55 protein-coding genes and 1 pseudogene (1 of these 56 running past the window's edge) are annotated in these 57,671 nt (G+C 35.4%); 6 read left to right on the forward strand and 50 right to left on the reverse strand.

Going from position 1 to position 57,671, the window contains the following annotated elements; genetic code table 11:
* Window positions 1-203 precede the first annotated feature (203 nt).
* The 10 genes from ftsX to fsa form a co-directional block, all read right to left on the reverse strand.
* A complete protein-coding gene (gene ftsX / locus GW534_RS02615; protein WP_161919505.1) occupies window positions 204-1,097 on the reverse strand; it encodes a permease-like cell division protein FtsX in 894 nt (297 codons plus the stop codon).
* Window positions 1,087-1,773 carry a cell division ATP-binding protein FtsE gene (gene ftsE / locus GW534_RS02620; protein ID WP_161919506.1) on the reverse strand — a complete coding sequence of 229 codons (687 nt, stop codon included), beginning with the start codon at window positions 1,771-1,773 and terminating at the stop codon, window positions 1,087-1,089. The genes ftsX and ftsE overlap by 11 nt, the downstream gene beginning before the upstream one ends.
* A gap of 418 nt (window positions 1,774-2,191) precedes the next feature.
* Entirely contained in the window at window positions 2,192-2,509 is a 318-nt protein-coding gene (gene cccB, locus GW534_RS02625) for a cytochrome c551 (RefSeq protein WP_161919507.1), read from the reverse strand.
* An 81-nt stretch (window positions 2,510-2,590) separates the two neighbouring features.
* The gene (locus GW534_RS02630; RefSeq protein ID WP_161919508.1) at window positions 2,591-3,457 is read right to left on the reverse strand and encodes a YitT family protein; all 867 of its coding nucleotides are present in this window, start codon (window positions 3,455-3,457) and stop codon (window positions 2,591-2,593) included.
* Window positions 3,458-3,758: 301 nt separating this feature from the next.
* A protein-coding gene (gene prfB / locus GW534_RS02635; RefSeq protein WP_246203873.1) for a peptide chain release factor 2 occupies window positions 3,759-4,860 on the reverse strand; the annotation gives its coding sequence in 2 pieces (ribosomal slippage) (window positions 3,759-4,787 and window positions 4,789-4,860; 1,101 coding nt in all).
* A gap of 331 nt (window positions 4,861-5,191) precedes the next feature.
* A complete protein-coding gene (secA, locus tag GW534_RS02640; protein ID WP_161919510.1) occupies window positions 5,192-7,708 on the reverse strand; it encodes a preprotein translocase subunit SecA in 2,517 nt (838 codons plus the stop codon).
* Window positions 7,709-8,113: 405 nt separating this feature from the next.
* Entirely contained in the window at window positions 8,114-8,665 is a 552-nt protein-coding gene (hpf, locus tag GW534_RS02645) for a ribosome hibernation-promoting factor, HPF/YfiA family (protein WP_161919511.1), read from the reverse strand.
* Window positions 8,666-8,871: 206 nt separating this feature from the next.
* Window positions 8,872-10,089, reverse strand: coding sequence for a CynX/NimT family MFS transporter (locus GW534_RS02650; RefSeq protein WP_161919512.1), 1,218 nt, complete (start codon window positions 10,087-10,089; stop codon window positions 8,872-8,874).
* A 479-nt stretch (window positions 10,090-10,568) separates the two neighbouring features.
* On the reverse strand, window positions 10,569-12,572 hold the full coding sequence (gene tkt / locus GW534_RS02655) for a transketolase (protein WP_161919513.1): 2,004 nt from the start codon (window positions 12,570-12,572) through the stop codon (window positions 10,569-10,571).
* Between the two features lie 202 nt (window positions 12,573-12,774).
* A complete protein-coding gene (gene fsa / locus GW534_RS02660) occupies window positions 12,775-13,425 on the reverse strand; it encodes a fructose-6-phosphate aldolase (protein ID WP_161919514.1) in 651 nt (216 codons plus the stop codon).
* Window positions 13,426-13,628: 203 nt separating this feature from the next.
* Between fsa and GW534_RS16100 the strand changes: the two genes are divergently transcribed.
* Window positions 13,629-13,781, forward strand: a complete 153-nt coding sequence (locus GW534_RS16100; RefSeq protein WP_202630804.1) for a hypothetical protein — start codon at window positions 13,629-13,631, stop codon at window positions 13,779-13,781.
* A gap of 33 nt (window positions 13,782-13,814) precedes the next feature.
* On the opposite strand, the gene GW534_RS02665 is transcribed toward GW534_RS16100, so the two are convergent.
* From GW534_RS02665 to GW534_RS02755, 19 genes and pseudogenes are all read right to left on the reverse strand, one after another.
* Window positions 13,815-15,014 (reverse strand): spr1629 family repressor/antitoxin, encoded by a 1,200-nt coding sequence (locus GW534_RS02665; protein ID WP_161919515.1) that lies wholly within the window; start codon window positions 15,012-15,014, stop codon window positions 13,815-13,817.
* 3 nt (window positions 15,015-15,017) lie between these two features.
* Window positions 15,018-15,410: a hypothetical protein gene (locus GW534_RS02670; RefSeq protein ID WP_161919516.1), complete on the reverse strand. Its 393-nt coding sequence runs from the start codon at window positions 15,408-15,410 to the stop codon at window positions 15,018-15,020.
* Between the two features lie 181 nt (window positions 15,411-15,591).
* Entirely contained in the window at window positions 15,592-17,190 is a 1,599-nt protein-coding gene (locus GW534_RS02675) for a BCCT family transporter (protein ID WP_161919517.1), read from the reverse strand.
* A 706-nt stretch (window positions 17,191-17,896) separates the two neighbouring features.
* A complete protein-coding gene (locus GW534_RS02680) occupies window positions 17,897-18,076 on the reverse strand; it encodes a YjfB family protein (RefSeq protein ID WP_246203876.1) in 180 nt (59 codons plus the stop codon).
* 35 nt (window positions 18,077-18,111) lie between these two features.
* Entirely contained in the window at window positions 18,112-18,462 is a 351-nt protein-coding gene (locus tag GW534_RS02685; RefSeq protein ID WP_161919518.1) for a flagellar protein FliT, read from the reverse strand.
* Window positions 18,462-18,863: a flagellar export chaperone FliS gene (fliS, locus tag GW534_RS02690; protein WP_161919519.1), complete on the reverse strand. Its 402-nt coding sequence runs from the start codon at window positions 18,861-18,863 to the stop codon at window positions 18,462-18,464. Before fliS ends, GW534_RS02685 begins: the two co-directional genes overlap by 1 nt.
* 107 nt (window positions 18,864-18,970) lie before the next feature.
* The gene (gene fliD / locus GW534_RS02695; protein WP_161919520.1) at window positions 18,971-21,103 is read right to left on the reverse strand and encodes a flagellar filament capping protein FliD; all 2,133 of its coding nucleotides are present in this window, start codon (window positions 21,101-21,103) and stop codon (window positions 18,971-18,973) included.
* A gap of 31 nt (window positions 21,104-21,134) precedes the next feature.
* Entirely contained in the window at window positions 21,135-21,491 is a 357-nt protein-coding gene (gene flaG, locus GW534_RS02700; protein ID WP_161919521.1) for a flagellar protein FlaG, read from the reverse strand.
* 262 nt (window positions 21,492-21,753) lie between these two features.
* Window positions 21,754-21,888: a flagellin gene (locus GW534_RS16105; RefSeq protein ID WP_407670434.1), complete on the reverse strand. Its 135-nt coding sequence runs from the start codon at window positions 21,886-21,888 to the stop codon at window positions 21,754-21,756.
* Window positions 21,889-22,213: 325 nt separating this feature from the next.
* Window positions 22,214-23,272 (reverse strand): flagellin N-terminal helical domain-containing protein, encoded by a 1,059-nt coding sequence (locus GW534_RS16635; protein WP_161919522.1) that lies wholly within the window; start codon window positions 23,270-23,272, stop codon window positions 22,214-22,216.
* A 192-nt stretch (window positions 23,273-23,464) separates the two neighbouring features.
* On the reverse strand, window positions 23,465-23,629 hold the full coding sequence (locus GW534_RS02715) for a carbon storage regulator (RefSeq protein ID WP_161919523.1): 165 nt from the start codon (window positions 23,627-23,629) through the stop codon (window positions 23,465-23,467).
* 301 nt (window positions 23,630-23,930) lie between these two features.
* A complete protein-coding gene (locus tag GW534_RS02720; protein WP_161919524.1) occupies window positions 23,931-24,701 on the reverse strand; it encodes a uracil-DNA glycosylase family protein in 771 nt (256 codons plus the stop codon).
* 351 nt (window positions 24,702-25,052) lie between these two features.
* Window positions 25,053-26,509, reverse strand: a pseudogene (locus GW534_RS02725) (IS5 family transposase).
* Between the two features lie 120 nt (window positions 26,510-26,629).
* On the reverse strand, window positions 26,630-29,233 hold the full coding sequence (locus GW534_RS02730) for a pPIWI_RE module domain-containing protein (RefSeq protein WP_161919525.1): 2,604 nt from the start codon (window positions 29,231-29,233) through the stop codon (window positions 26,630-26,632).
* On the reverse strand, window positions 29,208-32,264 hold the full coding sequence (locus GW534_RS02735; RefSeq protein WP_161919526.1) for a hypothetical protein: 3,057 nt from the start codon (window positions 32,262-32,264) through the stop codon (window positions 29,208-29,210). Before GW534_RS02735 ends, GW534_RS02730 begins: the two co-directional genes overlap by 26 nt.
* On the reverse strand, window positions 32,251-33,396 hold the full coding sequence (locus GW534_RS02740) for a restriction endonuclease-related protein (RefSeq protein ID WP_161919527.1): 1,146 nt from the start codon (window positions 33,394-33,396) through the stop codon (window positions 32,251-32,253). Before GW534_RS02740 ends, GW534_RS02735 begins: the two co-directional genes overlap by 14 nt.
* 335 nt (window positions 33,397-33,731) lie before the next feature.
* Window positions 33,732-34,391, reverse strand: coding sequence for a hypothetical protein (locus GW534_RS02745; RefSeq protein WP_161919528.1), 660 nt, complete (start codon window positions 34,389-34,391; stop codon window positions 33,732-33,734).
* A gap of 150 nt (window positions 34,392-34,541) precedes the next feature.
* Window positions 34,542-35,024 (reverse strand): hypothetical protein, encoded by a 483-nt coding sequence (locus tag GW534_RS02750; RefSeq protein WP_161919529.1) that lies wholly within the window; start codon window positions 35,022-35,024, stop codon window positions 34,542-34,544.
* 112 nt (window positions 35,025-35,136) lie between these two features.
* Window positions 35,137-36,003, reverse strand: a complete 867-nt coding sequence (locus tag GW534_RS02755; protein ID WP_161919568.1) for an acetamidase/formamidase family protein — start codon at window positions 36,001-36,003, stop codon at window positions 35,137-35,139.
* 220 nt (window positions 36,004-36,223) lie between these two features.
* On the opposite strand from GW534_RS02755, the gene GW534_RS02760 reads away from it, so the two are divergent.
* The gene (locus tag GW534_RS02760) at window positions 36,224-37,108 is read left to right on the forward strand and encodes an ABC transporter ATP-binding protein (protein ID WP_161919530.1); all 885 of its coding nucleotides are present in this window, start codon (window positions 36,224-36,226) and stop codon (window positions 37,106-37,108) included.
* A 171-nt stretch (window positions 37,109-37,279) separates the two neighbouring features.
* On the opposite strand, the gene GW534_RS02765 is transcribed toward GW534_RS02760, so the two are convergent.
* From GW534_RS02765 to GW534_RS02845, 17 genes are all read right to left on the reverse strand, one after another.
* A complete protein-coding gene (locus tag GW534_RS02765; protein WP_161919569.1) occupies window positions 37,280-37,513 on the reverse strand; it encodes a Uma2 family endonuclease in 234 nt (77 codons plus the stop codon).
* Window positions 37,504-39,156, reverse strand: coding sequence for an SWIM zinc finger family protein (locus GW534_RS02770; protein WP_161919531.1), 1,653 nt, complete (start codon window positions 39,154-39,156; stop codon window positions 37,504-37,506). Before GW534_RS02770 ends, GW534_RS02765 begins: the two co-directional genes overlap by 10 nt.
* Before the next feature lie 377 nt (window positions 39,157-39,533).
* The gene (locus GW534_RS02775; protein ID WP_161919532.1) at window positions 39,534-39,752 is read right to left on the reverse strand and encodes a hypothetical protein; all 219 of its coding nucleotides are present in this window, start codon (window positions 39,750-39,752) and stop codon (window positions 39,534-39,536) included.
* A 205-nt stretch (window positions 39,753-39,957) separates the two neighbouring features.
* Window positions 39,958-40,185, reverse strand: coding sequence for a carbon storage regulator CsrA (csrA, locus tag GW534_RS02780; RefSeq protein WP_161919533.1), 228 nt, complete (start codon window positions 40,183-40,185; stop codon window positions 39,958-39,960).
* Between the two features lie 4 nt (window positions 40,186-40,189).
* A complete protein-coding gene (gene fliW, locus GW534_RS02785; protein WP_161919534.1) occupies window positions 40,190-40,636 on the reverse strand; it encodes a flagellar assembly protein FliW in 447 nt (148 codons plus the stop codon).
* A gap of 12 nt (window positions 40,637-40,648) precedes the next feature.
* On the reverse strand, window positions 40,649-41,218 hold the full coding sequence (locus GW534_RS02790; protein ID WP_161919535.1) for a DUF6470 family protein: 570 nt from the start codon (window positions 41,216-41,218) through the stop codon (window positions 40,649-40,651).
* Between the two features lie 59 nt (window positions 41,219-41,277).
* Window positions 41,278-42,186: a flagellar hook-associated protein FlgL gene (gene flgL, locus GW534_RS02795; RefSeq protein ID WP_161919536.1), complete on the reverse strand. Its 909-nt coding sequence runs from the start codon at window positions 42,184-42,186 to the stop codon at window positions 41,278-41,280.
* Window positions 42,187-42,250: 64 nt separating this feature from the next.
* On the reverse strand, window positions 42,251-43,912 hold the full coding sequence (flgK, locus tag GW534_RS02800) for a flagellar hook-associated protein FlgK (RefSeq protein WP_161919537.1): 1,662 nt from the start codon (window positions 43,910-43,912) through the stop codon (window positions 42,251-42,253).
* A 74-nt stretch (window positions 43,913-43,986) separates the two neighbouring features.
* Window positions 43,987-44,469 carry a flagellar protein FlgN gene (locus tag GW534_RS02805; protein WP_161919538.1) on the reverse strand — a complete coding sequence of 161 codons (483 nt, stop codon included), beginning with the start codon at window positions 44,467-44,469 and terminating at the stop codon, window positions 43,987-43,989.
* Between the two features lie 63 nt (window positions 44,470-44,532).
* Window positions 44,533-44,799: a flagellar biosynthesis anti-sigma factor FlgM gene (gene flgM / locus GW534_RS02810; protein ID WP_161919539.1), complete on the reverse strand. Its 267-nt coding sequence runs from the start codon at window positions 44,797-44,799 to the stop codon at window positions 44,533-44,535.
* A 193-nt stretch (window positions 44,800-44,992) separates the two neighbouring features.
* The gene (locus GW534_RS02815; RefSeq protein WP_161919540.1) at window positions 44,993-45,412 is read right to left on the reverse strand and encodes a TIGR03826 family flagellar region protein; all 420 of its coding nucleotides are present in this window, start codon (window positions 45,410-45,412) and stop codon (window positions 44,993-44,995) included.
* Between the two features lie 160 nt (window positions 45,413-45,572).
* Window positions 45,573-46,364: a ComF family protein gene (locus tag GW534_RS02820; protein WP_161919541.1), complete on the reverse strand. Its 792-nt coding sequence runs from the start codon at window positions 46,362-46,364 to the stop codon at window positions 45,573-45,575.
* A 233-nt stretch (window positions 46,365-46,597) separates the two neighbouring features.
* Window positions 46,598-47,569 (reverse strand): nuclease-related domain-containing protein, encoded by a 972-nt coding sequence (locus GW534_RS02825; RefSeq protein WP_161919542.1) that lies wholly within the window; start codon window positions 47,567-47,569, stop codon window positions 46,598-46,600.
* Between the two features lie 265 nt (window positions 47,570-47,834).
* Complete coding sequence (locus tag GW534_RS02830) at window positions 47,835-49,340, reverse strand: DEAD/DEAH box helicase (RefSeq protein ID WP_161919543.1); 1,506 nt, start codon at window positions 49,338-49,340, stop codon at window positions 47,835-47,837.
* A 191-nt stretch (window positions 49,341-49,531) separates the two neighbouring features.
* Complete coding sequence (locus GW534_RS02835) at window positions 49,532-50,374, reverse strand: DegV family protein (RefSeq protein ID WP_161919544.1); 843 nt, start codon at window positions 50,372-50,374, stop codon at window positions 49,532-49,534.
* Window positions 50,375-50,800: 426 nt separating this feature from the next.
* Window positions 50,801-51,499, reverse strand: coding sequence for a response regulator (locus GW534_RS02840; protein ID WP_161919545.1), 699 nt, complete (start codon window positions 51,497-51,499; stop codon window positions 50,801-50,803).
* 156 nt (window positions 51,500-51,655) lie between these two features.
* Complete coding sequence (locus tag GW534_RS02845; protein ID WP_161919546.1) at window positions 51,656-52,801, reverse strand: sensor histidine kinase; 1,146 nt, start codon at window positions 52,799-52,801, stop codon at window positions 51,656-51,658.
* A 305-nt stretch (window positions 52,802-53,106) separates the two neighbouring features.
* Here GW534_RS02845 and GW534_RS02850 point away from each other — a divergent pair, with 305 nt between their 5' ends.
* Together GW534_RS02850 and GW534_RS02855 are read left to right on the forward strand one after the other, a co-directional pair.
* Window positions 53,107-53,745 carry a YigZ family protein gene (locus tag GW534_RS02850; protein WP_161919547.1) on the forward strand — a complete coding sequence of 213 codons (639 nt, stop codon included), beginning with the start codon at window positions 53,107-53,109 and terminating at the stop codon, window positions 53,743-53,745.
* Between the two features lie 16 nt (window positions 53,746-53,761).
* On the forward strand, window positions 53,762-54,754 hold the full coding sequence (locus tag GW534_RS02855; RefSeq protein ID WP_161919548.1) for an LCP family protein: 993 nt from the start codon (window positions 53,762-53,764) through the stop codon (window positions 54,752-54,754).
* A gap of 89 nt (window positions 54,755-54,843) precedes the next feature.
* Here the strand turns inward: GW534_RS02855 and GW534_RS02860 are convergent, their stop codons facing one another.
* Both GW534_RS02860 and galU read right to left on the reverse strand, forming a co-directional pair.
* Window positions 54,844-55,071 carry a hypothetical protein gene (locus GW534_RS02860; protein ID WP_161919549.1) on the reverse strand — a complete coding sequence of 76 codons (228 nt, stop codon included), beginning with the start codon at window positions 55,069-55,071 and terminating at the stop codon, window positions 54,844-54,846.
* 88 nt (window positions 55,072-55,159) lie between these two features.
* A complete protein-coding gene (gene galU / locus GW534_RS02865) occupies window positions 55,160-56,047 on the reverse strand; it encodes a UTP--glucose-1-phosphate uridylyltransferase GalU (protein WP_161919550.1) in 888 nt (295 codons plus the stop codon).
* Window positions 56,048-56,363: 316 nt separating this feature from the next.
* Here galU and GW534_RS02870 point away from each other — a divergent pair, with 316 nt between their 5' ends.
* Window positions 56,364-57,008, forward strand: a complete 645-nt coding sequence (locus tag GW534_RS02870) for a class D sortase (RefSeq protein WP_312854623.1) — start codon at window positions 56,364-56,366, stop codon at window positions 57,006-57,008.
* A gap of 79 nt (window positions 57,009-57,087) precedes the next feature.
* Window positions 57,088-57,339 carry a TIGR04104 family putative zinc finger protein gene (locus GW534_RS02875; protein ID WP_246203880.1) on the forward strand — a complete coding sequence of 84 codons (252 nt, stop codon included), beginning with the start codon at window positions 57,088-57,090 and terminating at the stop codon, window positions 57,337-57,339.
* A gap of 68 nt (window positions 57,340-57,407) precedes the next feature.
* Here the strand turns inward: GW534_RS02875 and GW534_RS02880 are convergent, their stop codons facing one another.
* On the reverse strand, window positions 57,408-57,620 hold the full coding sequence (locus tag GW534_RS02880) for an LPXTG cell wall anchor domain-containing protein (protein WP_161919553.1): 213 nt from the start codon (window positions 57,618-57,620) through the stop codon (window positions 57,408-57,410).
* 23 nt (window positions 57,621-57,643) lie between these two features.
* On the reverse strand, window positions 57,644-57,671 hold the final stretch of the coding sequence (locus GW534_RS02885) for a protease inhibitor I9 family protein (RefSeq protein ID WP_161919554.1). Its footprint extends 455 nt past the window's final position; 28 of the gene's 483 nt are visible here — the last part of the coding sequence; its start codon lies beyond the right edge, outside the window — the gene reads right to left on this strand; the stop codon is at window positions 57,644-57,646.

Consider the following 57,671-nt stretch of genomic DNA (forward strand, 5'->3'; position numbering starts at 1 on the left):
CACAAAGGCTTTTGCTGTTCCCGCTGGACTCTGAATATGCTTCACTGATTTTGCACCGCAGAAAAAATGGAAAGCATTTTTTTCGAGTCGCCGCCAATTTCCTCATCAAAAGTCTGTATTTTCTACTTTTCGGACAGCTCCTTCAGTTGTACAAAAACAATGTTTGGAAACTTAGTAGCATGTTCCATTAGTTTTTAATAATCTTATACTTTTAAGAACTTCCGCACTGACATTAAACTTCCGATCACACCAATTACACAACCCATTAATAGTAACAAACCACTTAACTGGTAAACGAACGGTGAGAAATCCAATAATTGGATAAATGTATTACCAATATGCGGTTCAATAAAGTTAGAAACGTTTTTGTAAAGAATGGCAATAATTGAAATTGGAATAATGGAACCAAATACACCTAACCATAATCCTTCTAGGAAAAATGGCCAGCGGATAAAGCCATTCGTAGCACCTACTAATCTCATAATTTCAATTTCTTCACTTCTTGCATTGATTGTAATTTTAATAGTATTTGAAATTAAGAATATAGCAGTAAATAATAATCCAAGGATTAATACAATCCCAATAGTTCGAGCGACTTTTATAACATCAAACAGTTTTTCCGTTTGAGCTTGTCCATAGTTCACATCAAATACATGTTCAAATTTTTGAATGGCTGCTGCAATTTTACCGGTAGACTCAGGTTTGCTTGCTTTTACGATAAACGCATCATTTAATGGGTTATCCTGTTCATACAGTTTCAAAACTTCTCCATCTTCACCGAAACTTTCAATTAACGCATTAAGTTCGTCTTCTTTCGAGGAGTAAGTAACCGATTCAACACCATCTAAATCTTTAATTTGCTGTTCTAATGCCTTTTGTTGATTTTCATCTGCAGTAGTTTCAACTAACACTTTAATAGAGACGTCTTTTTCAATCGATGTTGCAACCGAATTTAAATTCATTAAAATCGCGTAAAAAACACCGACTAATAATAATGTCACTGTAACCGCACCAACAGAAGCGACGGTCATCCAGCCATTACGAAAAATACTTTTAAAACTTTCCCTTGCATGGCGGCCGACTGTTCTATACTTCATAACCGTATTCACCTCGTTGTTCATCTCGGACAATTGTTCCACCTTCAATGGCGATAACCCGGTGTTTAATTTCGTTTACAATTTCTTTATTATGTGTCGCCATGACAATCGTTGTTCCACGAGCATTAATTTCTTCAAACACACGCATAATTTCCCAAGAATTTTCTGGATCCAAATTCCCTGTAGGCTCGTCCGCAATAACAAGGCTAGGTGAATTCACAATCGCACGAGCAATCGATACCCGTTGTTGCTCACCACCAGATAATTCTGTAGGAAACATTCGAGCTTTATGTTTTAAATTTACAAGATCTAATACACTCATAACACGTTTTTTAATAATTCTTGGTGATTCTTCAATTACTTCCAATGCAAAAGCAACATTTTCATAGACTGTAAGTTTCGGTAACAATTTAAAATCCTGGAAGACGACGCCGATATTTCTCCGAAAAAGAGGGACTTTACTATTTTTTAATTTCGTAATATCTACACCATTTACGATAATTTTCCCCTCTGTCGGCTTTTCTTCGCGGTACATCATTTTAATGAAAGTGGATTTCCCTGCACCACTTTGACCAACAACATATACAAATTCCCCTTGCTCAATTTCAACATCTATCCCATTAACAGCGACTACACCATTCGGATACTTTTTATATACATTTTCCATTACAATCATTTGTAATCACCTTTACTATTTTAAAGTATATTCTTAACATTTTTCATCATTAATTGTCAAAAGTTATATATTCCACGTCATATTTCTTCACAATAATCATTATAACATCAAATATTGACATAAAAAGCTAAAATTTGGTTACAAATACATTTCAAGTCCGAAAAATAATTGGCATAATACCCAATATTTTGTAAAATTTTTGTGGAATATGTTGTCCACTATCCATTATACATATCCTATCAAAAAGAGAAACCGTTAATTTTCACCTTTTTACCTTTAGCAACTATTATATATATCGGCACCAATTAAAAGTTTTAATTAATTTGCTTTTGAAGGATTTAAGACAATCTCTTTTAAACAAAATAGGACTTCTAATCGAAGTCCTAGATTTCTTTCAAATGTTAAATTCGTTATTACACTACTTATACGTTGCTAACCAATCAGCAACTTTCTTTGCATCTTCACCTTTTAATATTCCTTTTGGCATTGAGCCAACTCCATTTAAAATAATTTCTTCAATTTCTTCACTCGTATACTTACTACCAATTTTATCTAAATCAGGTGCATAACCTTCTCGCATATCGGTACCATGACAGCTTGAACATGACTGCATATACAGTTGTTCTGGTGTCAAATTTGATTTATTAGCATCACTACTGTCATTTCCTCCACCGCCACATGCAGCTAAAATTAAAACAAGCAGTCCCACAATTACACCATAAAATTTTTTCCGCATTTTTCTCCCCCTTGATTTGTAAAATTCGCAAACATTTTTTTATGGTAAAAAACTATTAAAACTACATTAGTAGTATATGAACTATGAGAATTTTTTAAAACCTTGACCTAATACTTCAGCTGCATCTAGTACAATCACAAAGGCATCTGGATCAATCAGACGAACCACTTGTTTTAAATTTGTGAATTCCGATTGATCAACGACTACCATTAATGGTTTACGCTCTTCATTCGTATAACCGCCATAAGCTTGAAACTTTGTTAAGCCACGGTCAATTTCTTCAAAAATGGCATCACGGACTTTTTCTTCTTCCTTCGTAATGATTAAAACCATTTTCGAACGATTCAGGCCGATTTGTACAATATCGATAGTCCTGCTTGTTATATATAACGCTATTAATGCAAACAGTCCTTTTTCAATATTAAATACAATAGCAGCTGATATTACAATTAAGCCATCAATAAGTGCGACACATTTACCAAGGGAAATTCCCGTATATTTCGCTAAAATTTGTGCTGCAAGGTCTGTTCCACCCGTTGATGCATTTCCACGGAAAACAATACCAATTCCTAATCCGATACCCATTCCGCCGAAAATAGCTGCTAAAATAGGATCCATTGTCCACGGTTCCATATCTTTCGTTAAAAAAACGACGAATGGTAAAAATACAGTTCCTAACAAAGTTTTTATTCCGTATATATAGCCTAAAATAGCAACCCCGGCTATAAATAGCGGTATATTTAATGCCCACTGTACATAGGCTGGCTCCCATCCAAACAATCCGTATGTAATTGTACTAATTCCGCTGACTCCACCGGATGCAATTTCATTCGGTAATAAAAAAGCATTAAATGAAACTGCCACAATGGCAGAGCCAATCAATACTAAAATAATATTTTTTACTTTTTCATAAAATGGGATTTGAATCGTTTTCTTCCTTCTTCTCATAAAAAACTCCTTATGTATAAATAACTCGTGTCAATTCTATTCTATGGTTTATTATTTACAAAATCAACGAAAAGCGAACATCCTAGAATTCTCCTTTATAAAAAGTGGTGGCGGACGCTTTCCGCGGGCACGACCTCAGCCTCCTCAACGCTCAAAGGCGTTTGCGGGGTCTTCGGTTCGTGCGCTTCCCGCTGGAGTCGCCGCCACCACTATTATTAAGGCTAAAAATTTATTTTCTTATAGAAATTCTTGACCAGTATTTGTTGATGTTTATTCTATTGAACAATCCATATTGTTAAAATTATTGAATCGTCGTCCGTAAATATGCATCAATAAATTGATCAATTTCACCGTCCATAACAGCGTTGACGTTTCCTGTTTCTACATTCGTACGGTGATCCTTTACCATAGAATATGGATGGAATACATAGGAACGGATTTGACTACCCCAACCAATTTCTTTTTGTTCACCGCGGATTTCCGCTAATTTTTTCTCTTGTTCTTCTACTTCTTTTTGATACAATTTTGCCTTTAACATTTTCATCGCAGTTTCCCGGTTTTGAATTTGTGAACGTTGTGCCTGACTTGCCACAACAATCCCTGTCGGAATATGGGTAATTCGAACAGCAGATGATGTTTTGTTAACGTGCTGTCCACCGGCACCACTGGCACGATAAGTATCAACCCGAATATCTTCTGGACGCACTTCAATTTCAATATCATCGGAAACTTCCGGCATCACTTCACAAGATACGAAGGAAGTATGGCGTCTACCGTTTGAATCAAACGGAGAAATTCGTACTAAACGATGAATTCCCTTTTCAGCTTTTAAGTAGCCGTAAGCATTTCGACCTTGAATCGATAATGTTACACTTTTTACCCCAGCTTCTTCACCAGGTAAATAATCTAGTACTTCAACTTTAAATCCTTTTTGTTCAGCCCAACGTGTATACATGCGAAGTAGCATAGAACACCAATCTTGAGATTCTGTTCCACCGGCACCTGGATGCAGCTCTAAAATGGCATTATTTTTATCATACGGACCGTTTAATAATAAATGCAACTCAAACTGATTTAAACGGTTCGTTAACTCTTCTAATTTTTCTTCAAGCTCTTGTTGCATTTCTTCATCAGGTTCTTCCTTAATCATTTCATAGGCAACTTCTAAATCTTCATACGTTTCGTTTAACGCATGAAATTCATTCACTTGATCTTTTAATGCATTCGCTTCTTCAATAATGCCTTGTGCTTTCTTTTGGTCATCCCAAAAATCAGGCATCGTCATAATTTCATCCAGTTCTGCAATACGTGCCTCTTTATTTTCTAAGTCAAAGAGACCCCCTAAAGTCCGCTAATCGTGTAGCTGTTTTTTCTAGTTCATTCCGAATTTCTGCTAATTCCATAGCAATCACCTCTATATAATAATAATTCAAAACTCAATATTATGTTAACAAATTGACTATAACTTCATGCTGTCGAAAAAATTCCTCTAATTTTTCAACAGCATATTTTCCAGGAAATTTTTAGACAAAAAATGATACATAATAATGTCGATTTTTTTAAAAAACTGAAGATCTTGTTGAATTTTGTCATTCATAATTAATTTTAACAAATAATATTCACAACAAAAAAGTTAAATATTGAATTCAAAAAAGAGGGAGAAATAAATTCCTCACCCCTTGAGTCGACAATAATATTTTATTATAGTTGGCAAAAGTTTAGCAAGAATTTTTCTTATTGCGCTACTTTACCATGGCAGTTTTTATATTTTTTCCCGCTGCCGCATGGACAAGGATCATTTCTTCCAATTTTATTTTCTACGCGAATTGGTTTCCGTTTTGGTTTTTGATCACCGTCAGATGAAGGAATCACCGCTTGCCCTTTCGCCACTTCTTGACGCTTCAAGTTATCGACAATTTGCGCCTTCATAATGTATTTTGCTACATCATCTTTAATTGATTCTATCATATCATTGAACATTTCAAAGCCTTCCGTTTGATATGCTTGTAACGGGTTGCTTTGACCATAGGCACGTAGATGAATACCTTGTCGCAACTGGTCCATTGCATCAATATGATCAATCCATTTTGAGTCAACGGAACGAAGAACAATAACTCTTTCGAACTCACGCATTTTTTCTGGTCCGAGTTCTTCTTCTCTCTCGTTATATACTTCTTCTACTTTTTCAAGAATCATACTGATTAATTCATCTTGTTCTTTCCCTTGTAAATCATCAAGAGAAATCGCCGATTCCGGTAGTAAGTTACCATGTAGATAATTTATTAACCCTTTTAAGTTCCAATCCTTTTGATCTGGATCTGAAGTAAAGGCATGAACATTACGTTCTACTACATCTTTAATCATATTGATGACAACTTCGCGAATGTTTTCTGAATCCATTACTTCGAAACGTTGTTTATAAATAACTTCACGTTGTTGACGAATAACATCATCATATTCTAATAGACGTTTACGCGCGTCGTAGTTATTTCCTTCCACACGCTTTTGTGCAGATTCAACAGCTCGTGTAACCATTTTACTTTGAATAGGTTGGGAATCATCCATACCTAAACGAGACATCATATTTTTCATATTATCGGAACCGAAGCGACGCATTAACTCGTCTTCCATTGATAAATAAAACTGCGTTACCCCTGGATCACCTTGACGTCCAGAACGACCACGAAGCTGGTTATCAATCCGTCGGCTCTCATGACGTTCCGTACCAATTACGGCTAAACCACCTAATTCTCTTACACCTTCACCAAGTTTAATATCCGTACCACGTCCGGCCATGTTTGTCGCAATCGTAACTGCGCCCTTTTGACCAGCATTAGCAATAATCTCCGCTTCACGGGCATGGTTTTTCGCGTTTAAAACATTATGTGGGATACCACGTTTCTTTAACATTTGTGAGATCAATTCCGATGTTTCAATCGCAACTGTACCAACAAGAACCGGCTGACCTTTTTTATGGCGCTCAGCAATGTCTTCAACTACTGCTTTAAACTTACCTTCCATTGTTGCATAAATTAAATCTGGACGGTCATCCCGAGCAATCGGTTTATTCGTTGGAATTTCAACTACGCTCATTCCATAAATGTTACGGAATTCCTCTTCTTCCGTTTTCGCTGTACCTGTCATACCTGCAAGTTTTTGATACATCCGGAAGTAGTTTTGGAACGTGATCGTTGCCATTGTTTTACTTTCGTTTTGGATCGGTACACCTTCTTTAGCTTCGATTGCTTGGTGCAATCCTTCACTATATCGGCGACCTTTCATTAAACGACCAGTAAACTGGTCAACAATGACAATTTCACCTTCTTGAACAACATAATCTACGTCACGTTGCATAATCGCTTTTGCCCGTAACGCTTGGTTTATATGATGGTTAATTGTTACATTTTGAACACTAAATAAGTTTTCAATCCCAAAGTAACGCTCTGCTTTATTAATACCTTCTTCCGTTAATTGGACCGTTTTTGATTTAATATCGACCGTGTAGTCTTCCTCTTCTTTTAACGTATTGACAAAGGCATTTGCTTGAATATAATATTGCGTTGATTTTTTAGCTGAACCAGAAATAATGAGTGGTGTACGAGCCTCATCAATTAAAATCGAGTCAACCTCGTCAATGACGGCAAAGTTTAATGGTCGTTGAACCATTTGCTCTTTATAAAGAACCATATTATCTCTTAAGTAATCAAAGCCAAATTCATTATTCGTACCGTAAGTAATATCCGCATTATATGCTGCTTGCTTTTCTTCACGGCTTAGTTCATTTAGGTTTAGACCAACAGTGAGACCTAAAAACTCATGAACTTGTCCCATTTGTTCCGCGTCACGTTTTGCCAAGTAGTCGTTAACGGTAATGACATGAACACCTTTACCAGAAAGCGCATTTAAGTAAACCGGCATAGTTGATGTTAACGTTTTACCTTCACCAGTTTTCATCTCGGCAATATTTCCTTCGTGTAAAACAATACCACCCATAAGCTGAACACGATATGGGTATAGACCAAGAACTCGTTTTGCCGCCTCTCTAACGACTGCAAAGGCTTCAACTAAAAGGTCATCTAATGTTTCCCCTTTTTCTATGCGTTCTTTGAACTCGTCCGTTTTGCCCCGCAATTCCTCATCCGATAGTTTTTCCATTTTTGGACCTAGGGCTTCAATTTTGTCTGCGATCTTCCCTATCCGTTTTAATTCCCTTTTGTTAAAATCAAAGATCTTTTCTAAAATGCTTGCCATTCAACAACGCTCCTTTTAAAATAAAAAAACTTATATATGTACGGCCTTAATTGGCTAGTATTTGTATCAATAATGGTATTTGTTTAGCTAAAATTTTCTGATTAAAAAAGTCATTCATATTATTTAATATTAACACTAATTAACGAATAGAGACAACAAAACTACAACGTTTGTAAAAGTTTTTACGTTTCTTAAAATTCATTATTGGATTGTGATTTATCCAATTGTTTGTAACTATACTTTTCCTATATTACTTAGTTTTTCCTGTAACTCAGTTTTTAACATACGGAATAAAGAAGAACGCTTTGAAACAAGAAAAAAGCAAGTGGAGGAAACTTATTCGTTTTTCCACTTGCTCCGTATTTAAAAGCGGTAAGTATATTTATATACGTGTCATTTTTATATTTAAACCGTTTCGATTAAGCCGTAACGACCATCTTTACGACGGTATACTATGTTTGTATTGTTTGTTTCCGCATCAGTATAAACGAAAAAGTCATGGCCTAATAAGTTCATTTGTAGAACAGCTTCTTCACTATCCATCGGTTTTAAATCAAAACGTTTTGCTCGCACAATCTCAATTTCATCGTTGTTTTTATCTTCTTTTTCCCGAACTGGCGTAACGCCATTTACGAAAATATCATTTTCCTTTAATTCTCTTGCTTTACGGTTTACTCTAGTTTTATACTTACGAATCTGACGTTCGAGTTTATCTGCTATAAGATCAATGCCAGCATACATGTCCGCGTTTACTTCTTCAGCTCTTAACGTTAATTGACTTAACGGGATTGTAACCTCAACTTTTGTCTTTTTGTCATTGTAAACTTTCAGGTTCACGTATACTGTAGCATTTAATTCTTCACGAAAATACTTACCTAATTTGCTGATTTTTTTCTCAGCATATTCTCTAAGTGCTGGAGTTACTTCAATATTCTCGCCTCGGATGTTAAAGTTCATATACTAACTCCTCCTTTTCATTTCTATATATTAATTATTCGTTAAGCGACCGTAAAATTCCTTCAAATCCTATCAGAAAATTTGTCGATTTTTTGAACATTCTGTAGGTCCATGAGAAGTTATGAACAAATATCTAATTTATTAAAGCAAATTTTTATGAGGGATAATGGAAGGAAGTATCCTCTATACATGTCGTAGCACTACTTTTATACAAGCCGATCACGTCCTGCAAGCATGCCAAACATAGCTGTTAAAATACTAACAATAATTAATGAAATAATTGGGATAATCCAAGCATTTGTTAAATCAAAAAATAGACCGATTAAAAGAGGACCAACAGCAGCGAAAACATAGCCTAAAGATTGCGCCATCCCTGAAAGCTCAGCAGCAACTTCTGCATCTTTTGACCGCATACCGATAAAGGCTAAAGCTAACGAAAACGTGCCACCTAGTCCTAGTCCAATAAAAATAATACCAATCATCATAGGCATGTAGTTTGTGCTAAACAAAAGGACTGTAAAACCAAGAATACTACATGCACAAATGCCAAGCGCCACTTTTTGTTGGGATTTGAATCGTTCAGCGATAATTGGCACAAAAAAGTTTGCCGGTAAACCAATTAATTGTGTAAATGATAACAGCCACCCAGCCGTTTCTCTAGAAACACCTTTGTTATGTAAAATATCTGGAAGCCAAGCTATGCTTGAATAAAATAAAAATGACTGCAAACCCAAAAATAAAGCTAATTGCCAAGCTAACGATGACTTCCATAAGTTTGTTTTTTCATATGTATCATTAGTAACGTGTTGGTTTGTAGCGTTTCTTTTATCAAATTTTACTAAATATAACCAAAGTAAGAATGTAACAGCTACAGGAATTGCCCAAAATGCCAGTGCATTTTCCCAACCAAGCTTCATTCCGACTGCAAATGGAATACTTAATCCAGATGCTAAAGCAGCAAAAAGACTCATGGTGGTTGTATAGACACTTGTCATTAATCCAAATTTTTCCGGAAACTTATCTTTTATTATGCCTGGTAAAACTACATTTAAAATCGCAATTCCCGCTCCGATAATAAACGTGCCGATAAACAGCGGTGTTAAATGTGTTATGAGACGTAAAATAATGCCTAATAATAATAAACCTAATCCGATAATCAATGCCCATGAATTTGATGTACGTTTAACTAACTTTGGTACAATAGGTGAAATAACCGCAAAGGCGATAACAGGTAAACTTGTTAATAAACCTGCCACCCCGTGGGACAATTGTAAATCAGCTTGAATAAGACTAATTAAAGGCCCAACAGCTGTAATAGCTGGTCGTAGGTTAATAGAGACAAGGACAATACCGATTATTAGTAACACGGTGTAAAGTAAACTCGGCAACGATCTTTTGCTTGTTACTTTTTTAACTGACTCCATGAAGAAGCTCCTTTCATGTTGTTCTCTATGTAAATATATTTTGTTTTAGGTTGCCCGAATCGGGGATTGTAAAAGATTTTTTTCGGTGGAAATTTTTGAAAGATGATATTTGATTTAAATTTCAGATTCCCAGCGTCATACTATATCAATTTTTAAAAAGAGAATTGCACCCAATTTATAATTCGCACAAAATTAATGAAAAGCGCACAACTTTTACTGGTTTTCGCACATCTTTCTATCGGTTTCGCACGTTTTTTTGGAAAATTGCACACTCTACATCCAATTTCACACACTTCGCCTATTAAATTCAAAATCAGCAAAAAATTCTCCAATTCAGCACACATTTCCACCTTTTCCCAACCACTTTTGCTCATTTTCATAGTCAACCACAAATTTTTAGATGTTTTTAAAAAACCCTAATTTCCCCATTCAATTCATAAAAAAGAGACCGGTTTAAAACCGATCCCTTTTAAAATTCCTTATTTTACTAATGCTTCAACACGGCTTACTACGTTTTCAACATTAAAGCCGTATTCTTTAACGATAACATCACCATTACCAGAAGCACCAAATCGATCAATTGCAAGCACATCGCCTTGGTCACCAACATATTTGTGCCAACCTAAGCTAGATGCCATTTCAATTGCAAGACGAGCTTTTACGCCAGATGGTAGCACACTTTCTTTATATGCTTCATCTTGTGCTTCAAAACGGTCCCATGAAGGCATGCTTACAACATTTACATCGATTCCTTTTTCTTTCAATGCCGCTTGAGCTTCAACAGCTAACGCAACTTCTGAACCTGTCGCAATTAACAATGCATCAGGAGTTTCTTTTTCACCTTTACTAATTACATACGCACCGCGTTTCACACCTTCATACGCCTTTTCAGCTGTACCTTCTAAAGTCGGTACGTTTTGACGAGTCAATACAAGCACAGTTGGAGTTTCTTTACTTTCTACGGCTAAACGCCATGCCGCTTGTACTTCATTCGCATCAGCTGGACGAATGACAGATAAGTTTGGAACGGAACGTAAACCTGCTAATTGCTCGATTGGTTCGTGAGTTGGACCGTCTTCACCAACGGCAATTGAATCGTGAGTAAACACATAAGTTACTGGTGTTTTCATTAATGCTGATAAACGGATCGCTGGTTTTAAGTAGTCACTGAATACAAAGAATGTTCCACCTTGTACTTTTACACCACCATGTAGTGCCATACCGTTTAATGCTGCACCCATTGCAAATTCACGAACACCGAACCAAATGTTACGGCCTGCGTAGTTGTCTGGACCATAGTCCCCGCCATTATCGATGTAGTTTTTATTTGAACTGAATAAGTCCGCACTTCCACCGATTAAGTTTGGCACAGCTTTCGCAACCGCATTTAATACTTTACCGCCAGATGCACGTGTTGCCATTTTATCTTCACCAGCTTTATAAACTGGTAAATCAGCATCCCATCCTTCTGGAAGGTCACCGTTTATTGCTGTAATAAATTCAGCTGCTTCTTCAGGATATTTCTCTTTATATTCGGCAAGAAGTTTATCCCAATCCGTTTCAGCTTGTTTACCAGGTTCTTCAATTTTTGCTTTGAAGTCATCGTACACTTCACTTGGTACTTCAAAATCAGGATAATCCCAACCGTAGTACTCTTTCGTTAACTTAATTTCATCTGCTCCTAGTGGCGCACCGTGTACATCAGACTTACCTGATTTATTTGGAGAACCGTATCCAATCACAGTTTTTACTTCAATTAACGTTGGTTGCTCTTTGTTTGCTTTTGCTTCTTTAATTGCAGCGCGAATTTCCTCTAGGTTATTACCGTCTTCAACAAAAAGCACTTGCCAACCGTATGATTCAAAACGTTTACTTGTTTTGTCAGAGTAAGCACGATCTAAGTCACCATCAAGAGAAATATCGTTAGAATCGTATAATACGATTAACTTATCTAATTTTAAGTGACCAGCTAGTGAAGCTGTTTCATGGGAAATTCCTTCCATTAAGTCCCCGTCCCCAACTAGGGCATATGTATAATGGTCAACAATCGGGAAACCGTCTTTATTATATTTAGCTGCTAAGAAACGTTCAGCCATTGCCATACCAGTTGCCATCGCAATCCCTTGACCAAGTGGACCAGTTGTTGCTTCTACACCGTCAGTATCCGTTACTTCTGGGTGGCCTGGTGTACGGGATCCAAATTGACGGAAGTTTTTCAAATCATCAATTGTTACATCATAACCTGATAAATGTAACAAACTATAAAGTAATGCTGAACCATGACCAGCGGATAATACGAAGCGATCACGATCAAACCATTTTGAGTTTTTCGGATTATGTTTCATAAAATCAGTCCATAGTACATAAGCCATTGGTGCAGCACCCATCGGTAATCCAGGGTGACCTGAGTTTGCTTTTTCAATCATATCAATGGATAATGTACGAATGGCATTTACGGATAATTGTTCAACGGATTTTACCATTTACTACACTCCTGTCTGTTTCTATTGATAGAGCTTGATATAAATTATGGAAGTAATTAGTCTAGCTTCCACCAATTATATAATGAGGAAATTATATTAATCCTCTATCTCTCATTTATTATGTGAAAAAAATAAATTCCTAATCGATTTAAGGAAGAAGTACAAATGAATTTTTTCGTACTTGCTTCTCATCTTTAAAAAATTAATCTTTTTTCGGAACGGATTTCCAGTCTTCTAAAAATTGTTCGATTCCTTTATCAGTTAATGGATGGCTCCATAATTTAGGGAATAAGGAACCTGGAATTGTCGCAATATCTGCGCCAGCAATTGCAGCTGCTTCCACATGAGCAAGGTTACGAACACTTGCAGTAATGATTTCAGCTTCATAGCCGTAGTTATCTAAAACAGTTTTTAATCCGTGGATTAATTCCATTCCATCTGTACCGATATCGTCTAAACGGCCAACGAACGGACTAATATATGTAGCACCAGCTTTAGCTGCCATTAAACCTTGAGCAACAGTGAAGATTAATGTAACATTTGTTTTTATTCCTTCTTTAGAAAGAATGTTTACCGCTGCTAGGCCATCTTCAGTCATCGGAATTTTCACAACAACATTATCAGCCCATTTTGCAATTTCACGAGCTTCTTTAACCATTTCATCTGTTGTAAGTCCAATTACTTCGGCACTGACTGGACCGTCTACAATACTACAGATCTCTTTAATTACTTCTTCAAAGTCGCGGCCTTCTCGTGCTATAATTGTTGGGTTTGTTGTTACACCATCAACTAAGCCTAGGCGATTTACTCGTTTAATTTCTTCAATATTTGCTGTATCTAAAAAGAATTTCATATTCCATTACCTCCTAAATGAGTGCCGTTAATTTGTGAAAATGTGCTCAGTTTCAGTATACCGTAATTTTTTGTCTTTTCCATTAATAATTATCGAATGTAATAAAAATATTTTATATTCCCTTTTATATAACGCTTATAAGGATGTTTTTTGACTTATAATATTCCACGCCGAAAAAGGATCTCCTTATTGATCACACTAACATGGGTGTTTCCGATGGACAATTTTTCTTTATCACAGGATATACATCTGGAGGTACTCCTTATGGTATTACTTGGGAAGAATGGGAGGAAGTTGAAGGGGATGAATCAACTTCAGCTCCGCAAACAAAAAATTCCTCAAAGGATGTAAATTAATTCGGGGAGTGAAACAATGAGTTTTTCACTATATTAAAGAGCTCGTTTTTTCTTAAATCGAAATACTTTTTCTACTGTAAAATCCGGAAATTCTTTCTGTTGATTTTTTTCAAAAAAGGCTTCATCAATTCCTGTTAATATTGTTAAAAAGTAACGGTCTACCCGTAATTCGTCCATTAATTTTGTTACAGAATAAAATCCTTCGTCAAAAAGTAGCTGTAATATACTTTTAACTTTCGATGGTTTTGAAATCGGAATAACATCATCAAGTGGTTCGCTCTTACGATAACCTTTTTTATTAATTAACATGTAAAAATATCGAAATTGTTGATAACTTATTAAACCAAGTCTAAAGGCTCTCATTCCTAACGCTTGTAATGATACTTGCCATTTTTGTTTCAAATCAATATAAGAATCAGGATTTGACTTTTTTAAAATATTATTACAGTCTTCCCGAAATTTCTCTTCAGGTAGTAAAAATGCTGATGCAAAAAGATGGGCTTCATCTTCTAGCTGACGATAAGCTTTTTTATCTTGCATAGTAAAGTCCATTTTATAATGTAGTAACAAATGCCCTAGCTCATGTGCAATGTCAAAATTTCGTCTCACTGCAGATTTTTTTATTGAACCTAAAATAATATATGGTCGGTCATCCTCAGTCCATAAACTATAGGCATCAATCGTTTCACCTATTTCCTTTTCAAATACAAAAGCTCCTGCTTTTTCGATTAGATAGAGAAGGTTGTTATTTGAATCTTGATTTAATCCAATCTTCTCCCTTGCCATCTCTGCTACATATTTAATTTGCTTTTCTCTCTCGAGTAAACTGTGATTTTGTAAAAATTGGATTGTTTCATTACGTAACTCTAATAAAACACTTTTTGGATATTGAATATTTTTTTCGATCTTTTTTAGGAAAGCATCGATAAATTGAACATGCATTGATTCGCTTTTTGATTTACTTAATGAATTAATAGTTTCTGAACGATAAGCAATATGTTCAACATTAATTGGTGTTGTGTCAACTTTTTCGATTAAGTCTTGGTTATAAAAGTATGATGACTTTACATGAAAAAATGCTTTCAATTTATTAATTACTTCCATTTTAGGAGAAACATAACCGTTTTCATATTGCCATATAGCCTGTTCAGTTACACCGATTTTCTCTGCCAACTGCTGCCTAGACAAGTTATTCATAATTCTAATGTTGGCCAAACTTTTTCCCACAAACACAGGCTAAACCTCCTTATTTTTACGATCAGACCCCTCTTTGGCATCATCTTTAATACCGATATCAAAGTAATGAGCACCAATATTTTCTTCTGCTTCAACACTCGTAGTTAATGCACTAATTACTTCCTCATCAATCACTGGTTGTTGAGATGTACTAATGTAGTGTGTCAAGTCATCAACAGGATACGCTTTTTTATCTATTGGATTTGGAAGAAAAAGTGAAATTCTTGATATGAGTTGGGATTCATCAATAGCATAAGTAATTATATAGAAACGGTCATACACCTTTACTACTTTTTCAAGTTTAGTATGGTTAATAACTGCAATTGTAATTGCAATAACGGATGCGAATACGATCATTATGGCAAATAATCGTAACCGAAAGTTCCCTTTCAATTATATCCTCCTAATTTACTAAAAATTCTATAATTCTATTGTATAGTACCACACTAATAATAATAAAGTATGAAACGATAATGAAATATGATATAGACGTAAAATCCTTTTTAGACGCAAAAACAAGAACCTGTTGATACTTTAATACCAACAGGTCCTTAGTTAAATTATCAGCTTATGTTTAAATTGAAACGGCATCCTCTTTTTTCTTCTTAATACCGACTTTTACAGGTTTAACTTGTTTTTCTTTTACTTTGACCTTCTGTTTTTCTGCTTTTGGAGCAACTTCTTTTGAGACGACTTTAACGAGTGAAATCATCATAAAGACGATAATAACCGTAAATGGCAGAGCTGCAACAAGGGATGCTGACTGTAATCCTGTTAGTCCACTTGTCGATAATAATACTAATGCAATTGAACTAACGAGCACTCCCCAAACTATGCGCATACCAATTGGCGGATTCGTACTTCCATTTTCGGACATACTACTTAAAATATATGCTGCAGAATCTGCAGATGTTATTAGGAACATAAAGATTAATATAATGGTGACTACTGATAAAATTTCCGTAATTGGCAACGTTTCAAACAGTGTAAAAATCGCCAATGTAATATCATTATTGGTTACAGTTGCAATATTGGAACCTTTAAATAGATCCATATATAAAGATGTTCCGCCAAAAACGGCCATCCACATCATCGAAAGTAATGCTGGTGCGACCATAACTCCGATTATAAATTCACGAATCGTCCGTCCTCGTGAAATACGTGCGAAGAAAGCTCCTACGAATGGCGACCAAGCAATGGTCCAAGCCCAATAAAAGATCGTCCATTCATGTACCCAATGCTCACCACTGTATGGTGTCATATTTAATGAATAACTAATGAAATTCGAAATATAATCTCCAATGGCAACTGTAAAAGTCTCCATTATAAATACAGTTGGTCCTGCGAAAAATACGAAAACCATTAATAATATGGCTAAAGCTAAGTTCGCATTACTTACCCATTTGATTCCCTTGTTTAAACCAGATGTTGAGGACAAGAGAAAGAAAACTGTCATTATGGCGATAATCGCAAATTGTACCCAGAAATTGATTGGTGTGTTAAAAACCGCATTCAAACCACCATTCGTTTGCAGTACACCCATACCAACGGAAGTTGCGACACCCATTACCGTTGCCACAATCGCTAATATATTAATCGTGTTTTTCACACTTTGACTTTTACCGTTTTTCGGAATAAGTGGCTCTAATGACGTTGAAATAAGCCCATCTTTCTTTTTCCGAAATTGAAAATAAGCAATCGCAAGACCTACAACAGCAAAGATTGCCCACATACTTAATCCGTAATGGAAAAACGCTTGCCCCATGGCAACTCGAGCAGCTTCTGAAGACTGTGGAGTTATACCATCAGAAGGTGGATTAAAGAAATGGGTCATCGGTTCACCGACACCATAAAAGACGAGTGAAATTCCTAGACCACATGAAAACAACATCGCAATCCATGTAAATGTACGAAATTGCGGTTTTTCCTCATCTCCACCTAAGCGAATTTTTCCAAACTTACTAAAAGCCATGTACAAACCAAAAATAACCATCGCTAAAACGGAAAGTAAGTAAAACCAACCAAAATTTTTCGTCGTAAATTGATACGCCGTTTCCGCTCCATTAGCGAACCCTTTTGGAAAAACAATTCCAAGAACAACGAAAAACAACACTGTAGCCGCTGACATCCAAAACACAATATTTAACTTTTTACTTTTACTTCGAGACTTCATCAACTCTTCCTTTCGAATTTTAGTTTCCGCAATTTGAAAAAATTCTACTGTTTACAAGAAGTCCTTGTAAAACAATAGTTAGGCAAGATGAAGGGGAAGTAGTAAAGAAATCATATCTATTACGAATTGAGGAAGGTACGTAATAAGATATGAGTGGAATTATACGAATTATTTTTCTTATCGTCGCAATGAGTGCAACCTCTCCACTTTGGAACGGACAAGTTTGCGAAGGACTTATCCAGCACCAATTGCTTTAAGTTGGTATCTTGTTATTCGTAAGCTAAGGTATTTAGTGAAAATCGAGCCACCAATGCTTACGAACACCCCTTCTTTTAGCAAAGAGACATTGTGACAATAGGAAAAATAATTCTTTGAACGTTTCATTGTCAATTTGTAAGAAATTCTAAAGAATTGAAACGTTTCTATTAAATATTAACAAATTGTGGTAGAAAACTAAAATTGGATAATAATTGATTTGTGGGGATAAGGGATGATTTAGCTAGTTATAGGTATCATTAAGCCATCATAACTTTTAATTATCTGGAAATGCTCGATAATGCTGGCAAATTGTATGGAGAATGGTAATTATTTTTAGAAAAATCCGGATTTTTAGTTGCGTGTTTTAGGATGCTCAGAAATTTATTGTTCCTTTCGCCAAAATCATTCTTACAAAAAAGCACCCTAATAAATTAGGATGCTATCTCTCTTAAACATTAATATCTATATTTCCTCCTAAATGCGGCTGAGCGGCGTGTTGGATTTGCTTTACACTCGCTTGTCCCAACATTTCATTAATGAAATCCGCTTGGACTTGGGCTTGATCCATAGCTTGATTCATCATCGATAACGATACTTGTTTCATCACTTTTCCTTGACTTAAAGCCATTCACATAAGCGCAATATCCACATTAAGCACCTTCTTTATTTCCGTTTATCAAAAAATGATCCGCCCGTATTTTGTAATGAAGCATATGGATTAATATATTGACGGTTTGATTTTTTCGTAACTTTTAATTGTTCCATATCCTTTTGGATATTTTGTTTTTCTTGTTGTAGCAATGCATCGAGCTTTTTATTTAATTGCATCGCTTGTTTCGCAAGAGTCTCTTCACCGCTCGAAAGTGGCTTCTCTATTTTGTCGAGAAACTCCTGACGCTTTTCTAACATTTTATTAATTTCTTCAATCCGCTTTTCTCGGTCTTCTTCAGTCGAGTTTTCTAAGTACCGAATTATTTCCACAGTTGTTACGTAAACGCCTTTCACCGGATTCATTAAACAGCGCCGCCTTGAGAGAATGTTTTTTGACGATTAACTTTAATAACTTCTTTCCACGTATCACGGAACTCCGTTACAATCGCTTCTGCCTCTTCTAAACTTTCCACACTATTTTTCACGTTCGCTTCAATTAACTTTGTACGAACGAAATCATATAAAGGCATCATTTGTTTTGAAATTTCCATATCCATATTTAACGTAACCATTAATTCATTAATGATGTTTTGTGCCTTTTGGATATTTGTGTTTTTCAATTCGATATTATTATCTTGAATCGCTTTTTTCGCAATCCCTATAAATTTTAAACAACCATTATACAACATTAATGTAAGTTCACCGGGTGAAGCTGTATTCACTGAGTTTTGTTGATAAGCTTGGTATGGATTTGACATTGACATGGTGCTTCATCCTCACTTTATTAATAGTTTTTAAAAATTTCACGCCAACATAATACAATCATATCAAAAATTAAGTGAATATGAATGAATTTGTTGTGACTTTTTTCCTACATAAAGAATTGTGATAACTGCATCATTTGGTTATTCGATTGCATAATGGCTTTTTCCATCAAAGTAAATTGACGATAATAACGATCTTCTAATCGTTGTAAACGCTGTTCGAACCGTTCAATTCGGTCTTCGAAGTTAGCAATTTGACGGCCAATTGTATATTGATGTTCCGTCATATTTGCATTACCGGCACGGGCTTGAATTCGATCTCTCGTACCTTGAAGAATATCTCTTAAACGACGAACAACACCTTTTTCACCAAAGGTCGAGTTTGAGTCTCCGCTCCTAAATAAAAGTTCAACCGACTCTGGGTCATTTTCAATCGCTTCACGTAATCGGGTTTCGTTAATTTCCAATTTCGCACTACGGAAATCGGACGTTGTGTTAATCCCTATACTTGATAATGACGTCCTTTGTGGATTAAGTTCATTATTGTTTACGGCAGAAAAGAGGGCTGACCGCATTTGTGTAATCATACTAGATAGAATTGGATCGCGCCGTAACAAACCGCTTCGAGCCATTTCTTCCCATTTTTCTTGTTGTTTATCTGTTAACTCTTCTCGCTCTAAATCGGATAATGGTGCATATCCTTTATAATACGGTTCATTAAGTTTCTCTTCAATTTTTCCAACAATTTCATTATATTTATCGACAAATCCTTTAATCGATTCAAAAAGTTTTTCACTGTCATTATTAACACTTAATGTTACAGGTTGAACACCATCTGCAGCATCGAATATATTTTTTAACGTGAAGGAAACGCCGTTAACATTAAACGTATTAGATGTTCGTTGTGTTTCAAGTCCATTTATTGTAAAAATTGCATTTTGACCCGCATTGTAAGTAGCAGCACCCTCACTACCTTCACCTTCAGAAAAGGAAAATCCTAAAACATCAGTAAAAAATCCACCGTTTAACTCGATATCTCCCTCTGGATTAAAAACTCCTGTTTCTGTACGAGTAATCGTAACTTGGTCTGTATAATTGTCATAAAACATCATTAAACCTAAGCTAGAATTATTCACTTCTTTAAAAACATCATTTAAAGAACGGTCCCCTCTAACTAAGAAATTCTCATGTCTAATTCCTTCAGATGTATGCGTAGTTGCATCAAAAGAGAAATAACGTTGTTGATATTTAATTTCGATTTCAAGTTCTTTCGTATCACCAGTAAATTTTTCTGATAAAAATTCATCTCCAAAAGAGATTAACCCAGTTTCAAAGTTGATTGTTCCAACAGAGTCAGAATCAGCGCCACCATTAGGAACTATTTTCCCTTCGTTAGGGTCATGTTCACTAGGTACAAACCTATATGTAGTACCATCTATCGTAAGAATATTTTCAAACTCTCTATTTAGAGCCCCACCAATTTGAATTGTTTTTTGGATAGTTCCATTTTGATCTTTTGTTAATTTTCTCGTTTCTTCTTTAAATTCAACGACATAATCAACTTCAACTACATCATTCTTCTTTAATGGACTATTAAATACAAGTTGACCATCTTCAATCCAAGCATAATTTTCAGTTATATTTAGATTCTCCGTACTCGTTGGTTTTTCGGAAAATACGGTGATCCCTTTTCCATTTATTTTTACTGAAAGATCGTCTGTAAATCGTTCTTGACCATTTTTTAAAAATGCAACAGTATTAGTAGTTTCACTTTCGATTTTGATTGTGTTACTGTCTAAAACACCGGATTTCCATCCGAAATTATTTTCCGCAAATTTATCTTGAATTTCGTGGATTGATTTTGTCAAATCAACTTTTGCTTCACCAGAGATACCACGATCTAAACTAATCATTGTCGCAGCTTTCGCTAACTGCTTCACTTCAGAAATCGTATACGTCCCAGTACCTGCTCCACTTGCAGCAGTAGCTGTTACGAAGTCCTCATTCGAACTTGTCACACTACGCGTTTGATAACTCCGTTGTAATGTAAAATCTAATAAATCATTATAGAAACCATAAATCGCTGTATTGATTTCTCTATATGCGTCCCGCTTCCACTCTAACGTTGTTTTTTCTTTTTCTATTTTATCTAACGGCATCCGTTCAGCACGCATTAAGTCTTTTACAATCGTGTCAATGTCCATTCCACTGGCTAATCCACTAACCCGTACACCAACCATTTGTTTTCACATCCTTTTAAAAACTACTGAATTAAATTTTTTCGTCGATGATAATGCCCATTCTTTCAGCCATCGCGGCATATAAATCAAGCATTTTTTTCGGAGGTACTTCTCGAATAACTTCTTGTGTTTCCTCATTAATTACTTGAACATAATATTCTCCTAGTTTATCATGCATTTCGAATCTTAATGCTGTATACGTAGGCGTTAAAAAATCATTCAACGCCTGTACAATTTCATGGATTTGTTTTCTACTTAGATCATCTTGTTCTTTATAGTTTTGATAGTTTTCATTAAACGAATGTTGAATATCTTCTTTTAATTGATTTGTGACCCCATTCATTCTAGATGTGGTAACCGGTTGTTGGGAAGCAATATGTTTAACCATTGTTCATCCCCCTAGTTATTACACGATTTCCATTCGAACGTATATATCTATTCTTTTTATCGGCACAAATCAAAAAAATTTTATCCATATTAAAAAATATTTGATACAGGGGTGCGAAACAAGGGGACGGGTCCGGTGTTTCACTTTCATAAATGAAACACCGGACCCGTCCCCCTGTACCAGTAGCGCTAACCAGTAATTCTATTAAATAATAAAAGAGACCCTAGTAAATATACTAGAGCCTCTTGAAAAGAATTTAATATTAACGAAGAAGTTGTAAAACTCCTTGTGGTAATTGGTTGGCTTGAGCAAGCATTGCTTGAGAAGCTTGTGCTAATATCGCATTCTTAGTTTGCTCCATCATTTCTTTCGCCATCGTGCGAACATTTGCTTTCACAAATGACTAGACTATATCTTCACCCTCTAGAACTCTAGTAGGGGTCGGGTTCTTCGGATCCACAATACTGATGGACTATTGCTTCACCTACGGGTTTCATCATCTTAGGCTTAGCCCTTAGATGGTATACCCTAGTCGTTGAACCTTCTCCAAGGTTTCCCCACAGGAGCTTGGCTGCTGATTGCCCAATCTTTTCTTTTTTTAAACCATCACGCCTGCCGTTTCCAACTACGTTGTGGTAAGAAAAGCTCTAAGGGTTTTCCAGCAATTCACCCGATCATAATCCTAACCGTTACCAGCTAGGACGACTGTGCTTGTCATGGCTTTAAGCCACTAAAGCATAATCAACGTCACGGATACGAGATTCCGCTGCTGTTAGGTTTTCTGCAGAAGTACCTAAGTTGTTGATTGTATGTTCTAAACGGTTTTGAACAGCACCAAGTTTAGAACGTTCTGCAGAAACTTTCTCAATTGCATTATTTATTGTAGTTATTGCAGTACTTGCTTTTCCTGAATCTGTGATATCAATAGCATTCCCAGAGGAATCACGAACTCCTAATGCACTTGCTCTCATATCTTCGATACCAACTAAGATATTTTGTCCACTATTTGCACCAATTTGGAATGATAAAGCTTTTGACGCATCAGTTTGTTCGGCCTTAGCAGCATTAAAACTTAGAGTTACGCTTTCTCCTACACCCATATCAGTTAAACCTGTAATACCAATAGTTGCAGTTGATCCTATTATATTTGCAACAGTTTGATCATATGCATTTAAATCAAATCCACTATTAGCAGGGTCAGAAACTACAAATTGAGTTTGATCTGCTACATTGTTTACGCGAGTAATAGTAATTGTTCCGGAAACATTAATATCATCTGTATCAGCTATTGTCAACTTAATATCGGCTCTACTGTTATTTTGGATTGTATACGAGCCAGTTTCAGCAGCTGAAAGTCCAACTTTTTCGCCATTTAATAATTTTTGAGTGTTGAATTCTGTTGTATTTGCAATTCTATCAAGTTCTTCTGCTAATTGATTTACTTCTTTTTGAAGCTCTTTTCTATCTGCTTCTGTATTAGTATCGTTGGAAGATTGTACAGCTAATTCACGCATACGTTGTAAAATTGCATGAGTTTCATTTAATGCACCTTCAGCAGTTTGGATTAATGAAATACCATCTTGTGCGTTTTTAGACGCCATTTCCAAACCGCGAATTTGTCCACGCATTTTTTCAGAGATCGCTAAACCTGCTGCGTCATCTCCAGCACGGTTGATACGTAGACCAGAAGATAATTTTTCCATAGATTTCATTTGTGCGTTGTTCGCATTACCTAACTGACGATATGTGTTAAGAGCTGCAATGTTGTGGTTAATTCTCATTTTACATTTCCTCCTTGGATTTTTTTAGATGAACTTCCTTTTTCATCTTTGTCCTCCCTTGTTAGATACTCAATCTTATCCGGAATCGATTTTTCTCCAACAAAAAAGGACGAGTGAATTATATGACTAGAACCTTAAAATTGCCTCCTGCAATGGGTTCTAACCATATTTATTCACTCGTCCTTGAGCATCTTACTTATTCATTTGTTTTTCGTAAACTTCACCACGTACAATTGGAATTTCCCGCGGTGCATCAATTGCTAATCTTAGATGTCCTTCGTCACTTTTTACAACTTTCACTTTAATTTTGTTATCAATTACAACATACTCGCCTGGTTTTCTCCCTAAAACCAACATGAATAATTCCTCCCTGAAAAAATTCTTCAAGTCGATTATTATGTTGGAGATATGGTATCCAATCAGATGACTAAACCTCGGTGAAAATAACCAATCTCCACATGCATCCTGCACATATAGAAAATGATCTACCCACTCATCCTTGAGTGCCTTTCTAACCGACTCAATTCTTATATCGGAAGGAATTGAAAAAGGTTTAGTGTTTTTGGTAAATTTTTTTAAAAAATTTGGGGATATCTAGATATTACCTTATTAGAGTTTTTATAGATTTTATTTTATAACATAACAAGTAAACTAAAAATCAGACTGAAGAATTGCTATGATAATTTATATCACCCATAAGTTCACGAAAATATTTACTTCCTATATTGTTTAACACACATCTTATTTCAGAATCTCTCTTATTATATTTCTTAATATCTTTTGAAAAATGATTATTTGAAAAGTGCTTATATATTTTAACCTCCATCTCACTATTTGTATAGTTGTTTTTTAATTGTGCAAAGAAATACGGAAGTATTTGAGATTTATAATAACCACCATTATTTTTTCTCTGTTTCAACCATTTTCCATCTTTACTGCAACGACATCCAGCAAATCCACTAATAAACACCTCCATATTTTTATTTACTGAGTGCAAATTAAAGACTAAATCGGCCATGTATCGCTGACTCTCTTTCACAAACTCACCGTGTTCCGATAATTCCTTTATGTCTCTTGTCCTCATTGTGAATATTGGGGATTTGTTAAGAACTAACACCTCTTCATTGAAATTATTAACCAATTCCTTTTCAAAAAAGTTTCTCGCTCTTTCTCCAGCTCGACCACACAAGTAAATCCCCTCTTTTTGTTCATTTTTTCCTGGATTATCACCGACTAAAATATATTTTATTTTTTTAGGATCAATAGACAATAATGCATTATTAAATACAATTGCTTGTTTGACCTCTATCTTGGAATTGTATAACTCTTTCAAATCTTGTAATAATAATTCTTCATAAATATTTTTCCATTTGTAAACTTGCTCTTTAAATTCAGCAATTAATTGAGTAATCTGATTAATTTCTCCCATAATACACATTCATCCCTTCTTACGGTATATTAGAATTGAGGTCATGATTTATAGAGAAAATAAAACTCGTTGCACTACCGAAACAGTCATTCGTTTCGGTTTACTTTCAAGAATTCGGAAAGAACAAGATTTCGGAAAAGCATCGTGAAGTACTTTATGGTTTAATAGTTTCCCAAAATCAAATTTATTCACAAAACTGTACACTTTTGTCAAAACCTAGCCAGCGTTCTAAATCATTTACAATTAAAAATTTGGTTGGATAAATATAAAACTGTTAATAAAAACATAATGATACAAAACTTAGACAATTATTATGATGTTAGTCGACATAATTAGGGGCTGCTGAACGAATCACATGCAGAAAGTCATTTGAGAAATCAACCGTTGAATTCGTTCTCTGAAAAAATTGCACAAAAGAACCTTTAGCCTTCGCTCAAGGTTCATGACTAGGAATTGAAGGCAAACTACGGTTTCACTTGTTTTTTCTAGGCATACTTGAATAAGACCCAGACCATAACTACGTTTGCCTGTGCCGAATTTGCCTTCTACTTCATTTCGTTCAGAGGCATCTATTTTCGTTAGCTGTTTTTGGATGTAGTCTTCCTCCTTGGAAGGGCGTCCAAGTCTTGGACCACTTAGACGAATTCCACGTTCCTTACAGTATTTCAGTTTGTCTCGCGTTCGATAAATTTTATCTGCGAGAACAGCTTCCGGATAGTATCCATAACGTTTTCGATAGTTCTCAACAGATTTTTGTAGTGTAAGTCCTTCGTTGAAATTGTCCCATGACAGATGTTCAACCATTGCATAGCCATTTACTACGCTGATCGCCACTTTAGAGCCAAATTCAACATTTGCCTTTGCTTTGCCTCGGACGATGGGACGTACATGTGGTTGAGATATGCTGACAATCCGATCGTCAATCCGGTGAGTCTTTGCCCGGTACATTTCTTTTTGTTGTCGGTAGAGTTCTTGAATAACCAAAAGTTGTCTGTATTCATGTTTGCTCAATAAGGATAATGAACTTTCCAATGTCAACTGTTGGACGATTTCAAGATTTCTTTTTACATATCTTAATTGTTTACCAACAGCTTTGCGCATCTTTTTTGAACGGATATTTCGTTGCTTTGCGATCGATAGGTATTCTTTTCGTGCTCGATTCCGATAGGTCCGTGGCTTTTTTCGGGTTCCATTCAATGGTTTATGCAAAACATCAATGATATGCTCTAGTTTTTCACGTGCCTCGTTCAATAGTTTAAAATCAGTGGGATAAGAAATATCAGCCGGTGCACAAGTTGCATCAAGAATCAGTTTTCCTCGATTTTCTTTTGTATCGAAATCATTGTTATCTGTCTGGGTCTTATTGATAGAAGAATCGTTACCTTCGTCATTGTCTTGATCGTCCGTTTGAATTTGTTCTTCCATGACGATCCATTCTTAATAATATCCGGACCGAGTCGTTTTCGAAAACGGGTCATTAACGAATGATGAAACGGAGCTTTTTCTTGGAATGAAGGAAGCCCTATGAAGTATTGAAGATATGGATTTTCCATAATCTGATTAACGGTTTCTCGGTCACTCAATCCTAAACGTTGTTGAATAATGAGGGAGCCAAGTGCAACTCTAACAGAAAGTGCTTGTTCACCTTTCATAGAGTTCTTAAAGCTCTTGGCGTACTTTTCTTCCGCTTTCCACCATGGAATGATTTCGGCTAAACGGACCCAACGATTATCTTTATTCAACCTTCCACCGAATGGGAGAAAGAAATCATCGACAAATGTTAGTTGATTTTGACTTTTTTGAAACATCTTAATAACCTCCAAGTGCAAGGTTTTTGCAAATTTCTTAGTAAAATCCTTACACTTTATATTCGACAAAAAGCTCATAAATCCTTCTCCTATTTGGTTTTTTTGTTTGTTCAGCAACCCCTATGTTATATACTCCACCATCTTCACAGCAAGATGTAATGGCAAAGGCAACACCGTTTTTTGTGCTGTAAATTGTATCGATGCATTTCTCAACAAATCAACTATACCGATTGCGATGATCTCATTCTTTTCATGCGTTTCCTTATCACCAGAAACATATATCGGATAAAGTTCGACCATATTTCGATGACTAAATGATTTGGGACTGTTGGACTTACTCGTTTCTTTATTATATACCTTACTTTCATGTTGCGGTCGTCCATCAATTGAATAATAAACATGCTCATATTTGTATATTCCACTAACTTGTTTATATTTATTTTGATCGGACTCGTTAGTCATCGGAATATACGAGCTAACTTCATCATTACGCCTAATACGGACAACACTTACTTGTTTTTCTACTTCTGAAAAATCAATTAACCGATCTTCGGTGATTAACATTTTTTCTATTTGGTTAAATTCATTTTTTTCAGCCTCAGCAATTTTCGAATTTGATATTCCTTTAATCAAGTTTCTTGTTGGTCTATTTGCATCAAAAATAATAAGAACATCCTTATCATCTTTATTAATTATGCGTTCTAATCTTCTATATACTGTTGTACTTGAAATACTTTTTCTTATGTTTAATATATCTCTCTCCGCTGCAAGTTTTGATAAAGTTAATATTCCTTTCCAATATGGTACATCAACTTTATCAATAAGATCAGAGTAAACCATGATTTGTGATCGGTCCACATCATATGTAACAATTATCGGGAACGGAGGTATAGTGCCATATTTCGTTTTTTTAAAATTACATACATGTACACCTACAATCTTTTTTCCTCGTAAATGTTTATTTTTTTCATAGTTAAAAACAACACCTAATTGCCTGAAACCGTCCAGAATCGCTCCGTTCACCGCTTGATTGATACGATCAGTTTTACTGCGGGCTTGCAGTTTTTGCCCGTTTTCTTCTGCCCTTCTTTTCTTTATTTCATATTTCTCATCACTTTCTCTTATTCTCTGAACTTCGTTTTCAAACTTTTCGAAAGTAATAAATTGTGTCAAACGTCCAGTTGTAGCAAAGCCGGCACGAATCGCATCCTTTGGATCGACATTGATACTATAATCTGATTTTTTATAATTCTGTTCATCATGAATGGCTATTATAGCAAGTGTAGGTGTAGTCACGAAAGCCAATCTTCGGGTAATTTCCGCTACTCTTTTTTCAAATCCTGGAATATTTTCCTTTTTACTCATTTCCGTTTTTTGAAGTTCATTGATAAAAACATCATCACAACAAACAATTTCATGTTTTGTATTATCTTTAAAATACTTGTGTAATTGATTTAACAGAGACTTACGCATCTCTCCTTTAGCATATATTTCAATGGTTAATTTTTCACCATGTAATGCTTTTTCCAGTTGTTCCATGAAAACAGTACTGTTTATTCCGCCGTCACTTTTGCTTTCAAAATCAATCTTTTTATTTTGCGCTATCTTTTTCACATGAAAGGCTTGTACATTAGAATTGATTTGATCCAATAAATGGACTTGATCCAGAATAAAGTTAAAGGCCGTATCCCGATCAACAAAGGCAACACCAGAATCTACACTTGTATTAATTCCATTTAAACCTTCTTCATAGGGAATTAATACATCACCAATTTTTCCAAAGTTAAAGTTTTCAGGTTGAGTTAAAACATCGGTAAAACTCGGAATGTCATTGAAAGGATGACTTTCTTTAAAGACTGCAAAATCTACACTTCGCCAAACATTCTCTTTTCTGTTCTTATCATATTCTGTCTGCATAACTTGTAAGCGATTATTAGATACTCTAATGTAACAATTTTTATTATTAGGTAAATATGGAACTTTACCTTTTTCATTTTTTGAAATCCATCTCCTCGTCGAAACATCAACAACAAGATAAGCTTTATTTTCCGGGGGTAATGTTTGTACCGATAGCTTGATAACATAGGAAAAATAATCATTTTTATGATGAAAATCTTTTGTATCTGTTGTTAGCTCGTTTGAACTAGAATACAGTAATTTCGTCTCTATTCCGTTAAACATGATTGACTTACCCATCGATTCATTTACTAAACGCAATGGATACAGTTTAAAACTAACTTTATCAATCGCTTTTCCTTCATGAAAAAGTGTGATTTCTTCAGTAATTGTACGATCAAAGTTTTCTATTGTTAGTAAAGCAAGCAGTTCATTTGCCAGTTTACGAACTGAATCATCTTCGCCATTTTTCCGTTTGTAATCCCAGTTCAAAGCACCATTTATATAAAACTCTTGAACCCAAATTTTGAAACAATTAACGACTATATTAACGTTTATATTTTTAAAAGATACAAGCCATTTTGTATCATCCGTTGTTTCTGAAACAGGATTCATATTAATCACGCCGTTTAAAAAAGTACATAGTTGTTCTTCCAATGTTTTAGTCGGTAAATAATATTTAGGATTATAGGTTGCTCTCGATTTCCGTTCAAGCTCAATCCATTTTTCTTTAATTACTTTTGGTAAACTTAAATAATAAATAGTGTCTTTAATCGTTTGATTGATTTCAATCATCATTGGCTTAATATACGAGCGATAATTTGTCATAAATTTTTCTTCCCTTTCTTAATGCTTGATAAAATGGATCATACAATGTTTTCGCAATTTCCCCATCGATTCCTTTTTCACTCATAATCTCTTCCAAGTAATCTACTAAGCTATTAAGTAAGTCGAAGCCATTTTGGTTTTTCGCTTTAAAAGCAGCATCTGCAAAATATACATCAGGAGCTTTTGATTTCATGTCTTCTTGATTCCCGATTCTACACAGTCTACCAAAAATTTGTAAAATCATGACGAACAATGTTACAACAATATCCTTTTGAACTTGCGTGTCTAAATCATCTAAACGATCTTCAGATTGCCCGAGTAAATTATACATATAAAACGCATCACTTCTCATTTGCTTAAAAGTTTCTGTATTTACTGGTTCATTTCTATTTGAATATTTCGCCATGATATAACCATTCACCTTGCTTACATGGCTGCGATAGTCATCAGGTCTCGGCATTGGGCGTGTCATAAACATCAACGTATCAAAATATGCATTTCCTTTTTCATCAACAATATTGTGACCTCGTTCAATTAATACAGCTACAGAAACAAGTATTTTCGCATCTTTAAACACAACATCGGTAACCTTACTCTGCTTTACTTTCCCCGGATCGTTACTATTATCATCATCTGGAGCAATATATGCGATTTTTTCCTTAAACGGGGTGTCGCTTAAAATTTCCCTTAATTTTGTATAAACAACGGTAACATCTTCGTAGCTATTTACAATCATCAGGATATTGTCATTAGATTCCAGTTTTTCTATAATCACTTCCTTACATTCCGATACTAATTCTCTTAGTCTTTCGTTTCTTTTTTCCCCTGAGCCTGACACATAGACACCTGTATTCAAATATTCAAAATGAGACTTTTCAATAAATTTACGTTTATACGGTTCAGCCTCAATGATATAATTTACATGTTCATCTATATGATTGGATAGCGAGCCCGGTACAAAACTTGATCCTGATAATAACAAAACATGTGGCCCCAATGGATTTCCGTTTGTATCAACTTTTAACCATGGAAATCGTAAATACATGGCACGGCCTGTTGCAAATTGTTTCACAATACATAAATCAGATTTTCCGTTCTTTTCTTTATCTTTATATTGAAGCCCAAAAATGTTACCGATCGGTGAAACCGGGATATACCTTTGATGAAATTCGAACCTTTGACTTAAAATTTCTTTTGTTGAATTTGGAAGTTCGGTTCCTTTTTCGACTAAATTTGATAGTTCTCGATAAAGATGTTCAAAATATAATACAGAACAAATAAATATGACCCGGTTAACTTGCGCTCTTGTTAGATCTTTGGTGGTTCCCCAGCCATAAGCAGAAAAATTTTCAAATAATTGGTTTTTATTCGTAATTGATATAAAATCCCGTAATATCCCAATATATCTTCGATTTCTGTTTAAATTTGACATCTGTTCCAATTCTTTGCACAAATCTTCAGGCAGTAAATTCCGCTCCCAACATTCTCTGATTAAATTTCTTCCAGAAAAAGGTCTTTCCAGTCGGGACCTTGGAAATCCATGCTTGTCATTTTTTAACAAGTCATTAATTTTCATAAAAATGTCGTTAGATTGTTGATGTAGACTAATAAAGTTACGCAAGTTTAGATTTGAAGATGTTCTTTCATCAGAAGATTTCCTGTAAAATTCACCTGAAATACTCCCATTGTTGCGGATATAATCATCAATGGATACATATGGCGCAAAAATTTGATCTGCTTTTTGTAATTCACTTTCAGCTTCATCGACGATTACTAAATCGACATACTCTAATGTATATTGAAAAAGTGTCATCCCGCTAATTCCTATTTTCATTGTCGCCAGAGCTGCTGTAGTTGTAACAATGACATTAGCATCAAAAATTCTTGTTTGTATAGACGTTCGTGGACAACTATAGTAAAAAGGACATTGATAAGTTTTGTTTATATTTAACTGGTTTAACCGGCTTGCCCCTCGTTCATAAAATTTATAAATTTTCGTACATGGTTCTTTTCCATAATCGATTGAAAGATCAGCCTCATTGATTAGACCGCCGAGTGCACACCCTGATGTTAAAATTTCCGAGTCGAAATCGGATAGAAAGTCCTTTCCATCACTTACTTTATTAATGTGGTCTGTCCAATTTGAAGAGCCTATCACTGGAATTGCATCTATACCGAGCCTATTTAATTCTTCAGCTTTTTTTAGAACTTTCGGGACTGATGACTCAATTACTACAACCTTCTTATTTTCCTTCGCTAGTTTTTTTACAATGGCATCTGATAACGTTGATTTCCCTGAACCTACCTGCCCGACTTTATTAGTGATATTATTGATTTCAATGTTTTTTGTTTCTTGAATGGACTGTTGCTTAACAAACTTAAAAGTTGTATTTTCCAGTACTCTTTTGCGATAGCTATTACCTTCCTGAGATAGGGTTTCATCTATTTCTTGCGCTTCTTTAATTAAATCGGATATCGATAACTTTAATCTGCTTCTTTTCTTTCGTCTTGGCTTTGATATTTTACGAGGGACAATTTCATCAAGCAGTTTAATTTCAATTGGTTTTTCGTCGATAATAATGCCATAACGTTTACCCTTTTGAAATGCGAACTCATTTTTAGGCAATTTATAACGAATTTCTAAAGATAGTAACTTTAAATACAACTCTTCCCTTTCTGCCAATTCCTCTGTAATATTTTTTACTTTAATAAATTTATTACCCACTCTAGTGTATAATTTCTCATATTCACTTGATTCGTATTCTCTCAATTCATCCAAATACACTTTTTTCTGATTCAGTGTTTTTAACAATATTCTGGCGTTTTGAATAAAAAAATCGCTGTTTTGAAAGTTGTGCCTGGAAATTAATCCTCTTCCTCCGAGAACTAAATAGTAATCTTCTATTTTTCCTGGGATTTTAAAAAAATTTATAAGAAATAGTAACAATTCAATTCTTTGTTCTTTTTCAAGTTTAAATTCATTCAAAAAGATATACTTTTTGTCGTAATCTTTTAAATCATTCAGATTCATCTTTCCACTCCTTTATCATTTTTTTAAATGAAGCTAGAGTCATACATTGAATCTTCATTTTATCTTTTACAACTCGATTCACAGCGCGGATATAATTTGAATTTTTGTCTGAAGGAACAACATAAATCACCTTATCATAAGGCAGATTTTCTTTTTCTTTTAACTTTATGTCTTCTTGAATCCATCTCGGATCCTTGACGTCTTTTGCATCAATGACCCATTTTTCTCCTTTAAAATTGAATTCAAAATCCCACTCATCTTTTTTAGGCCAAAGTGTTGGTTTAATTCCCGCTTTTAGTAAAATTTTTTTAACTTCTTTTTCCAATAGACCGGAATAATAAATATAACGTGCAACATTTAACCGTAACACCCATATATCACCTTCTGCATTTACCTTTTTGATATCTGAGAATCCATTCGTTTTCCTTGAACATCTATCAGATACGCAATAAAGCGTGCCATCAATTCTTTCTTTTAAAATTAACCCACAATGTTTACAAACTTTAATCATTGCATATTGATAATTTAATCTTTCAAAAGCAGCTTCAAATATATCTGGATACTTCGTTCTAAAGTTTCTTAAACTTTCATTTTCAATAAAATGTTTGCTTGTAATATAGGGAGTATGTTGGAGGAAACTTCTTATTTCACAATATTCATCTTGATTTTTTTCAAAAAGAAGTTCGATAAACTTCTGACTTTGTAGTTCAAGTTCTTTATACTTTGCTTTTTTTGCTTTACGGAAAATTCTTTCGTTTAATTTATCTAATAATTCTGGGGTGCAGTGATATGTATTTTCGAGTCCAATGTTGACATAGGACTCATCCATATACCAATCCGTCTTTGTTAACGGCTTTCGATATGCATCCGGTAATCTGTTAATGAATTGTTTTGTAGAAAAGTTAAATGATTTAATTAATGCGGTTTCACTTGTGGGAAGAATGGGTTCACCTTGATTAAACAAATTATAGGTAAGATTTAGTAAAGAAAATTTATCAAGTGCCTTTTTTAAAAGAGGAGAGCGAAAATATTCCATTTGATCGCCCTTGTTCACTTCGGCTACTTGTTTCTCATATAATCCTAAGCAGCTTAGTTCCATTGCATCATTAAAAATTTTTACAAAATCACTCATATAAACACCCCTTTCAATATAAAAAAGCCTTATGTACAAAGACATAAAGCTTCTTGGGCAAATTAAAAGGAAAGTCAGTACGAAAATCATGCAAAAATATGATTTTCATACGAATTTACTATGACGTTTTGTCCTGTACATTAACAGATTAATATCTATTTTCAGAAATGTCAACAAACTACTAAAACATACAGGTAAGTAATTAAAAAGGGAGAAATTCCTTCTACATAATGAAAGACTTTTACTATTGTAGTGGACGCTAGGATAATCACCTTTCTATTACAAAAAATCTCACCGCCTTAACACACTTGACGGTGAGCAAAGTTTTTACACAGTTACTCATTCAATTGCTTAAAATTATCTTTTACGGTCTTATATGCTTGATTCCTATGATTAGGAGTATTTGGATAACGCAACTCCAATTTATTCATATCAACAAGCTTTTTAATATGATTTTTTCTGAGACCATCGCGTCCTCTTTCAAGAAAATAAGATAATTCAGTTAAAGTTAAAAATCTATCGCAGCATAGTGATAAGATTAAGTTTCTTAATATTTCTGGTTTTAATCGTTTATTTTCTCTTGCTGGTCTTGCAATTTCAATTAATTCTTTATAAGTTTTATTATCATCTACTATATTTCCTCTATTATTACCTGATACTTTTGTATTCTCGTTTTCGAACTGCTTTTCGCTATTACCGGAGATATTCTCCTTATTACCGGAGTTGTTCTCCTTATTACTGGAGATATTCTCCTTAACACTTAAGTTTTTTTCATTTTCATCTAAATTCTTCTTAAGTATATTCAAATTATGTTCATCTATAGGCTCAAAAAAATCAGATAGTATATAAGTAGTTCCTCTACCTGTTCCTTGTGGAATTAATAAACCTTCTCCTACTAAATCAGAAAGTAGTTTATTAATATCTCTCGGATATTTGTTTGTTAATTCTTGCATCCGGACATTACTGACACTTTTTTCTTGATAAGCAGTCACCAATATAAGAACCTCGTCCGGAGATAGCAGATGATAGCGATCTTTTAATACATATTTTATATAATTTACAATTTCATTTGGCTTAACAATAAATAAAAGGACAATTAAATATAGTATGGTACTACATTTTAATTGTCCCTCTTAATAAGTAAATCATTTACCCTTATGTGATCTTTTCATTTTTTCAATCTGCATCTGATAGTTCTCTTTTGCTTTTCTAATTGATTCTTCAATCACATTTGGTGAGTTAGTTAATAATAGAGGATATTTCTTGTTGAAATAAGCTTTAAGCAACTTGATTTCAGACTCTGTTAGAATAATCGGTGCTAAAGGAATAGGCAAGGGACTTTCAGGAAAAAAATCCGTCAATGCATATTCTAATTTAACCCTCATTTTTTCTGATACAGAGTCATCATCAATATCGTAAATACCTTCATTATCAAAACTCACTTCATCAATATTCATTCGAATTATTCTTCCCGGTTTCCTGTCTATTGTTTCATATATTAATTCAATCATCTTAACTGTTTGATTTCCAAGTTCGGGCTTTAACATTTTACCTCTTTTAATTTTACTTTTGGGGATTTCTAATACTTTGTCATTGTTTATACAGATATATTTAACACTTACACCCATAATGACACTCCTTGATGAAGGAATTCAATTGTTTTTTTCTGAAAATAAAAGGTACATCATTCTTCCTTATAATATCTCACTATTAACTTTTTTAACTATGTGTCACCCACTATTAAAACAACTTCTCTGCCCCATACCCTTCCAACACAGCTTTCGGTACAAACATCCGCGCAGTTTTTAACGGGTTAACGACTTGGCTAATTTGTAAGTCTCCAACGGCACTGAGTAACATGGCGATATCAGCCATATCTAAATCTGTACGTTTTGCGATTAGATCTGCTGCAGCTTCTACAGCACCTTTTGCCGCTTCATCTAACGTTTCCTTCGTTACAAGTGTAGCAAAACCCTCTTCGTTTTCTACAAATGGAGTTGAGATACTTTCTCCTTTAACAACTGTCAAACTTATCGTAATTTTAGCGGCGATTTCAACACCTGATACACCAACTTCACCGTCGCCCATTGCGGCATGTACATCACCTAGTGCGAATAAAGCGCCTGGATGGAAGACAGGGAAATATAATGTTGCTCCTTCTTTAACTAAAGTCGTATCCAAGTTTCCACCGTGGTCTCCTGGCGTTCCACAGTTAACCGCACCTTCTTTTGGCGCAACACCGATTACCCCGACCATCGGAGTTAGAGGGAAAGATAAGTTTTCATTAAACACAATTTTTCCATCTTGAATCGGAACTTTCTTAATCTTAAACTCTGACAATCGATCGCCAAGCACGCCTAGCTGTGGACCAGTAGCCAATGTCCCTTCCCCAACTAGCTCTATCTTTTTAATTTCTACTTTTAAAATATCTCCCGGCTCAGCCTCTTCAACGTAAATCGGCCCAGTTGCAGGGTTAACCTGATCCCAATTAATCTCATTAAACGGCGTATCTTCACTTTTAATTTGATCTAAGAAACAATCGTATGTCTCAATCTCCACTACTGTACCAGAAGCAACTCGCATCACGGGCTTATTATCCTTACTCATCGCATAAATATATGTATCCTTCGCCAACTTCTCCAACTGCTTAACCAATGCAATCACTCCTCTTTTTTATATTATTCTATCATTATTTTGTAAAAATTTAAACAAGACAAAGTTTTTCCACATGTAGCCAGCTTTTTTCTACAAATCTAGTATTTTCGTCTTATTTCATACTTAGTCAAACTTTGGTATCGTATAAAATAATGGAATTAGGAGCGGGATTATGGGAGTAGTTATTGTATTCTTTCTTATCATTGTTTGTATAGGTTTGTTTTGGTACGAGTTTTCGTTACTAACATCGATTTTTTTATTTTTATCTGTCGCTGGGATATTTTTAGTCGTTACCGATATTAAATTACGAAAAAAGTCGAGAGAAACAGTTGAAACTGTAAAAAAACATAAAGCGAAGGTTGTAAATAAAGAAGTGATTCACGGTTATCGAGGGAAAACAACATACACCTTTGAAATCAATACAGGTGGCGAAACCATTCAAATTAAGAAAGAGAGAAATAAATTACATAGAGATTTTAATATAAATGACACAATTGATATTTATCCAGAGTTTGATGAACAAAACAATATAGTAGATTTTAAGTTGGCTGAATTAGTAGAAAGGAATACAAGAATCTATAAGCCTTTTATAATATTTGCTATAGGGTCTATCGCCACAACAGCGCTACTTATTTTAAATGATCATTCTTCTTTAACAACTGTGACATCGTATCTAATCGCTTATTCGTTTTTCCTTCTTCTCGTTTTATATGTCGGTATTTCGAGTTTAAAAAGGGTGTTCGTTGATAAAAGCACATTAAAACCGGTAAAGGCGGTCATTCATAGCTTTTACATATATAGTTCAATGGACGACGGTATCAAACATGAATCGATAAGTCCAGTTTACAGAGTGGAAGTTGACGGGAAAGTACACCAATTTGTAGGTGATAAAAGCGCCCAGAAGGAAGACCGAGGAAAGGAAGTTACTGTTTATTACGATCCAAACACAATGCAATTTTTCGACAATCCAAAAAGCAAAACAGACTTGGCTATGGCTATTTTCATGCTCACAATGGCATTTTGCCTGATTTATGGAATTTTGAAGGAAGGGTTATGATTCTCCAATGATTTGTAAAATGACAAAAAAAGAATTTGTACATTATTTATTTGTACAAATTCTTTTAAGAAAATAAATCACTAACTTCGATTTTAAGTTTTTCAAAGAGAAAAGACTCTAATTGATCATTATTTGCATAATATATTGGTTTGCCATATTGTTGGCCCTGTTCTAAAAATTAACTTCTACCAATTCATTTTGTATATCTACAATCCAATATTCTTTCACTCCAGCTTCTTCATACAAATTGCGTTTTAATATTTTATCCATTTTAGCTGTTGAGGGAGAAAGAATTTCGACAATTAAATCTGGGGAGCCGTTACAACCTTTTTCATCCAGTTTACTTTTATAACGGATATGGACATTTCGAACAGCGGATTGTTGCTCATTGTTTTTTATTTTAATTTATTCAGTTCATCTACAAATGCAGGTCTTCTTTTATATAACTCCTTTAATTCACTAATTAATTCTTGCTGAATATCCACCCCTGCAAATTTTTTAAATCTCTTTATCTTTCCACATATTCTTTGATAGGCCTTTCGATTTGAACTGGCCTTCGCCTCTTCCTTAATGTAATTTCTATATATTTTTATTACTTTTTTCTTGTCATGCCCAATCAACAGTTCAGCATATTGTTCTACATAATTTTGGTGTTTTTGGACAAATTCCATAATCTCTACAACGTCATTTTCTTCTTCGATTAATTGTAAGTATAGGGATTGAGCAAACCAATCTTTCCTCTTCTTCAACTCTTTTTTAATATGATTGTAAAAGACAACTTGGTCATCTGTTGTTAATTCCTTCATTTCCTGATAATATTCAAATTTTCCATCGAGGAAAAGTTCCATTGCCAACGCGAACTGTTCTTCCTTGTAGGAAAGCTCTTTGTAGGCTGCGTATCTAATTTCTTTCCATTTGGTTACTAACCCCGCATACTGCCTATCTTGTCTTTCGCCTTCCGTTGCCAATTCAATGACTTTTTCAAAGTTTTGTTCCTTTATACATTTATTTATATAATGTTCCCTAAACGTTGTATAGGAAAGATGATCAATAATAAACTGCTCCGCTTCCTCTTCTGTTCCAAAATTCTCGATTAAATCAAATAAAATAGTCAATAAACTTTCATTATTATACCTGCTATAATGATCTGATTTCGCACTTAATAAGGTCTGTATTTTCGTTTTTAATTTTTCACGGAGTATTGGTTCGTCTGCATATTTCGTACAAATCCATAAAATATCTGTTTGGAATTCTTCCCATCCATCAAACACTTCGTGATCCACTAGTTCCATGAGCTTCGTAAAGGCTTTTTCTTTTAATTGTTGATCAATACTGACATTTTCTGAGACAATTTCACTGATCGTCTGTATTGCTTCATTTACGACCGATCCGATTTCCCCACCAGAATCATCGGCATATTGAAATGCCCCAATGGCTTCTGTTAGTACTAAAATAGCGATATCCATCGCTAGTAACATATCGTTGGTGTCCGCCACCTTTTCAAGTACTTCACTTAACTCCCATGAAAAATCGGATACTTTTCGATAGTGAATAAACCCTTTACTCATATATTTATGTACAATCGATTGAATTAATCTCTTACAATTTTCAAGTTCTTGATCAGCATGTCCTTTTGAGTACTTAAACATAATTTGGTTTTTCGTTACAAAATCATTTTCCGTTATTTCTAAAATAATTTGGATCAATTCTTCCTTCGATAGACTGACTAGCATATTATGAAGTGATAAAGGCTTTTCTACTTTTGTCTTATTTTCATCAAGCAATAACTCATTTAACTCATAATATGCAGCAACTTCATGCTTGCATACCGGGCCTAAATCATAGGGACAATCACATTCGGAATAAAGGATTTCACCAATATCATCCAACTGCACCATAACCTTGTACGTATCACTACCTTGAATGAAAAATTCATATTCATCAGGTGCAGGTGATGTAGCTTCTAAAACATTCCCCTCAATGTAATAGCCATAACCTCTATCTAAAATTTTCCTACTAATACTCGTTTCAAAACTTTTTATATTCATTTTTTTACCCTCGAAGTCTTTAATTTTCTATATATAAAGGTACATCAATTATTGGGAATTTTCTACCTTTGTGGAAATTCGTATGGATTTTATATCTATTGAATACAAAGTGAAGATAAATTAAAAGAGGTAGGTATCCACACGTATTCAGAATTTTATCTAATTCATGAGGTTGAGTAAGCCGAGCAAATTCTCTTGGAATTTTATTAATATTTTTCCTTTCGTTAATAAAAGAGTACCATTGACAATTAAGAATTCTCGAGGAACATTCTGTGATATAAGATTATTCGGGAAATGGCAGACACCATACCTATACGGATAGAAGCATCCTATTGTGGAATTCCCGTAGCAATATTTCTAACACCTAAGGGACAGGCTCAATTGCACACAGCCTCTTCTACATAAATTGGTCCCGTTGCCGGATTCACTTGGTCCCAATTTATCTCATTAAACGGCATGTCTTCACTTTCGATTTTATTCAAAAAGCAGTCATATGTTTCAATCTCAACTTCCGTCCCAGAAACAACCCGCATAACCGGTTCATTATCCTTACTCATCGCACAAATGTATGTATCGTTCGATAACTGCTTGACCAACTCAATCACTCCTCTTTTTACATTATTCTATCATTGTCTTCAAAACTCTCAAACAAAACATTTGGTATTAAATTATTTTATTTCTTCTCAAAAAACGAAGAAACATTACTCTATTTAATGGAATATTGCAAAAAGAACATAAAACCTCATTAATTTTATAATGAAAGGCTTATTAACACGGTGTTTAGCCTTTCTTTTGAAAAAATTATTTTTTATCGTTTTTTGGGATGAGTTTAAATAAATTCGGTGAGGCAACAGCCGCTTGTTTGTTTTCTGCCTGGATTTGGTCATATATTTCTTTCCGAAAAACTTCAACTGATTTTGGTGCGTCGATGCCGATTTTTACTTGATCACCTTGAATGGAAACAACTCGAATTTCTATGCCGTCTCCGATTTGTATGGCTTCACCTTTTTTTCTTGATAAAATTAACATCGACTCACCCCTTTACCGAAGCAGGGGATTCTTTAAACAATGGGTGTTTCGTTTTGTAGTTCTCATCGTTTAAAATCACCTGTTTTGCTTTGTTATTTTTCACATTAACAATGACCGGTGCTTGGAGGTTGGCTGTTGTTTTCTCAAACGGATCTTGAAGCGTTAAAATCGAATAGACTGCAACATCGGTTGGTTGTTTGATGTCGAGCTGTTCAACAATCGCTTCGTCCAATTTAAAATCATAGTCTTTATAAAATAAGAACGGATTTGTCACAACAAAAGCTAGTTCCGTAGTTCGGACCGATTGCAAGACAAAATAAACATTGTCTTCCGTTAAAGGTAATATCACAAATTCTTTTTCCTCTAAAAACCCGGGGATTCCGTGTTCAAAATGTAGGATATCTTTTTTATTAATGGTTACTTCGTTAAAATACTTTGTTTGGATGTTCATAGTTTCACCTGCTTAAATGGTTTCGTTAAAAAGATTAACGAAATCAATTTTCAATGAGTTTTTCTGCTCAACATATACCGAAACGTTTCCTGGCGTATACTCGTGAATTGGCTTTTGGATTTGCACATCAATGATTGGATTCCGTGGTGTAGCCTTCACTTGGACGTCCGCTGGTGTATAGTGGAGTTTCACACTTCCGTGGGATGGAATCCAGCCAATGCCGAATTGTTTTTCCTTAAACGCATTCGATTCGGCTATTTGTGGTATAGGGTTTCCTTTATTTTCGATTCTCATTAATTGTTCTCCTTCACTTGCCCGTCTACCAATCCCTTCAAGAGCTGCTTGCTTACCCGCTTGAGCAAATTCAGAAACTAAACGTGGTATTGTTTTGAAACCCAATTGAGCCCTTGCCTCGGTTTGGTCGACCGTAAGTCTGCCGGGTACTGTATAGATTTCCAGCTCAGCCTTTGGTTGCTGGATGGATTGGTTGGCCTTTGGTTGTTCAATTTTTTGCACTGGTTTTTGGATTTCCAAACCTGTTTTTATAAACGTAGATTCAAGTCTTATTTGTGGTATTCTCATTACTATCCCTCTTTTTCAAGAGATTTTTAAAAAGAAAAGCTATCCTAAAGAGGAATAGCTTATCGTAAAAAGTCAACAAGGGTTGGTTGGATAATTTTTGCACCTACTGCTAAAGCAGCTCGGTGAACAGATTCTTGTGTTAGTAATTCCGTAATTACTTTTTCCATATCAACATCTTCGTTTTCAGACAAAATCTTCGTTGCGGTAACTTCCTGTTGACTAATCCGATCCTCCATTAATTCTACACGGTTTTGCTTCGCACCAACTTTAGCTTGTTCTTTTAAAAATGTATCAATTTGCCCGTCGAGGTAATCTAAAAATGCGCCAATCTCTTCATCAGTTGTATTCGGATCTTTCAAGACATTGATTAATTGGGAGAGTGAACCTTCTTCTGAAAGTAAGTCATCAAAAAGTAATTGTCCACTTGTATTAACGTCGATTGTAATGCCATCAAAGATTTCAATATTAATTGTTCCAGGTGTAAATTCAACTTTTTTATAAGTTTCTCCGGCTTCATTTGTGGCTTCCACAACATTCGGAACGTTATTCGTATTTTTTCCATTAAAAATATATTTATCTCCAACTTGTGTTCGCGCAATTGTATATAGTTGGTCTTGCAGTTGTTCAATTTCAACGGCAATCGCTTCTCGTTGCCCCTCTTCATATGTTCCGTTTGAAGCTTGAACGGTTAATTCACGTAAACGTTGCAGAACGCTTATACCTTCCGCTAGTGCATCATCTGTCGTATCAAGCCAGTTGTTTACTTCACCAATATTACGGCTAAATTGTTGAACCTGGTTTAAATCTGATCTATAGCCGATCCCAAGCATGGCAACAACCGGGTCATCGGATGGACGGGTGATTTTCTTTTGTGTCGTTAGCTGCTCTTGGAGTTTACCAAGTTTATTGTAACTATTACTTAAATTTCGTAGCATATTCGTTGATAACATTGATTGGGTTACCCGCATGTTTTTCACCGCCTTTTCGTAATCAGAATTTTTGTGCCATTAACGCGTTTCTACCTTCGCGTTATTATCGTCCTACAATACCTGTACTGTTAATAATTCGATCAAGCATCTCATCAATGACCGTAATCATTCTTGCTGATGCGTTATAAGCGTGTTGGAAAGTAACTAAATTGGTCATTTCTTCGTCTAGAGAAACTCCTGATACGGATTTTCGGTTATAATCGACAGAATCAACAAGGACTTGTACGTTTTCTTGATTTCGAACTGCACTTTGCGCATCGACACCTAAGTCACCAACAAGCCCAGCATAGAATGATGCGAAACTGCCATTAAGTCCCGATGGAGCTGATCCATATTTATTCTCTTTAATACCGATTACTTTTCCTTCTTCATCAAATTCATTTACTGTTTCAGTAAAGTACTCACTGAAATCCTTTGAAAATATATTCGCCAATTCAAAAGCATTGTCATTGTCCCCGGAGAATCCACCTTTTTCACTTGCTGCTGCAATTAATGATGGATCTTCAATGATATCTTCGTTTACCTTAATCATTTGTGCGTAATTTTTAGTCGGATGATATTGAAATGCTTCTCTTAACTCTGTTTCCGTTGCCGTTTCGCGGTTTATTTCAATACCTAAGTCAAAAAATACAGGTGCTTTTTCTTCACTATTTAGACCATACCCTTGTGTATGAATATTGTTAAACTCCATTGCAAAGGCAAATGTTAGTTTATTAAGACTTTCTAACATTTCAGGGTAATAACCTGAACCGACTTCACCCGGTAGTTGGTAACCATAGCTTTTAATTATCCCGCCAAGTTCACCGCCAAAGCCGAGGTTATTTATTTCTTTTCCGTTAACTTTAATCGCATTTACAGGTTTATTTAGTCCGTTGTCCTTAGTTGTTACCTCAAGTTTATTAACACTTGACCGTCCAGTGGTATTGTTTACCTCAAGTAGTTTGATTCCATCACCATAATCCGATCCGTTCGCACCAACAATTCGAATTTCGTATAGACCGACCGCTGTTTTAGATGGTTGTCCATATTGTTGTGGAATCACTGTATCCACTTCGATATTAATTAGCTTTGATAATTCATCGACTAAAAGATCGCGTCGATCATATAAATCGTTCGGTAATTTTCCGTGCGGTTCAACTGTTGCGATTTGTTTATTCAATTCATCAATTTGTGAAACAATCGCGTTAATATTACCGACCGTTACATTAATTTCTTGTCCCAGATCACTTTGGATTCGCTCCAAGGAGTTGTAATAGTAATTAATTGTTTCAGCTAACATTTGTCCGTTCGATGCAACGACTTGACGTGTTGCTGAGTTTTGCGGGTTGTTTGCTAAGTCTTGTAATGAATTCCAAAATTTATCCATAACCGCTTGTAGCCCGGTATCAGAAGGTTCGTTAATGATGTCTTCCATTTTTGCTAACGCGGAAGAAATGGAACTATAATAGCCCAGTTTATTATATTCCGTACGATATTGGACATCGAGATAGCTTTCCCGAATTCGGGTAACTTGCCCTGGTTCAACACCTGTCCCGATTTGTCCGAATGTTGCGTTGTAAGGATTAGTAGTTTGAAAATCAACCCGTTGTCTCGTGTAACCTTTTGTGTTGGCATTCGAAATATTATGACCTGTTGTATAAAGGGCTGACTGTTGGGCGGTTAGTCCCCTTTTTGCCGTTTCTAGGCCGTGGAATGTTGAAACCATGCTTGCGCCTCCGATCGTGAGATATTTTCTGTATATAATTTTTCTGTTTTCGAAGTGGTTTTTTAATATAAAAATTAAACTTCAGAATTAAAAATGGACGATGAATTTGATTGTTGTTTTCCAGTATTCGGTCCGTAATTAAAGTTATCTATTTTGGGACGGAAAAGATTTAGGGAAAAATTAACAAACTGGAGTGAGTTTTTAATAAGTTCATGGTTCAGTTTGTTTTGTTCTTTCGTTTTTTCCAAAACGTCCGTTAAACTTTGGAATAAGGATTGTAATTTAGCTTTTTGGTCACCTTGAGCCAAGTCAATACAATCGGTTATTGTCGGTAAATTTTCCGTTTGGTTTGGGAATAGCTTGTTTAATTCCGCGACCCGTTGTTTTTCCAACGCCGTAATCGATGTAATATGTTTTTGTTCGTTCGTCATTAATTGATTGAGGGCTTGTACATCACCTTTTTTCACGATGTCCGTCTTTTTCACCGCAACACTATATAAACTTTTGTATAACGTTAACTCTTTTTCCAAAATATTAATTAAAGTGATAAAATCCATGGCCCTCACCTTTTCGTTTTGTATTCTTAATGTTGAAATCATGGTTGTCTGTAGCCGCTCAAATTAGTTTTTTGTTGCAAAATAATTATAGATTTTTTCTGCTACTTGTTGATGGTTAATTTTATACGTACCGTTCTGAATTAGTTCTTTTAATTGATTTATTTTTTCCTGACGTACTGGGTCAGTTGATTGTTGTTGAAGTTTTAACGCTTCGGAAGAAATTTCGATTTTGTCATCCGTCTTCATCGGATTTTTCTTTAATGCTTCCGCTTTTTGTAATTCCCGTTTGTAAGGATTGAGGCCAGATGGACCGTAATTTTGAATTTTCATCTGTATTCCCTCACTTTCGTTCAATCTTTGCTAAAAATTATATCGACACAAATTTGTAAAAGTTTAACCAGTGGAAAAACTTTCTTGTAAAATGAATAAAATTGACTAATTCGATTGTTGCGGGAGCCTTTTGGACTAGATTTTTTGAAAAGGCAACGTGCACTATATGGTTACAGGTTGGTTTGATCCGCACTTATTGACGCTTCCTATATTTTTCATTCACAGCGTAATATGCCCGTTTTTCTTCCATTTCTTTTTTACGTTGTTCTTCTCTTTCAAAAATTTCTAGTTCATTTTTAAAATCGTTTACGCACTTACTACACAATCTCCCTGTCTGAATAGGATTCCCACATTTTTCACACGGATATGCGAGGTTGGGAAATTGGACTAGTTTGATCCGTCCTTTTTTAATAAATTTCAAAATTAATTCCTCTGATACACCTGTATCTTGAACGACTTGAAGCATCGACGCCGTTCGATTTTCCCGCTTCTTTAAATATTTGCTAACTTTTTCGTAAGCTTCTTCTTCTTCTCTATAACAACGATCACAAATATCACGAACCGGATTTTTTACATATATGCCTCCACATCTGGAACAGTTTACAATATCCATGGCAATCTACCTTTCTATTTCTAAACGTATATAGTTATTTAATATTTATATCGACCAAAAGTCCTTGATTGTTTAATGGGGTAGGAAAAATAGCACGAAATGTTCACAATATAGTAGTGGGCTTTGAGATACGGGTTGAGGGGCCCACGCAGAAATTACGTTATCCCCTTGCTAATGTAAGAGATTGAATCGATTTCGCCCCGGCTTGTTCCAGGATATATGCTGCGTGACGTAGTGTTGAACCTGTTGTATAAATATCATCAACGAGTAGGATGTGTTTATTTTTAATTGAGTTAGTGGGTGGGGCGGCTTGTTGATTTTTAGATGTTTGGATTTGCTTGGAGGTGATTGTTTCCGTCGTCGGTTTGATTTGTGAAAGTTTGAACACCTGTGGTAAATGAATCCGCTCTTCTCTACTTTTCTTTGATTGTTTTTCTGTATGTGTGCGCTCGAGGATGTTTGATGGCTGTAGTCCCGCTTCAATGAGAAGAGCTTCTGCTTGATTAAACCCGCGTTCGTATAACCGCTCCTCACTTAAAGGAATCGGAACAATCACATCGTATTGCAAGCTTCGGAGAATATTTTGGATGTCCTCTGCAAAAATTTTCGCCAGCGCATAATCCCCACGATATTTAAATTTTGCGATCAGCTCAGCCATAAAGTCATTATAAACATAAATTGATGTGTTTTTCGTAAGCGTCCCCCGCCATTTCGACGACTCCTCCCAACGGATGCAATCATTGCATAAATCATCTTTAAAATATTGTTTATTTGTTTCAGTTTTTGGCCTGTGGCATATCTGACAAGTCGTGCCCATGATTCTTTCAAGTTGATTCTCACATTTACTGCAAATTTGCCGATTAAGTTGAGCAAGAAAAACCGATCGCCATGTGTAATTTGGAGAAATGGGTTGGAAACAGTATAAGCAAAGGTCGGGTTTTAATAGTTTCATTAAAAACCACCTCTATTTTTAATTTTTTATTCAAAAATTGCTAGATGAAATGATTTTAAGACGGGTTTTGTGCGATTTTTCAACCAAAATGTGCGAAAAACTAAAATCTTGTGCGAAATTCCATTTTTTTGTGCGAATTTCATATAAAAGTGTGCGAATTTGTCATTTTTTTGTGCGAAAATCCAATATTTTGTGCGAACACGCATCTAGCCACTTACACATAAACATCTAAATTACAGGTTTTCTAAATCTATAAAGTATTTAAGTCTATTTTTCGAGATTTCTTTCACGAAACCGAGGGAATTGAGTAACCTTCTCACCGTATATCGTGATGAAACTTGTAAAAATTCCATTGCTTCTCGAATTGTAATTTCCGGCCCGAATAATAGTGCATAGTCCCGCAAGCCAGCAATATGGGCCTGTTTTGATATATGACCACAATGTCCACAAATCCAAATTCCATGACCTCGTTCTATCCCAAACCTCAAACAATTTTCACATCTAACACCTTTAATGATATGTTCTCGAGGGATGTCATATTGTTGTAATAAATTTTTAGTATTAGGTTCATGTTGTTTTAGTAATCTTCTCGTTAGCTTCCTTAATTCTTGTTTCGTATAAATTTCATTAGAATATTGTCTTTCTAAAGTTGCGATTTTTTCAGGAAAGTTATAAGTTGTCGTAACAATTCTCGGGACTTCACTATTCGTGTGGTTCAATCTTATTACTGCACGTTCATTAGCCATAATTACAATTGGTACAATCGGTATATTTTTAAATTTGTTTATTTCCAACCACTGTTTTAAGTGATATGCCTGTCTTTTAACTTGAACCACTGGGTTTGGGAGTGCTTCTTCTTTATCATTGTTTTTACGAATGAGCTGTTTGAAAATCGGATCGAATGTTAATACTCCGGAATAGTTTTTAATTTCGGACGGGATTAACATTCTTTGAGAAGTAATTAGAGTGTCAATCTGGAAATAATGTTTCCCGTCATACAATCTTAAATCATGTAAAATTTTATACTCCTTCTCATTTAAATAAGTTAATGGGTAATCAATCGCTTTTTCTCCTCTGTATCCAGACAAAAACATTGAATAATCATTTTCGATTATCTCTCGTTTCGGATTATCAGCTACTAATCTATTAAGTAATACTTCATAAGTTTGCAATGTTTGTGATTTTTCACGTTTTTTAAGGATCATTTTTATAAATTACCTCCTAGTTTCATAAATTTTTTAAAAAAGTAGAGTAATTTATTTGTAGATTTAGTTTTTTTACATGGATTTGAGTTTAGTTTGTGCGATATTTTGGTAGAAGTGTGCGAAATTCCTAGATTTTGTGCGAAACTCAAGCACGAGTGTGCGAATTCCCCGGATTTTGTGCGAAATCTTAAATTTTTGTGCGATTTTCCCAAAAAGTGTGCGAAATTATAAAAATCCCCAAAATAATTATTCTAAAATAAACAATTCACCCATCCACCAATCCCTTCGCACGGGCGTCGCGATTCATCCGCAATAGCTGATTTCGTGCACGGACCATAGCTCGAGTCTGACCATGATGAAAAAAGGTAATGTCACCGTCCGGATATTTTGGATTGCGGCCGACGCGACCTGCAATTTGGACCAACGCACTTTCGGTAAAGGTGTCGTCTTCCGCTCCGACAACGGCTACGTCAATATTCGGGAAGGTTACTCCTCGCTCCAGAATTGTCGTTGTTAATAAAATCGGCACCACCCTATCACGCATGGCTTGTACTTTTTCTTTTCGTAAAGGGTCTTCCGAATGGACAGCCTCAATTCGCTCATCAAACTGACGAAACAGTGGCAAAGCCATTTCCATTAACTCAATATTTGGAAAAAACACCAACGCTTGTTTCCCAATCTCCAGTCGCTCCCGAAACCATTTCAAAACAGGCACAGGAATCCGCCCTTTCTCAATTTCCTTACGCCAATTCCCACACCAGACAAACTTCGGAATTGGCAACGGGTGACGGTGGAAACGAGCCGGCAAAATAACACAATTCCGCTTCCCAGAAAAGCACTCACGCTGCCACGCTTCTTTTGGTGTTGCGGTTAAAAATACGAGGGCACTATTCTCCGTGCGAGCAGCCTCGGCCGCCTGTTGTAGCATTTCATCGGCAGCATAGGGAAAAGCATCAACTTCATCAATGATCATGACATCAAAGGCATTTTTAAATCGGAGTAATTGGTGGGTTGTTGTAATAACGAGGGGAGCAAAACGATGTCGATCTTCGCTACCACCATAAAGGGAGGAAATAGACACTTCGGGAAACACATTTCGAAAACGAGGCGTGAGTTCTAAAACAACATCCGTTCTTGGGGTGGCAACGGCTGTACGTAAACCAAGACGCAATGCTTCTTCAATTCCTTCAAATAACATCTCCGTTTTACCGGCACCGCAAACCGCCCAAACTAATAAATCCTTCCGTTCGCGGACCGCTTCTTTTATCTTTTCCGATGCTTCAGCTTGTGATGGAGACAATGTACCAGACCACACTAATGCATCTTCAAAATGAAAGTCTGGCTTCGGCCCAGTCCATTCTAAAAGTGGTGTACATTGCGTAACCCTGCCCATCATAATGCACTGCCGGCAATATACACAAGACTGCTTACAACGAGCACATGCAAAGGAATAAAATAGTTGCAGATCACGATTTCCACAGCGACGACAACAATAACCACCACCCTCAGACACAATCCCTTGTCGATAGGCCACATAACCATGTCTCACATGTTCATGAATTTCTTCAATGGAAAAAGGCACTTCTTCCAACAATAAATTCCGTCCACTTAAAAACAACTGCAATTTCCGATTAAACTCGAACTCAAGATTGATTGGTTTTTCACGAAGTTCCTCCAAGCTCAAATCAGCGATCCGCACCAATTTTGCAGTATCATATTCATCAAGCAACACACGTGGAACCAGCTCCTGATCGTTTTTAATAAACAACAAATCAACCACCTCACAATTAATTTAGTTGTTAAAAATGGGAAATGAAAAATCGCGCATACTACAACTACAGGAAAAGGAATTTCAAGAGGGAAAATTAGAGGGATAAAGGAAAGTGGAACAAGTTTAACAACAAGTTCCCATAAAAAAATAAAAGATATAAATATATAAGTTCAAAAACATAAAAGTAAAAATTACTGCGGCATCCAGCCTAAACCAAAGGCACCTTCGCCTAAATGTGTACCAATAACTGGACCAAAGTAACTTAAAGTAAATTCCACATTCGGGAATTGTTCTTCTAATTCAGCAAGCCATTTTTTCGCCTCTTCTTCACGGTTTGCATGAATAACACACGCCCGTAGTGGTGTTCCTTTTTTCGCATCTTCTGTAAAAAGTTCCGTAATTCGGGCTAACGCCTTTTTCTTTGTACGGATTTTTTCAAATGGAACAATCTTTGTATCAACGAAGTGTAAGACAGGTTTAACTTGTAACAAACCACCGATTAAAGCAGATGCACCACTTAATCGTCCGCCTTTTTGTAAGTTCGTCAAATCATCCACCATAAAATAAGCGCGGGATTTTGCTTTTAGCTCGTTCAACCGCTTCATGATCGCATCAGGTTCCACACCTTCATTAGCTAACTTCGCAGCCTCTAACGCATAAAATCCTTGGATCATACAGCTACTTTCGGAATCAAAAGCATAAACTTTAATTCCTTCAACCATTTCACCAGCAGTAACTGCACCTTGATATGTACCACTAATTCCACTTGATAAATGGATACTAATGACTGCATCATAATCCTTCGCTAATTTTTCAAATAACTCAACGAACATCCCTGTAGAAGGTTGTGTTGTTTTCGGCAACTCTTTTTGCGTACGCATCATTTCGTAAAAATCTGCCGCTTTTATTTCAGCTTCTTCTTTATAAGATTCGTTTCCAAAAACGACACTCAATGGAATCATATGAATGTTATTTTGATTCCGAACATCTTCAGGTATATATGCCGTACTATCAGTAACAATAGCGGTTCTCAAATATATGCACTCCTTTTCAGTAATATTTTATAGTGCTCTTAGCTTCCGCTTGTTCCGGAGGATATTGCGCCAAATGTAACAGCACCACCCAATCCAAGACAAAAACAACAAGTTCCATTGTACTATTAATGTCTTTCAATAGAAAGAGACTTACTTTGAAAAACAATTCTACAAAGATTCGCGTTTTCCTTTATTTTAAACAAAAAATTGAAAGGGTTTTCAACGGTCTCCCTACGCCACAGTTATTTATAATAGAATTAAAGACTTGTACAGCAAACACCCTCAAAGATGATATGTATTCACCTCTAAAATTATGCATCTTTTCCTCATCACAATCAAATAAAAAAAAACCCCCCGTTCTGATCTGACCCATTTAAAAGGGCAGCTATTCGTCACGGAGCAGTTCTCATCTCAAATTCTACTAAACTAATTTATTTTTACTTCAACCCAACCTTTTTTAATTGCCTCTACAACAGCTTGAGTCCGGTCTTCACAGTTCATTTTTTGTAAAATGTTACTTACGTGGTTTTTCACCGTTTTTTCACTTATAAATAACCGTTCACCAATTTTCCGGTTACTTTTTCCTTCAGCTAACAATTGTAAAACTTCGCACTCACGGCGTGTTAATAAATGGTATGGCCGTCTTACTTCGTAGTTTACGACGCCACCGCCACTTGCTTGATATTTATTTGCTGTTTCCGCAAGGCGACGGAATTCTTTTACAAGATTATGAGTGACTTTCGGATGTATGTATGAACCACCTTCAGCGACCACTTTAACAGCTTCCAATAAAGAATCGACATCCATTTCCTTCAATAAATAACCACTAGCCCCGGTCTTTAAAGCATGGGTAACGTAGTTTTCATCGTCATGGATTGATAAAATAATCACTTTTGTATCTGGGAAAGTTCGTACTAGGTGCCTCGTTGCCTCGACCCCATTCATATTTGGCATATTAATATCCATAATTACAACGTCTGGATTATATCTACGAACAAGTTCAATCGCTTGGTCTCCGTCCGAACCTTCGCCTACCACTTCAAAACTTTTCTCAAACTCTAGTATTTTCTTTATACCTTCTCTATATAATTGATGATCATCAATAACGAGTATTTTTGTCGTCATAATCGTTCCCCCTCTTTTTTGGATTAGCAAGAAATATCCCTATTTACGAAGAAGAAACATTTTTAAAACCGGTTCCTCTCCAAACAAACAACCCTATTTATCCCCGTCATTACAATTGTAAAATAACTTTTCCCAATATAACTAGGTCCATTTTACTTATTTTATCGGAACATCAATTATGACTTTAGTCCCGACTCCCTTTTCTGATTGAATTGCAAGCTTCCCTTCTAAAAGTTCAACTCGTTCTTTCATTCCACAAATACCAAAGGAGCCTTCCTTTTTTACACTTGGGTCAAATCCAATACCATCATCTTTAATAATGGCAGTTACCCTATGAAGATTCACTTCTAATTTCACTTGGATTTCAGTCGGTTTGGCATGTTTTAAAGCGTTTTGTACTGATTCTTGAATTAAGCGAAATAAAGCTACTTCCATTTTTGAATTCAAGCGACGTTCTTTTCCGATAAAAATAAAAGGTATACGAATGTTGCGAACTTTGTTGTATTCTTCTACTGTTTGGAGATACTTTTTCAAAATTGGCACTAAACCGAGATCATCTAAAGCCATTGGACGTAAATCGTAAATAATATGGCGAACTTCGTACAAAGCATCACGAACCGTTTTCTTCAAGCCCCTGATTTCCACGAGGGCCTCTTCTATGCCTCTTTCCCGATAAATTTTTTCAATTAAATCGGAACGCATCATCACATTGGCCAATAATTGGGCTGGGCCGTCATGCATTTCCCTTGATAGACGTTTCCGTTCTTCTTCTTGTGCCTCAATTATTTTTAAACCAAACTCCTGTTTTTCACGGGCATCAGCGATAATTTCAGAAACATTTTTCAAATCGCCTGTTAAATAATTTAAAACTACGGAAATTTGTGATACTAATCGGTCAGCCCGGTCAATCGTCTTTTGGATGCTGATAACTCTTCTTTCTAATTCATCTCGGCGATTTCGTAGTTGTTGTTCAATCTGTCTAGTCATTGTCAGCTTCACTTGTAAATTATGGGCATGTTCATAAGCTTGACGCACTTCTTCTTCTGAATACCTATCAAAATGTTTACTTACCTCTGATAAGCGCAGTCGAGCCCGACGTACTTCTTTATCGAGAGTTTCTTCCTCTTCGATGATTTCAATGACCATTTTTTTGATTTTCTTTATTTCATCAATAATTGATTCGTAATCCTGTCGACTTTGTTCACCAATTTCAAAGATTTCGGTTTTACTTTGATCAACAGTATCAATCATATTTTCAATTATGTTATCGATTGTTTTTAAATTGATATTCTCAGTTGTCATCGTTTTCACTCCAAAAAACATACTCAAAAAGAGTATTCTAATCTTATCGTAACATTAAAAAAATAAAAAACATGTAAAAATATGACGAAAAGAAAAGTTTTTTGTTCTTTAATCAAATAAATCGAGATAATCGTCAAAAATCCCTTAATAACATTGTAACATTTTATATGAGTATATTAGGTAAAACAATCCATTTATTGCAGTACTGCTTTTTTCTCATTATAATAGATTGTATGCATTTATCAGTCATTATAAATAAATTTTCTAAAAATACAAACATTTTACACGAGAGGGGCTTTTTTCTTATGCGGAACGCCTATTTAACTGTAAAAGGCTACGGGGAGCATGAAATTGTTATTCAAAAATCGCGTTTTATCACATACGTTGATCGCGCAGAAACCGAGGAAGAAGCACAAGCCTTTATTCAAAAAATTAAAAAGCTGAATCACGATGCAACCCATAACTGTTCTGCCTATTTAGTCGGCGAGCATGATCAATTCCAAAAGGCAAACGATGATGGAGAACCTAGTGGAACTGCCGGCGTACCGATGTTAGAAGTTTTAAAGAAAATGAATGTAAAAGATACAGTTGTTGTCGTTACCCGTTATTTCGGAGGCATTAAACTTGGCGCAGGTGGGCTCGTTCGGGCTTATTCGAAATCGACTTCTGAAGGTTTGAAGGCCGTTGGCATTGTTGAACGAAAATTGACACGAATCATGCATACGACAATCGATTACACTTGGCTAGGTAAAATAGAAAATGAATTACGTTCATCGATTTATACTATTAAAGAAATACATTATTTAGATAAAGTTGAAATTGAAACTTATGTTGATGCAGGGAAAGAAGAAGAGTTTCGTAATTGGATGATTGAACGAACAAGTGGACAAGCTGATATACGTGAAGGTGAGGTCATTTATTTAGAGACCTTGGTTTCTGATTAAGAAAGGAGAATTTTCTATGGAAGAAAATTCTAGACTCCGGAATCGGAGAAAAAAGAAAAGTAAAAAGAAATGGTATGTTATCACTCCGATTTTAATTATTTTAGTGGCCGTTCTTTTATATGTTGGTAATCTTGCCCTTAAAGCGATGAACGTAACGAATGAAGCCCATCAAGAGTTAACCCGTGGTGAAAAATCAGAAAAACGGGTCAAACCTGTGTATCCTGGGAAAGATAATTTTTCTGTATTATTTATCGGAGTCGATGAACGTTCTGGAGAAACCAATAGTCGGTCTGACGTTTTATTACTTGCCACATTTAATAAAAATGACCATACCGTTAAATTGTTAAGTATTCCGCGGGATTCTCGAGTGGAAATCCCAGGCTATAAACCACAAAAAATTAATAACGCCCATTATTTCGGTGGCGCGGATTTAGCTGTTGAAACGGTAGAAGAACTATTGGATATTCCTGTAGATTACTATGTTAAGCTGAATTTCAATGCCTTTATGGATATTGTCGATGCCTTAGACGGAGTAACCGTCGATGTACCGTTTACGTTTACGGAAAAAAATAGTAAAAATAAGGTAATTACTTTGTATGAAGGGCGCCGCACTTTAGATGGTGAAGAAGCACTTGCTTACGTACGAATGCGGAAACAAGATCCAAGGGGCGACTTTGGTCGAAATGATCGCCAAAAAGAAGTAGTTGCAGCAATTATTAAAAAGGCAGGTACTTTATCTTCCATTACAAAATATGGTGATGTTTTAGAAAGTCTTGATGATAATTTAGCAACAAATTTAACTTTCCAAAATATTGTTGCCTTACACCCATATGCAAAATCCATTTCCGATATCGAACATTTGAAATTATCTGGTGAAGATTTATATTTGGATTCGGTTTACTACTATTCGATAGATGAAGATTCTATCATGGAAAACTCAGAGATTTTAAAAGAACATTTAGAAATATCAACTACGGATACAGCTTTAGATTTCGAGCTGGAAGGCTAATAAAAAATCTCCTTGTTGTAGAACTGGCCCCAAAAGTTAGAGTGAAAATTTGACTTTTGCAGGTCCATTCGAACAAGGAGTTTTTATTTTTAGTTTGCGTTTTTGGAAAGTTTATAAACTGTAATACACCCTTTATCAGAATTTTTTATCGAGGTATCAGGTATTCTACCCTCTTTATCAGGAATCTGCACTCCGGTATCAGGAAACCTACCCTCTTTATCAGGAATTTGCACTCCGGTATCAGGAAACCTACTCTCTTTATCAGGATTTTGCACTCCGGTATCAGGAAACCTACCCTCTTTATCAGGATTTTCCACCGCCGTATCAGGGTTCCTACTCTCTTTATCAGGAAATTTTTCCTCGGTATCAGGAATTTTTAACGTGATATCAAGAATTCCACTCCCTTTATCCCGAACTGCTTCTCTTGTTACCCCTCTGCACCCTCTCCTTCATAAACTGTAATACGTAGTCACGTAGATCATCCCGCTCCATCGCACTTTCAATCATTGCCTTTATATAACCGAGTTTGTCACCGACATCATACCGCTTCCCTTCAATTTCATAGGCATATATACACTGAAAGTGATTTAACGTTTGTAATGCATCGGTCAGTTGAATCTCACCGTCCGCTCCAGGATGTTGAAATTCTAAAACCGGGAAAATTTCTGGTGTCAACACATATCGACCGACAACCGCTAAATTCGAAGGTGCTTCTTCCATTCTCGGTTTTTCAACTAAACTTAAAACCTCATGTATACCATCACCATTTTCAACCGACTCGATAATACCATAACGTTCCGTCTCTTCCTTTGAAACCTTATTAACACCAATCACACAGCAACGTTTTTGTTCAAATACATTAAGCAATTGTTTTATTGCCGGAGGATCGTTAATAAAAATATCATCCCCTAACAATACAGCAAAGGGCTCATCACCAATGAACTTACTGGCACACCAAATCGCATGACCGAGTCCCTTTGGTTCTTTTTGCCTAATAAAATGAATTTCTACTTCCGATGAATGCCGGACCTTTTGTAACAAATCTAGTTTTCCCCGTTGAATGAGCGTTTCTTCTAACTCAAAAGCATAATCAAAATGATCTTCAATCGCCCGTTTCCCTTTACCCGTCACAATAATAATATCTTTAATTCCTGCTTCAATCGCTTCCTCAACGATATATTGGATTGTTGGTTGATCAATAATTGGTAACATTTCCTTCGGCATCGCTTTCGTAGCAGGTAAAAATCGAGTACCTAGACCAGCCGCTGGTATAATTGCTTTACGTAACTTCAAGAAAAATCACCTTCTTTTTTTACAATTAATTTACTTAAGATATGTATATTTTTGATGTAAAATATAATGTGTAAAAATAGTTAGAAATTTCTTGTACTATAAAAAAACGGAAAGTACCTCGCTACAAGTTTAATAACTATTATTCTACGGTAAAATAAGAATACGATTACCGTTTCACATTCACTACGAAAGTACGATTTTCATTATTAATGCATTTTGATAGAGTGATATAAGAACAAATATTCAGTATGAAAATAAAGGAAACTTTAACAGTCTCAATTCGATTAAATATATGTAAGCTAAAAAATTTATGAAGGTGATTTCGTTGCAAAAGTTTTTAAAAATAATAACCGCGATTTTTTTCGTCGTAGGGATTAGTTTAGTTGGGTATTCATTATTTCAAATTTGGTACGGTAATAAGGCTGTGGAAGATAGCTTGAATACAGCAAAGGAAATTGTAAAGCAGGCAAAAGGGATTGAACCAGCAAATATGAGCCCTGAAGAACTTATGAGGCTAAAAAAAGAAGCCGAATCCATCACTTTTGACAACGAGGAAATTATCGGTGTTTTAAGTGTTCCAAAATTAGAAAAGGAACTACCGATTGTAGAAGGAACAGACGAAGATGACCTTGGAAAAGGTGTTGGGCATTATACAGGAACCGCCTTACCTTTACAAAATAGTCAAATATTATTATCCGGTCATCGTGACACAGTCTTCCGCGGTTTTGATAAACTAAAAGAAGGAGATACGTTTGTTGTTCACATGCCGTACGGATCCTTTGAGTATGAAATTTTTAAAATTGAAATTGTTCCTGCTGACGACACAACGGTCATCGGTCGCTATGACGGTGAAGAAAACTTGACAGTGACAACTTGTTATCCGTTTCATTACATCGGTAATGCGCCAGATCGCGCCGTATTTTTTGCAAAACCGACCTTTGATACAACTGCTTTAAATTAAATAATACATTAATAGGAAGGATGTGTTTCACGTGCCAATTTGCCAACATTGTCATAAACAATGGAGTTGGAAACAGGTGATGAAAAGGTCCTTTACTTTAAACCATTTTTTAATTTGTCCCCATTGTGGTGAAAAGCAATATGTAACAAAAAGATCGAGAAGAAGAAGTGCAGCAATGAATTTTATTCCTCCATTGTTTATTTTATTTCCATTACTTTTTAACGTATCAGTATGGATTGGATTAGGTTTGATTGTCGCTAGCGGTGTGTTATTGTATAGTTTTTATCCATTTATAATTGAACTGTCAAACGAAGAAGAAGCGTTGTGGTAAGAAGTGTCTTAACTTAGAAAATATGATTTTATTAAAAAAAGCGAGGACGAATCCTCGCTTTTTCCATGTTATTCTTTTATAATTTGGGATCTCTTTCTAATGTAAGCATAGACACCAAGGAAAATCGATACGACTAAGAAGCCTAAACCTGCACCAAGCATATTATAAACAGTTGTTGCAGTACTTGGTAGTTTCCCACCTTTTCCTCCTTTAGATTTCCCTGTTGAATCCTCACCTTTTGCGTCCGGTTTCTTTGTACTATCGTCTAACTTACCTACCACTATCTTCTCCTCATCACTTTCAATCACCGTAAAAATTGTAAAATATAAACA

The organism is Pallidibacillus pasinlerensis (assembly GCF_009996845.1).
Classification (GTDB): Bacteria; Bacillota; Bacilli; order Bacillales; family Caldibacillaceae; genus Pallidibacillus; species Pallidibacillus pasinlerensis.

Excerpts from the sequence above, each read along its gene's own strand:
- GW534_RS02680 (WP_246203876.1), bottom strand. The coding sequence starts at position 18,076 with ATGGCTTTAAGTCAAGGAAAAGTGATGAAACAAGTATCGTTATCGATG.
- GW534_RS02730 (WP_161919525.1), bottom strand. The coding sequence starts at position 29,233 with ATGACAAATTATCGCTCGTATATTAAGCCAATGATGATTGAAATCAAT.
- fliD (WP_161919520.1), bottom strand. The coding sequence starts at position 21,103 with ATGGTTGGTGTACGGGTTAGTGGATTAGCCAGTGGAATGGACATTGAC.
- flgK (WP_161919537.1), bottom strand. The coding sequence starts at position 43,912 with ATGGTTTCAACATTCCACGGCCTAGAAACGGCAAAAAGGGGACTAACC.
- fliS (WP_161919519.1), bottom strand. The coding sequence starts at position 18,863 with ATGTCAATGTCAAATCCATACCAAGCTTATCAACAAAACTCAGTGAAT.
- GW534_RS02850 (WP_161919547.1), top strand. The coding sequence starts at position 53,107 with ATGCGGAACGCCTATTTAACTGTAAAAGGCTACGGGGAGCATGAAATT.
- GW534_RS02750 (WP_161919529.1), bottom strand. The coding sequence starts at position 35,024 with ATGGGTGTAAGTGTTAAATATATCTGTATAAACAATGACAAAGTATTA.
- GW534_RS02875 (WP_246203880.1), top strand. The coding sequence starts at position 57,088 with ATGAAAAGGTCCTTTACTTTAAACCATTTTTTAATTTGTCCCCATTGT.
- secA (WP_161919510.1), bottom strand. The coding sequence starts at position 7,708 with ATGGCAAGCATTTTAGAAAAGATCTTTGATTTTAACAAAAGGGAATTA.
- GW534_RS02735 (WP_161919526.1), bottom strand. The coding sequence starts at position 32,264 with ATGAATCTGAATGATTTAAAAGATTACGACAAAAAGTATATCTTTTTG.
- flaG (WP_161919521.1), bottom strand. The coding sequence starts at position 21,491 with ATGGTTAAACATATTGCTTCCCAACAACCGGTTACCACATCTAGAATG.
- GW534_RS02675 (WP_161919517.1), bottom strand. The coding sequence starts at position 17,190 with ATGAAGTCTCGAAGTAAAAGTAAAAAGTTAAATATTGTGTTTTGGATG.
- GW534_RS02740 (WP_161919527.1), bottom strand. The coding sequence starts at position 33,396 with ATGAGTGATTTTGTAAAAATTTTTAATGATGCAATGGAACTAAGCTGC.
- GW534_RS16635 (WP_161919522.1), bottom strand. The coding sequence starts at position 23,272 with ATGAGAATTAACCACAACATTGCAGCTCTTAACACATATCGTCAGTTA.
- GW534_RS02630 (WP_161919508.1), bottom strand. The coding sequence starts at position 3,457 with ATGAGAAGAAGGAAGAAAACGATTCAAATCCCATTTTATGAAAAAGTA.
- ftsX (WP_161919505.1), bottom strand. The coding sequence starts at position 1,097 with ATGAAGTATAGAACAGTCGGCCGCCATGCAAGGGAAAGTTTTAAAAGT.
- flgL (WP_161919536.1), bottom strand. The coding sequence starts at position 42,186 with ATGCGGGTAACCCAATCAATGTTATCAACGAATATGCTACGAAATTTA.
- GW534_RS02825 (WP_161919542.1), bottom strand. The coding sequence starts at position 47,569 with ATGATCCTTAAAAAACGTGAAAAATCACAAACATTGCAAACTTATGAA.
- csrA (WP_161919533.1), bottom strand. The coding sequence starts at position 40,185 with ATGTTAATTTTATCAAGAAAAAAAGGTGAAGCCATACAAATCGGAGAC.
- GW534_RS02805 (WP_161919538.1), bottom strand. The coding sequence starts at position 44,469 with ATGGATTTTATCACTTTAATTAATATTTTGGAAAAAGAGTTAACGTTA.
- GW534_RS02715 (WP_161919523.1), bottom strand. The coding sequence starts at position 23,629 with ATGTTGGTTTTAGGGAGAAAACCAGGCGAGTATGTTGTAATTGATAAC.
- GW534_RS16100 (WP_202630804.1), top strand. The coding sequence starts at position 13,629 with ATGGGTGTTTCCGATGGACAATTTTTCTTTATCACAGGATATACATCT.
- GW534_RS02770 (WP_161919531.1), bottom strand. The coding sequence starts at position 39,156 with ATGAATATAAAAAGTTTTGAAACGAGTATTAGTAGGAAAATTTTAGAT.
- fsa (WP_161919514.1), bottom strand. The coding sequence starts at position 13,425 with ATGAAATTCTTTTTAGATACAGCAAATATTGAAGAAATTAAACGAGTA.
- cccB (WP_161919507.1), bottom strand. The coding sequence starts at position 2,509 with ATGCGGAAAAAATTTTATGGTGTAATTGTGGGACTGCTTGTTTTAATT.
- GW534_RS02790 (WP_161919535.1), bottom strand. The coding sequence starts at position 41,218 with ATGAGAATACCACAAATAAGACTTGAATCTACGTTTATAAAAACAGGT.
- GW534_RS02845 (WP_161919546.1), bottom strand. The coding sequence starts at position 52,801 with ATGACAACTGAGAATATCAATTTAAAAACAATCGATAACATAATTGAA.
- GW534_RS02820 (WP_161919541.1), bottom strand. The coding sequence starts at position 46,364 with ATGAAACTATTAAAACCCGACCTTTGCTTATACTGTTTCCAACCCATT.
- GW534_RS02685 (WP_161919518.1), bottom strand. The coding sequence starts at position 18,462 with ATGAATCCGGTGAAAGGCGTTTACGTAACAACTGTGGAAATAATTCGG.
- hpf (WP_161919511.1), bottom strand. The coding sequence starts at position 8,665 with ATGAACTTTAACATCCGAGGCGAGAATATTGAAGTAACTCCAGCACTT.
- GW534_RS02720 (WP_161919524.1), bottom strand. The coding sequence starts at position 24,701 with ATGGGAGAAATTAATCAGATTACTCAATTAATTGCTGAATTTAAAGAG.
- fliW (WP_161919534.1), bottom strand. The coding sequence starts at position 40,636 with ATGAACATCCAAACAAAGTATTTTAACGAAGTAACCATTAATAAAAAA.
- GW534_RS02760 (WP_161919530.1), top strand. The coding sequence starts at position 36,224 with ATGGGAGTAGTTATTGTATTCTTTCTTATCATTGTTTGTATAGGTTTG.
- GW534_RS02650 (WP_161919512.1), bottom strand. The coding sequence starts at position 10,089 with ATGGAGTCAGTTAAAAAAGTAACAAGCAAAAGATCGTTGCCGAGTTTA.
- tkt (WP_161919513.1), bottom strand. The coding sequence starts at position 12,572 with ATGGTAAAATCCGTTGAACAATTATCCGTAAATGCCATTCGTACATTA.
- GW534_RS02815 (WP_161919540.1), bottom strand. The coding sequence starts at position 45,412 with ATGGATATTGTAAACTGTTCCAGATGTGGAGGCATATATGTAAAAAAT.
- GW534_RS02855 (WP_161919548.1), top strand. The coding sequence starts at position 53,762 with ATGGAAGAAAATTCTAGACTCCGGAATCGGAGAAAAAAGAAAAGTAAA.
- ftsE (WP_161919506.1), bottom strand. The coding sequence starts at position 1,773 with ATGATTGTAATGGAAAATGTATATAAAAAGTATCCGAATGGTGTAGTC.
- GW534_RS02755 (WP_161919568.1), bottom strand. The coding sequence starts at position 36,003 with ATGAGTAAGGATAATAAGCCCGTGATGCGAGTTGCTTCTGGTACAGTA.
- GW534_RS02840 (WP_161919545.1), bottom strand. The coding sequence starts at position 51,499 with ATGACGACAAAAATACTCGTTATTGATGATCATCAATTATATAGAGAA.
- flgM (WP_161919539.1), bottom strand. The coding sequence starts at position 44,799 with ATGAAAATTCAAAATTACGGTCCATCTGGCCTCAATCCTTACAAACGG.